The sequence below is a fragment of the Nocardioides dongkuii genome, from assembly GCF_014127485.1.
In the GTDB taxonomy this organism is placed as follows: Bacteria; Actinomycetota; Actinomycetes; order Propionibacteriales; family Nocardioidaceae; genus Nocardioides; species Nocardioides dongkuii.
This window is the reverse complement of the sequence record NZ_CP059903.1, coordinates 1,857,709-1,914,258: the sequence shown is the minus strand read 5'-3', so window position 1 is coordinate 1,914,258 and position 56,550 is coordinate 1,857,709. Positions and strand designations below refer to the sequence as shown.

Below are 56,550 nucleotides of genomic sequence, written 5' to 3'. Positions count from 1 at the left end.
CTCTTCACCACGACCGGCGCGCACCGGCTGGTGCTGATCAGCTGCACCGACCGGGTCGTCTACGGCAACGGGCGCTTCCACTACACCAAGTACCAGGTGGTCGTCGCCCGGCGGGTCGGCGGGCAGCGCTGACCGCACGGTCTCACGGTCGGCGCCGCCGGCCTCGTTCCGGCGGCGCCGACCACGGGTCCTCCGGCCACGCGTGCTTCGGGTACCGCCCGCGCAGCTCGGCCCGCACCTGCGGGTAGCCGGTCGCCCAGAACGACGCGAGGTCGGCCGTCACCGCGACCGGCCGGCGGGCCGGGGAGAGCAGGTGGACCAGGACCGGCACCCGTCCGTCGGCCAGCCGCGGCGTCGCCGCCCAGCCGAAGGTCTCCTGCAGGCGTACGGCGAGCACCGGCTGGTCGCCGTCGTAGTCCACCCGCACGGTCGCGCCGCTCGGCACCGCCAGCCGCTCCGGCGCGAGCTCGTCGAGCCGACCCGCCTCGGGCCACGGGAGCAGCCGGCGCAGCGCGGCCAGCACGTCGACCCGGCCCAGGTCGCGCGTCGTGCGGATCCGCGCGAGGGCGGGTCCGAGCCAGGCCTCCACGTCCGCCGACAGCGCCTGGTCGGAGACGTCCGGCCACGGCTCCCCCAGGACCCGGTGCAGGAAGGCGAGCCGGGCCCGCAGGCCCCGCGCGGCGTCGGTCCAGGGCAGCACGTCGAGGCCCTCCTGCTCCAGCCCCTCGCGCACGGCGGCGGCCACCCGCTCGGCGGGCGGCTCGGTGAGCGTGACCGAGGCCAGCTCGACGGCGCCCAGCCGGGTGACCCGGCGGGCCACGACCCGGCCGTCGTGCCAGGTCACCTCGTCGTCCTCGGTCCAGCGGGCGGCCGCGGCCTCCAGCGCGAGCTCCTCGTCGACCGGGGCGGCGGAGCGGATCGTCGCGTCCCGGTCCCCCGGCCGCCGGTCCACGTCGGCGACCGCCAGCCAGACGCTCCCGGCCAGCGCGGACCCGGGCGCCAGCACCGCGCCGGTGCCGCCGACCATCAGGTACGACGTGCCGCCCGGGCGCCGCCGGGCCACCCGGTCCGGGTGGGCGAGCGCCACCACGGCACCGACCGCGAGGTCGTCGGTCAGCCGGTCGGCGGGCGCCGCTCCCCCCGGCACCTGCGTCGCGAGCTGCTCGACCGTCGTCCTCCAGGCGGGCGTCCCCGGCCCGCCGCGCCGCAGCGACCGGAGCGCCGCGACCAGGTCGCCCCCCGGGGTGCGGACGTCCTCGGCGAGCATCGCCACCACCTCGGCGGCGCGGCGCGCGCCGACGGCCGCCGCTCCGTCGAGGAGCGCGCGTCCGAGCCGCGGGTCGGCCGGCACCCCGGCGATCGCGCGGCCCCGGTCGGTCACCGCGCCGTCCGGGCCGAGCGCGCCGAGGTCGGCGAGGACCGCGTGCGCGGCCGCCAGGGCCGAGGCGGGCGGCGGGTCGGGCAGCGTCAGCCCGCTGCCGTCGGGGCTCCCCCAGACGGCGAGCTCCAGCGCGAACCCGGTCAGGTCGGCGACCGCGATCTCCGGGTCCGGGTGCGCGGCGAGGTGGGCGTGCTCGGCCTCGGACCAGCACCGGTAGGCGGCACCCGGGGCCTCCCGGCCGGCACGGCCGGCGCGCTGCACGGCGGCGGCCCGGCTCACCGGGACCGTGACCAGGCCGGCCAGCCCGCGCCGGTGGTCGGTGTGCGGCCGGCGGACCAACCCCGCGTCGACCACGCTGCGTACGCCGGGGACGGTGAGCGACGACTCCGCGACCGCGGTGGAGACCACCACGCGGCGGCGCTCGCCCGCGACCAGCGCCAGGTCCTGCTGGGCGGCCGGCAACCGTCCGTGCAGGGGCCGGACGTCGACTGCTCCCCCGGCGACGCCGGCCAGCCGGCGTACCACCCCGTCGACCTCGGCCACCCCGGGCAGGAACGCGAGCACGTCACCCGGCCGCTCGGCCAGCGCACGGCGGACCGTCGCCGCGACGTGGTCGAGGAAGGCGGGGGTCGTCCCCCGGTCGTCGGCGCGGCGTACGCCGGGCGGCGGCGGCGCCCAGACCTCCGTCACGGGGTGCTGGACGCCGGGCACCTCGACCACCGGCACCGGCGGCGCGCCGAGCAGCGCGGCGAACCGGGCGGACTCCACGGTCGCCGACATCGCCACCAGGCGGAGGTCGTCGCGGAGGTGGGCGCGCACGTCGATGAGCAGCGCCAGCAGCAGGTCCGCGTCGAGCGCCCGCTCGTGGACCTCGTCCAGCACCACCGCGGCGACCCCGGGCAGGTCCGGGTCACGCTGCAGCCTCCGGAGCAGCACGCCGGTGGTGACCATCTCGACCCGGGTGGAGGAGGACGAGCGGCGGTCGCCGCGGACGGCGTACCCCACGGTCCGCCCGACCGGCTCGCCGAGCAGGTGCGCCAGCCGGCGGGCCGCGGCGCGGGCGGCGATCCGGCGGGGCTGGGTGACCACCACCCGGCCCGGGCCGAGCGCGGCGACCGCCGGCGGGACCAGCGTGGTCTTGCCGGTCCCCGGCGGGGCCTGGACCACGACCGCGCCCCGGTCGCGCAGCCCGGCGAGCACGGCCTCCAGGCCGGCCACCACCGGCAGGTCCGGCGGCGCCGCGAGCAGGCGCTGGAGGTGGTCTGGGGGCACGGGCCCCAGTCTCCCCTTCCCGGTGCCGGCGGCCCGACCTGGGCAGCCGGCGGTCCCGAGATGGGCAACCGCTGCGGATCCGGACGCGGGTCGGGACGCCTAGGAAGGAGGTGTCAACCCCGAGAACGAAGGAGCACCACCATGAGCACCACCACCGACCTCGCCGCCGACCGGGCGCTGAAGGCCAAGCACCGCGCCGTCTGGGCCCTCGGCGACTACCCGGCCGTCGCCGCCGAGATCATCTCGGACCTCGGCCCGACCCTCGTCGAGGCGTGCCGGATCGCGCCCGGCGACCGCGTGCTCGACGTCGCCGCGGGATCCGGGAACGTCGCCGTCCCGGCGGCCGCGGCCGGCGCGAGCGTCGTCGCGTCCGACCTCACCCCGGAGCTCCTCGACGTGGGGCGGCGGCACGCTGCCGACGCGGGCGTCGAGGTCGAGTGGGCCGAGGGCGACGCCGAGGCGCTGCCGTACGCCGACCACACCTTCGACGTGGTCACCTCGAGCGTCGGCGTGATGTTCGCACCGCACCACCAGGCGGCTGCCGACGAGCTGGTCCGGGTCTGCCGCCCCGGCGGTCGGATCGGGCTGATCTCGTGGACCCCGGAGGGGTACATCGGCCAGATGTTCGCGACCATGAAGGGGTACGTCGCGCCGCCGCCGCCCGGCGTGCAGCCGCCGCCGCTGTGGGGCTCCGAGGAGCACGTGCGCGGCCTGCTCGGCGACCGCGTCGTCGACCTCGTCGCCGAGCGGCGGTCGCTGCCCGTGCGGAGGTTCGCGACCGGGGCGGAGCTCCGCGACTACTTCAAGGCCCGCTACGGCCCGACGATCGCGGCGTACCGCGGGATCGCGGACCAGCCCGAGCGGGTCGCCGAGCTCGACGCCGCGCTCGCCGCCCTGCCGGACCGGTTCGGCGGGGTCACCCAGCTGGACTGGGAGTACCTGCTGGTCACCGCCCGCACCGCAGGCTGAGCTCTTACCGGGTGTGTCCCCTGTGGTCGGGACTGCGGTAGCGCGCCTCGACGGCACCGTGGACATGGAAGCGGTGGTGGATGCTCAGGAGCGACTCATCTGCGTTTCGGTGCACCACGGTCCCACCAGTCGCGCGGCGGACCCTCATGAATCAGCTGCGCGGCAAACTCGACGTCAGCGAGGTTGCAGAACTTCCAGAGCTCCTTCGCCGCCCGGCTGTACTGGAAGACGATCTGATCAGTCTCGAACGCGTCGAGTTCGCCGGCGCGGAAACTGTCCGCGGCTTCGCCCACCCGCTGGAGGAGCGAGGCCAGCTGCGCCTCGTGATAGGCGGCAACCGCCTCGCGGGCGGCTCGTCGCTCCGACTTGGTCGACATGGCAACGAGGCTACTGAGCCGACGTCGGCAGGGGACCCGCGATGTGGTGATGACATCGCGGTCACTCGTGAACATGCTCCATGTCCTGGAAGTCGAGCATCATCTGAGGAGATTCAGCCGGAGGCCAGCTTCTTCACGACGTACTGGTTGAGGCTCAGGCCGTCCTCTGCCGCGTGGATGACGAGGTCGCGGTGGAGACCTTGACCGATGCGGACGTTGAACGTGCCGGAGTACGTCCGCTCGGAGAATGGGACCGGGGCCTTTTCGCCTTGCTCGGCCATGTCGACGAGCACGTCGCTGAGCACTGCCTCGAGTCCCTGGAGTGCCTCGATCTGGGTGGGTGCGAGCCAGGACAGCGAGGGGAACTCCAGACAGGTGGCGACGAACTCGTTGTCCTCGGCCGACCAGGTGACTCGGTAGCTGTAGTGGGACACGTCCACTCGGGTCTGGGTCTGCATCAGATCGCCTCCTTCTTGTCGATCGCCTTGAGGACCTGGCGCACCTGGTACGCCTTGGCCTTCCCTTTGTCGTTCTGGATGTTCACCCGCGGGTCACCGGGCCACGGAGTCTTGAACACGAGGTGGGAGCCGCCGCTCTGTCGGGGTTCCCGAAGTAGAGCTCGCACACCGACCTGAGGTCGTTGAAGGCGATTCCCTGCGGGTTGGCCCGCATCGCCTTGACGATCTTGTCGACGGACGGCACCATCCAGATGGTACTACCCGCAGTACTCCAGCCAACACCGCTAGTCACCCGCACCTCCGCGAACCCCACGACCGCAGCACGCGCGCAGCGGCAGAAGCGGTCGCGCGAGTCGTGGAAGGAGCGGACGGCTGCCTCAGCGCTGAGCCGTACATGTAACGCGGTATCCACTGCTCTCCCGCGGTGCTGCAGCACCGCGGAAGAGTGGTGGACACCGCGTTACAGCTGGCGGTGTGACCTCGCAGGGGCGAGAGCGCGCTCATCGGCATGAGAGCGCGTTTCTCGCGGGCCTCAATACCCGGGACATGGGACACACCCAGTTAGCAGCAGCGACCCTGCGTCGAGCGCTCCCGGTGGTCGTCGCGGTGCCGCTCGAACGCGCGGCGGCTCATCGGCGCGGTGCCGTCGCGGGCGCAGCGCTCGAGGTAGTCGTCCCACCGGGCCTCCCCGCTCAGCTCGCGGAGGTACCAGCGCAGCCCGGCCAGGACGCGCGTCACCGCCGGCTCCCCGCGCCGCCGGCGCCCGCCACCCGGTCGGCCTCCCGCTCGGCCTCCCAGGCGGCGACCGCCTCCTTCTCCTCCGGGGTGGCCAGGAAGTCGGCCGGCGCGACCAGGTGGGAGGGCTGGGCCGGGACCTCGGTGGTCGGGAGCGAGCCCGCCCGCAGCGCCCGGACCCACACGAGGGCGGCGTTGGCGACGATGACCAGCACGAGCACGGCGAAGGCGGCCTGGAGGACACCGTTCACGGTGGAGTTCGTGACCACGGTGTCCATCTGCCCGGCGTCGGCGGCGGGGGCGAGCACCTCGCCCGCGTCGCGGGCGTCGCGGTAGCGGTCGGCCTGGGCGAAGTAGCCGATCAGCGGGTCGGAGGAGAACACCTTCTGGTAGCTCGCGGTCATCGTGGTGACCAGGTCCCAGACCAGCGGGACGGCCGGGACCCAGACCCACTTCGCCCAGCCGTGCTTGAGGAAGAGCGTCACGCAGAGGGTGAGCGCGATCGCGGCGAGCAGCTGGTTGGCGATCCCGAAGAGCGGGAAGAGCTGGTTGATCCCGCCGAGGGGGTCGGTGACCCCGACGTACAGCATGTAGCCCCAGCAGGCGACGACCACGGCGGAGGCGCTCCAGGCGGCGGGCTTCCAGGAGGTGTCGGCGTACCGCGTCCAGACGTTGCCGATGGTGTCCTGGAGCATGAACCGGCCCACCCGGGTGCCGGCGTCGACGGCGGTGAGGATGAACAGCGCCTCGAACATGATCGCGAAGTGGTACCAGAACGCCGCGCCCCCGCCGCCGAAGGCGTCGCTGAAGATCGTCGCGATGCCCAGCGCGAGGGTGGGCGCGCCGCCGGTCCGGGAGACCAGGTCCTCCTCGACCGCGGCCGTGGCCGCCTCCAGCTGTCCCGGGGTCAGGGTGAACCCGAGGCCGTTGACGAACTCGACGGCGCCCTCGATCGTGCCGCCGGTGGCACCGCCGGGGGCGTTCATCGCGAAGTAGATGCCCTGGTCGATCACGGAGGCGGCGATCAGCGCCGAGATGGCCACGAAGGACTCCATCAGCATCCCGCCGTACCCGATCATCCGGACGTGGCTCTCCTTCTCGATCATCTTCGGGGTGGTCCCGGAGGCGATCAGGGCGTGGAAGCCGGAGAGGGCGCCGCAGGCGATGGTGATGAAGAGGAACGGGAAGAGCGACCCCGCGAAGACCGGCCCGTCGCCGTTGCTCGCGAACGACGTGACCGCCTCGTTCTGCAGCGACGGCCGGGCCAGCACCAGGCCCACGGCGAGCAGCAGGATCACGCCGATCTTCATGAACGTCGAGAGGTAGTCCCGCGGGGTGAGGAGCATCCAGACCGGGAGCACCGAGGCGATGAAGCCGTAGACCACCAGGCAGATGGTCAGCGTCTCCTTGGACAGCGTCAGCGCCCCGTCCAGGCCCCAGGCCTCGACGTACCCGCCGCCGATGATGGCGAGCAGGAGCAGGACGACGCCGATGCCGGTGACCTCCAGGACCCGGCCGGGGCGCAGGAAGCGCAGGTAGAAGCCCATGAACAGCGCGACCGGGATGGTCAGCCCGATCGAGAAGACGCCCCAGGGCGACTCGGCGAGCGCGTTGACGACCACCAGCGAGAGCACCGCCAGGATGATGATCATGATCGAGAACACCGCGATCAGCGCGGCGATGCCGCCCACGACGCCGATCTCCTCGCGGACCATCTGGCCCAGGCTCTTGCCGTCGCGGCGCATCGAGAGGAACAGGACGACCATGTCCTGCACTGCGCCGGCGAAGATGACGCCGACGATGATCCAGACGGTGCCCGGCAGGTAGCCCATCTGCGCCGCGAGCACCGGGCCGACCAGCGGGCCCGCGCCGGCGATGGCCGCGAAGTGGTGGCCGAAGAGCACCCGGCGGTCGGTGACCTCGAAGTCGGTGCCGTTGCCGAGGCGCTCCGCGGGCGTCGCACGGCTGTTGTCGAGCCGCAGCACCCGCCGGGCGATGAACCGGGAGTAGAAGCGGTAGGCGATGGCGTACGACGACAGCGCCGCGAACAGGATCCACAGCGCGGAGACGTCCTCGCCCCGGCTGAGCGCCAGCACCGCCCAGCAGACGGCGCCGACGAGGGCGACGGCGGTCCAGATCGCGATCGAGCGGGGCGAGGGGCGGCCCCGCTCCGCGCGCGACCCGGGCGGATCGGTCAGCGTGGTCGAGGTGCTCATGGGGCCTCCGGTCCGAGAGTGTGAGCAGCCTCACGCTACCCCTCGGCGGCCCTCCCCATGCGGACCCGCGGCGGTCAGACCCGGGCGGTCGCCATCGCCTCCGCCGCCAGCTCCACCGAGCGCAGCCGCGCCTCGGTGGTCGGAGCCTGGTGGGCGGTGATCAGCTCGTCGGCGCCGACCCGGTCCGCGAACGCGCGCAGGTAGGGGCCGACCTGGTCCGCTGTGCCGATCGCGGCGTAGGTGAACATCTGGTCCACGTGCGTGCCGGCACCCCGGCGCAGCAGCACGTCAGCCTCGACGTCGGAGAGGTCCTGGCCCCCGCCGAAGAGCCCGACGGCCATCGACCGCCGCATCGCGACGTGGTGCTCGTGCGCCTCCTCGGTGGTGTCGGCGGCGATCACGTTGACGCCGGCCACGACGTACGGCGCCTCGAGCTGGGCGGAGGGCCGGAACTCACGGCGGTACGCCGCGACGGCCGCCTCCAGCGCCTGCGGCGCGAAGTGGCTGGCGAAGGCGTAGGGCAGCCCGAGCTGCGCGGCGAGGTGCGCGCCGAACATCGAGGAGCCGAGGATGTAGAGCGGCACCTGCGAGTCACGCCCGGGCACCGCCTGGACCCCGGGCACCCGCGACTCCCCCGTCAGGTAGCCCTGGAGCTCCAGGACGTCCTCGGGGAACCGGTCGGAGGACGACGGGTCGCGGCGCAGGGCGTACATGGTGTTCTGGTCCGAACCGGGCGCGCGGCCCAGGCCCAGGTCGATCCGGCCGGGGTACATCGCCTCGAGGGTGCCGAACTGCTCGGCGATGGTCAGCGGCGCGTGGTTCGGCAGCATCACGCCGCCGGCGCCGAGGCGGATCGTCGAGGTGTGCGCGCCGACGTGGGCGATCAGCACGCTGGTCGCGGACGAGGCGATGCGCGGCATGTTGTGGTGCTCGGCGTACCAGACCCGGCGGTAGCCGCTCGCCTCCGCCTGCTGGGCGAGGGCGACGCTGGCCGCGATGCTGCTGCGGACGCTCTCCCCCTTCGCGATGGGGGCCAGGTCGAGGACGGACAGCACGATGCTCATGCTGGTCCCCAACGTCGGCGGCGGCCGATCCCTTCCCCGGAAGGGATCGGCCGCTCAGGCGAGCTTGCCGTCCAGGACCGTGGGCCGGCCCCGCAGGAAGGTCGCGACCACCCGCCCGGGCAGCTCCATCCCGCGGTACGGCGTGTTCCGGCTCAGGCTGGCGGACTCTGTGGGGTCGATCGTGCGGCGCGCCGCCGGGTCGTAGAGCACGACGTTGGCCGGCGCCCCCACCTCGAGCGGGCGGCCGTGGTCGGCGACCCGGCCGATCCGCGCGGGGGCGTACGACATCCGCTCCGCGACGCCGGCCCAGTCGAGCAGGCCGGGGTCGACCATCGTCGCCTGCACGACCGACAGCGCGGTCTCCAGGCCGAGCATGCCGAACGCCGCGGCCGCCCACTCGCAGTCCTTGTCCTCGTGCGGGTGCGGCGCGTGGTCGGTGGCGACGATGTCGATCGTGCCGTCGGCGAGCCCGGCCCGCAGCGCCTCGACGTCGGCGGCGGTGCGCAGCGGCGGGTTCACCTTGTAGATCGGGTCGTAGGTCGCCGCCAGCTCGTCGGTCAGGATCAGGTGGTGCGGGCAGGCCTCGGCGGTGACGTCCACGCCCTTGCGCTTGGCCTCGCGCACGATCTCCACCGACCCCGCGGTGGACACGTGGCACACGTGCAGCCGGCTGCCGACGTGGGCCGCGAGCAGGCAGTCGCGCGCGATGATCGCCTCCTCGGCGACGGCGGGCCAGCCGGTCAGCCCGAGCCGGCCGGAGAGCTCGCCCTCGTTCATCTGGGCGCCCTCGGTGAGCCGGGGCTCCTGGGCGTGCTGGGCGACGACGCCGTCGAAGGCCTTGACGTACTCCAGCGCCCGGCGCATCAGCACCGCGTCGCTGACGCACTTCCCGTCGTCGGAGAAGACCCGCACCCGGGCGGCGGAGTCGGCCATCGCGCCGAGCTCGGCCAGCCGCTCGCCCTGCAGGCCCACGGTGACCGCGCCGACCGGGTAGACGTCGCAGAAGCCGGCCTCGCGGCCGAGCCGCCAGACCTGCTCGACGACCCCGGCGGTGTCCGCGACCGGCTCGGTGTTCGCCATCGCGTGGACCGCGGTGAACCCGCCCATCGCGGCGGCCTGGGTGCCGGTCTCCACGGTCTCGGCGTCCTCGCGGCCGGGCTCGCGCAGGTGGGTGTGCAGGTCGACCAGGCCGGGGAGCGCGACCAGCCCGGTCGCGTCGACGACCTCGGCGCCGTCCGCGGACAGCCCGGGGCCCATCTCGCGCACCACGCCGTCGGCGAGCAGCAGGTCGGTCGGCTCGCCGCCGAGGACGGCGGCGTTCTGGATCAGGTAGGTGGTCATTCCGCCTCGTTGCTAGAGCTGGTCGACCCGGCGGGCTCGCTGCCGCCGAGCAGCAGGTACAGGACGGCCATCCGCACGGCCACGCCGTTGGTGACCTGCTCGACGATCACCGAGCGCGGGGAGTCGGCGACGTCGGCGCTGATCTCCATGCCGCGGACCATCGGGCCGGGGTGCATCACGATCGTGTGGTCCTGCAGGGTCGCCATCCGGCGCCCGTCCAGGCCGTAGCGGCGGGAGTACTCGCGCGCGGTCGGGAAGAACCCGCCCTGCATCCGCTCGCGCTGCACCCGCAGCATCATCACCGCGTCCGCCTTCGGGATCACCGCGTCCAGGTCGTACGACGTCTCCACCGGCCAGCTCCCGATCCCGACCGGCAGCAGCGTCGGCGGCGCGACCAGCGTCACCTCGGCGCCCAGGGTCGCGAGCAGCAGCGCGTTGGAGCGGGCGACCCGGCTGTGCAGGACGTCGCCGACGATCGCGATCCGCCGGCCGTCGAGGCGGCCGAGGTGGCGGGTCATCGTGAACGCGTCGAGCAGCGCCTGGGTCGGGTGCTCGTGGGTGCCGTCGCCGGCGTTCACCACGCTGGAGCGCACCCAGCCGGAGTTCGCCAGCCGGTGCGGGGCGCCGCTGGCGCCGTGGCGCACCACGACCGCGTCGGCGCCCATCGCCTCCAGGGTCAGCGCCGTGTCCTTGAGGCTCTCGCCCTTGGACAGGCTGGACCCCTTGGCGGAGAAGTTGATGACGTCGGCGGAGAGCCGCTTGGCCGCGGCCTCGAAGGAGATCCGGGTGCGGGTGGAGTCCTCGAAGAACAGGTTGACCACCGTGCGGCCGCGCAGCGCGGGGAGCTTCTTGATCGGCCGGTCGGCCAGCTCGCGCAGCTCGGCGGCGGTGCTGAGGACCAGCTCGGCGTCGTCGCGGGTCAGGTCGCCCGCGCTGAGCAGGTGCCGCTTCACGGGGCCACCTCCTCGCGGGGGACGCCGAAGATCGTGACCGCGTCCACCTCGTCGATGCCGGCGAGGGTCACCCGCACCCGCTCGGCGAGCGAGGTGGGGAGGTTCTTGCCGACGAAGTCCGCACGGATCGGCAGCTCGCGGTGGCCGCGGTCGACCAGCACGGCGAGCCGCACCGCGCGGGGGCGGCCGAGGTCGTTGAGCGCGTCGAGCGCGGCCCGGATGGTGCGACCCGAGAACAGCACGTCGTCGACGAGCACCACGGTCCGGCCGTCGATGCCGCCCGGCGGGAGCTTGGTGGGCAGCAGCGCCCGCGCCGGCTTCATCCGCAGGTCGTCGCGGTACATCGTCACGTCGAGCGAGCCGACCGGGACGTCGTACCCCTCGACGGCGGCGACGCGCTCGGCGATCCGCTCGGCCAGGGGCACGCCGCGGGTCGGGATGCCGAGCAGCACCAGGTCGTCGGCGCCCTTGTTGCGCTCGAGGATCTCGTGGGAGATGCGGGTGAGTGCTCGGGCGATGTCACGAGCATCGAGGACCACGCGGCCCTCGGAGGGGCTGCCGTCAGCAGCCGCAGGCTGGGCACACACGAGTGCGCTTGACCTCCTTCTCCGCCTCACGGGACGGCTCGTTAAAGGATGTCGATCGCCCGCGACCCTACCCCAGCCGCCGGGCCGCCGCTCACTCCTCCGCGATGGCCAGCAGCACCTTCCCGATCGTGCCCTGCTCGACGGCGTCGTGGGCGGCCGCGGTCTGCTCGAGCGGGAAGTGGTGGAGCGGTACGCCGAAGTCCGCGCCGACCTGCAGCGCGCCGACGTCGACGGCCGCGTTGACGTCGGCGATCGCGATCTCGAGCAGGTCCGCGCCCAGCGTGTAGAGCAGCAGCCCCTGGAGCCGCAGGTTCTTCGCGAAGGTGTCGCGCACCGGGACGGTGGCCTCGGAGCCGCCGTTGTCGGCGTAGTAGGCGATGGTGCCGCGGTTGCGCAGCACGGCCACGTCGAGCGCGACGTTCTGCGCGAGCGCGACCTCGACCACCAGGTCGACGCCCTCGGGGCACATCGCCTGCACCTCGGCCGCCGTGTCGGCGACCCGGTAGTTGATGGTCTCGTGCGCGCCCGCGGCGACCGCCAGCGCGGCCTTCTCCTCGCTGCTCACCGTCGAGTAGACGGTCGCGCCCGCCCAGCGCGCGAGCTGCGTCGCGGCGGTGCCGACCGCGCCCGCTCCCCCGGCCACCAGGACCGTCATCCCCGACATCGTGCCCGGCGCGATCCGCTCGACGTCCTCGCCGGCGGTGAGGGCGCGGTGGGCGGTCACGGCGGGGACGCCGAGCGCCGCGCCGAGGTCGTAGGACGCCCCGACCGGCAGGTGCACGACCCGGTCGACCGGCTGGACCGTGTACTCGGCCGCGGTGCCGAGCCAGCGGCCGGACTGCGCCAGCACCAGCCACACCCGGTCGCCCTCGGCGAAGCCGACCACCCCGGGGCCGACCGCGTCGACCACGCCGGAGCCGTCCTGGCCCGGCGCGACCTCGTCGTACGGGCCGTTCTTGCCGGTGGCGCGGAACTTCCAGTCCGTGGGGTTGACCCCCGCCCGGAGCAGCCGCACCCGGACCTCGCCGGGACCCGGCTCGGGCAGGTCGAGGTCGACGAGCGACAGGACGGACGACGGACCGGGCTCGCGGTAGGTCACTGCGCGCATCGAGGGCCTCTTCTCTGGGATCGGTCGGGTCGATCGGCTGGGTTGATCGGCTGGGTCGCCGATGACCTACCGGTGACCGACGCCGGGCCGTCGCAATCCAGGCAGGCTCACTCCGGGATCGGCGGGCCGAGCACCTCGAGCCCGTAGCGCGGCCCGGCCTCCACCCACCGCGGGATCTCCACCTCGGGCGAGAGCCCGTCCGCCCCGGGCAGCCGCAGCTCGGTCGCCGGGATGCCGACCTCGTCGTACAGGTTGAGCAGGCCACCGGGTGCGGTGAGCGCCAGGAAGCGCGCCGGCACCTCGCCGCGGATCCGGAACGCGTGCGGCACGCCGGCCGGGAGGTACATGAAGCAGCCCGCATCGAGCTCGTGGGTCTCGTCGCCCGCGCGGTAGGACATCCGGCCCTCGAGCAGGAAGAAGGCCTCGGCCTCCCGGGCGTGCTGGTGGAGCGGGGTCGCGATGCCCGGTGGCTGGGTGACCATGGCGACTCCCAGGCCGACGGCGTCGCGCGGCGCCTCCAGGAGATGCTCGAACAGCGACCCCATGGCCCAGGTGCCGCGGCCCCCACCGGGCCGGGTGACGACGACGGACTCGGACATCGGCTGCTCCTCAATTCGATCCGAAGCACCTTCGGATCAATTGTTACGCTAAGTCGCGTGCCCCGCCCTGTCAACGGTTCCGCCCCCGCCTCCCGGGACCCCCGGCCGTACGACGCGCGCCGGCGCCAGGCGGCGGCCGAGGCCACCCGGCAGGCGGTGCTGGTCGCCGCGCACGAGCTCTTCTCGACCCGGGGCTACGCGGGCACGTCGGTCGCCGACGTGGCGCGGGCGGCGGGCGTCGCGGTCGACACCGTCTACGCCAGCGTGGGCCGCAAGCCCCGGCTGCTGCTCGCCGTCCACGACCTGGTGCTGGGCGAGGGGGCGGTGCCGTCCGACGTCCGTCAGCGCGCCTACGTCCAGCGGGTCCGCGCCGCCCCGGACGCCCGCACCAAGATCGCGGTGTACGCCGAGGCGATGGGCCGCCTGCTCCCCCGGACCGCTCCCCTGCTCGACGCGCTCCGGTCTGCGGCGGCGACCGACGACGAGTGCGCCGCGGTCTGGACCGAGCTCTCCGAGCGGCGCGCCGCGAACATGCGGCTGCTGGCCGCCGACCTCCGTGCGACCGGCGAGCTCCGCGACGACTTCACCGACGAGGAGGTGGCCGACCTCGTCTGGTCGCTCAACGGCCCGGAGTACTTCGGCCTCGTCTCCTCGCGCGGTCGAGGCCCGGAGGAGTACGCCGCGCTGCTGGCCGACGTCCTGACCCGGGTCCTCCTGCGCTGAGCGCGGGGAGGGTTTCTCACCCCGTCGGGTCGGGCACCGGTGGGCTCCGCGACCCGAGGAGCCCCCCATGCCCGAGCTGCCCTTCCCCGACGAGCTCCGCGACCTGCTCCGCAAGCCGAACCCGTCCGTCGTCGCGACCCTCCGGAAGGACGGCCAGCCCGTGTCGGTGGCGACCTGGTACCTGCTCGAGGACGACGACCGGGTGCTGCTCAACATGGACCACACCCGCGTGCGCCTCCAGCACCTGCGCCGGGACCCGCGGCTCTCGCTGACCGTGCTCGACGAGGCCGACTGGTACACCCACGTCTCGCTGCAGGGGCGGATCGTCGAGATGGCCGACGACACCGAGCTCACCGACATCGACCGGCTCAGCACCCACTACGGCGGCAGCCCCTACCCCGACCGCCAGAGCCCGCGGGTCAGCGCGTGGATGCAGATCGACCGCTGGCACGGCTGGGGTGCCGCGAAGAGCTGACCGTCCTCGCGCGCCGTCCGTCCCCGGACGTCATACGACCTGGTCGCTACTGCCGCCGTCTCGCATAACGTCCCACGGGACGTCGTACGACGTGGTCGCTATTGCCGCCGTCTCGTATGACGTCCCGGCGGCGGCAGCGGCAGCGTCAGCGCTTGAGGCCCTGCGTCGCCCAGACGTGACCCCAGGGGTCGACCTCGAGGAGCACCCGGTCCCGGGCCTCGCCGAGCGCGCACGCGGCCCAGACCACCGCCCAGAGCCCGCCGGTGAGCAGCGTCATGATCGCGTGGGCGGCATGGGCGGGACGCCGCCGGTAGGACAGCACCACGCCCGACGGACCCTCGTGGACGACCGTGGCCCCGTTCGTGAGCACCTGGTCCTCGACCGCGAGGCCGAGCACCCGCTGCCGGGTCTCGACGCTCTCCTCGGGGTCACGGTGCAGCGGCTCGGCGACCTCCAGCCGCGAGGGACGCAGGGAGTACGCCGCGCGGGCCCACCGGCGTCCGGTCCAGCGGCGCCAGCGGGTGCCGTCCCACTGCAGCTCGCCGCTGACCCGGCGACCCTTCCGGGTGCGGTTCATGGTGACGCTCATGCAGCCATCCTCGCGGTTCCCGCCCCGGTCGGGGCGGGAACCGCGAGGTCCGTCAGAGCGCCCCCGCCATGCCGGCGCAGGCGCGCAGCCACTGGCGACGGGTGTCCGGGGAGAGCTGGCTGTAGGGGACGATCGAGCCGGCGACGAGCGCGGGGTCGTAGGGCACCCGGTAGACCGCGCGGGTGCGCTGCTCGTAGACGTCGACGAGGTCGTGGGCGAGCTTGCCGTCGACCTGCGGCGAGGGGTCGGAGAGCACGGTGACGGTCTTGTACTTGAGGTTCTGGTAGCCCGCGTCCTGCAGCGCGTCGAGCATCCACAGCCCGCTGTAGCCGGTGTCCTCGCGGACGGTGCTGGTCACCACGAGGAGGTCGGCGGCGTCGGCGGCGGCGAGCCAGTTCTCGGCGCGCATGTTGTTGCCGGTGTCGACCAGGATGACCCGGTAGAAGCGCTCGAGGAGCTTGTGCACGGCGTTGAAGTCCTCGGCGTGGATCTGGCCGGTCACGTCGGGACGCTCGTCGGAGGCGAGGACGTCGAAGTGCGCGTCGCCCTGCGAGCGCACGAACGCGCCGAGGTCGCCGATCCGCGACTGGTAGACGTCGTTGAACCGGCCGAGGTCCTCGAGCAGCTCGCGGGTGGTGTTGCGGTGCGTGCTGCGGGTGCCCCGGATGCCGAGCGTGCCGCGGGTCTCGTTGTTGTCCCAGGCGACGACGCCGCCGCCGCGCACCGTGCCGAAGGTGTAGCCCGCGGCGAGCACGCCGGTCGTCTTGGCCGCCCCGCCCTTGGGGTTGATGAACGCGATCGTCCGCGGGCCGTCGAAGTCGCGCTGCACGGAGCGGCGGTCCTGCTCGAACTCGAGCTCGGCGGGACCCATCCGCGGCTGCACCATGTTCCCGGTCCAGCGCCGCACCCGGCCGCGCCAGCCCCAGGTCGCGGGTCCGAAGTCGGTGTCGTCGACGCGGCGGTCGAGGAAGTCGGTCGCGCTCATGAACCGGCGCGGCTCCCCGTCGCCCTGCTCGCCGGGCGCCACGGGCGCCCCGGGGGCCCCGGCCGCTGCGGGATGAGCGGGCGGCGGGGCGACCGGCGAGGTCGAGACGTGGGCACGGGCGGGCGGCGCGGACGGCGGCGGACCCACCGGCGGAGCGGACGGCGGCGGCGTCGCGGGCCGCGCCACGGGCGGAGCGGCGGCTGGCGGAGCAGCGGCCGGCGGCGCACTCGGCGGGGGCGTGCTGGGCGGCGCCGTCGGCCGCGCGCCGTACGCCGGGTCGCTCAGCGGGTCGCCGCCGTACACCGGCGTCTGCGCGGGCGCGCCGGTCGGCCGGGTCGGCGGCACCTGGCTCGCGGCGTACGCCGCGAGCTCCTCCGGCGTGTAGAGCCGGTCGCTGGTGTCCGAGGTGTCGGGTGCCTCGTGGTGCGGCCTCTGGCTCATCGGCGTTCGGGTCTCCTCGGTGCGGGCTGCTGGTCCGGGTCCACTTTCCCCGATCCGGGCCGGCTCACACGTCGCCGAGGTCGGCCAGGGCGGACTCGATCGTGCGGTGGAAGGTCGGGTAGGCGAAGTGCATGGATCGCAGGGTCGCCACCGGCACCTCGGCGTGCACCGCGGTCGCCAGCAGGCCGATCACCTCGCCGCCGTACGGCGCCACCACCGAGGCCCCGACGAGCACCCCGCGGTCGACGTCCGCGACCACCTTGACGATCCCCTCGTTGCCGGCCTGGTGGATCCAGCCGCGGGTGGACTGCGCGACGTCGGCGTACCCGGTCACCACGCGCAGCCCGGCGTCGCGCGCCTGCCGCTCAGTCATCCCGACGGCCGCCACCTCGGGGTCGGTGAAGGTCACCCAGCTCAGCGCGCGGTAGTCGGCCGGCGGGCCGTCCTGCCCGAGGACGTCCCGGACGACGATCGCGCCCTGGTACATCGAGACGTGGGTGAACTCCCCCTTGCCGGTGATGTCGCCGACCGCCCAGAGCCGGTCCGCGGCGCGCATCCGCTCGTCGACCTCGACGTGCCGCGCGGCCGGGTCGAGCCCGACGGTCTCGAGGCCCACGTCGCGCAGGTTGGTCCGGCGCCCGGTGGCGACCAGCAGCTGGTCGGCCTCGACGGTGCGCCCGTCGACGTCGACGTGGAACCTCCCGTCGTGGCGGACCCGCTCGATCCGCGCGCCGGTGACCACCCCGATGCCCTCGCGCTCGAAGACGTCCGCGATCACCGCGCTCGCCTCCGGCTCGGCCGGGCCGAGGATCCGGTCGGCGACCTCCAGCAGCGTCACCCGGACCCCGAACCGCGCGAACGCCTGCGCGAGCTCCGCGCCGATCGGGCCGCCGCCGACGACCACCAGGCTCTCCGGCGCCGTGGTCAGCCGCATCACCTCGCGGTTGGTCCAGTACGGCGTGCCCTCGAGCCCCTCGATCGGGGGCACGGCGGGCTCGGTGCCGGCGTTCAGCACCACCCCGCGCGCCGCGACGTACGTCGTGCCGTCGACGACCACCCGACCGGGACCGTCGAGCCGGCCGTGGCCGCGCACGATCCGCACCCCCGCCTCCTCGAGCCGGGTCGTGTGCGAGGCGTCGTCCCAGTGGTTGGTGGCCTGCTTGTCGATGCGGGTGGCGACCAGGCCCCAGTCGGGATGGACGTCGACGGCGCCGCCCAGCGTCTGGGCCCGCCGGGCCTCGGCGAGGGTGTCGGCGGCGCGGATGATCATCTTGGAGGGGATGCAGCCGTAGAACGGGCACTCGCCCCCGACCAGCGCGCGCTCCACGCCGACGACGCTCAGCCCGGCCTCGGCGATCTTCTGCGCGGCGTACTCGCCGCCGGGGCCGAGCCCGACGACCACGACATCGACCTGCTCCTCCATGTCCCCACCCTGCCACGCCGGCGAGGCGCGGGCAGGTGAGTCAGCGGGACAGGTGTCGCGCCCGGGCGAAGCTGAACAGCCCGTAGCAGCCGATGCCGATCGCGATCGCGCCGAGCAGGACCGGGCCGAACGGCTGGTCGAGGACCTCCCGGAGCGCCTGGTCCAGGCCGCCGGACTTGTCCGCCTCGTGGGTCACCCCGGCGTACACGAACAGCGAGCCGACGATGCCGATTGCGACGCCCTTGGCGACGTACCCGACCTTGCCGAACAGCAGGTACGCCGACCCGGAGTCGCCGCTCTTGCCCTGCGCGTCGAGCTCCTTGGCGAACTTCTCGGTCCACGCCTTCACGATCAGGTAGCCGCCGTACCCGATGATCGCGAGACCGACGAGCACCACGATCACCTGCCCGCCGGGCAGGTCCATCAGCTTCGCCGTGGTCGAGTCGGTGCCGGACTTCTTGCCGCCGCCGGACGAGCCGGACCCGGTCGCGACCCGGACCGCGCTGACGCCGATCGCGCCGTACAGCACCGCCTTGCCGGCGGAGGTGACCCGCTTGCGGACCCGGGTGCTCCCGTCCTCGTCGCGGTGGCCCAGCGCCGCCTCGAGCAGCCGCCAGACCACGAGCAGCAGCATGCCCAGCGCGATCAGCCAGACCAGCACCTTGCCGAACGGCTGCTCGGCCAGCTGCTGGAGCGCACCGGAGCTGGACGCCGACCCCTCGCGCTCGCCGAACGCGAGCTGGAGGGCGAGCCAGGCGATCAGCAGGTGCACGACGCCGTAGGCGACGAGCCCGGCCCGGACCGCGTGGTCGAGCCAGTCGCTGGAGTGAGCCTGACGGCCCAGGTCGTCGGTGCGGGAAGCGAGATCCATGCCCGACTCTCTACCCCCCGGAAGCACCCCCCACGCCGTGACCCGCACCCCGGCGTCGTGCGTCCCGACACACCCCACGCCGAGTCGGCGCTTGTGTCCGGACTCGGTGGTCGGCCGTCGGTGGTCGAGTAGCGAGCGCCAGCGAGGCACTCGACCTACGACGACCTCAACCCACGAGGGGCGGAGCCTCAGCGGCTCAGCGTCGCCTTGTTGCGCAGCAGGTTGCCCAGCACGCCGTTGACGAACTGCGGCGACTCGTCGGTCGACAGGTCGCGCACCAGGGCGGTCGCCTCGCTCACCGCGACGGCGTCGGGGATGTCGTCGGCGTACAGCAGCTCCCAGAGGCCGATCCGCAGGACGTTGCGGTCGACCGCCGGCATCCGGGCGAGCGTCCAGCCCTCGGAGTACTCCGCGAGCAGCTCGTCGAGGCGCGCCTGGCGCTCGACGACGCCGCGCACCAGCACCGCGGTGTAGTCGTTGGTCGGCGCCTCGCCGTCCGCGATCGCCCGGTCGAGGGCGTCGACGGCGGACTCGCCGCGCATCTCCGAGGCGTAGAGGACGTCCAGCGCCCGCTTGCGTGCCTTGGAACGAGCAGCCATCAGGACTTGACGCGACCCAGGTAGGAGGAGTCGCGGGTGTCGACCTTGACCTTCTCGCCCTGGTTGACGAAGAGCGGCACCTGGATCTCGTGCCCGGTCTCCAGGGTGGCCGGCTTGGTGCGGCCGGTGGCGCTGTCGCCGGCGAGGCCGGGCTCGGTGAAGGTGACCACGAGCTCGACGGAGGCGGGCAGCTCGACGAAGAGCACCCGGCCCTCGTTGGTGGCGACGATCGCCTCCTGGTTCTCGAGGAGGAAGTTCGCACCGTCGCCGAGGACCTCCGGCGGGACCTCGAGCTGGTCGTAGGTGCCGGTGTCCATGAAGACGAACGAGGTGCCGTCGTTGTAGAGGTACTGCATCGTGCGGCGGTCGACCGTGGCGGTCTCGACCTTGGTGCCGGCGTTGAAGGTCTTGTCGACGTTCTTGCCCGACTCCACGTTGCGGAGCTTGGTGCGCACGAACGCGGGGCCCTTGCCCGGCTTCACGTGCTGGAACTCCACCACGGCCCAGAGCTGGCCGTCGATGTTGAGGACCATGCCGTTCTTGAGGTCGTTCGTCGTTGCCATGCGCGCGGGCCAGCCTTCGGGTACGGGAGCGGGGACGTCGCCCGGCCGGTGCCTGGGCAACAGCAGACGAGTCTAGCGGCGGGGGCCGGGCACCCGCGAAACCCGGCCCCCTCGCTCACGCCAGCCGCCAGACCACCTCGACGCGCACCGCCAGGTCCTCCTTGCCCGCGCGGATGGGCACGGCGGCCGCGTCGTACGCCGCCAGGTTCTGCGCCGCGAAGACCGGGGACTCCCGCGGCGGGGTCGCGGACACCTCGCGCAGGGTCACCACGCCGCCGAGCTCCTGGCCGGTGGCCTCGGCGTACTCCTCGGCCTTGGCCGTGGCCTCCGCGACCGCGGCCTGCCGGGCCTGGGCGAGCGCGGCGTCCGGATCGGAGATGCCCAGCCGGATGTCGCTGACCCGCACCCCGTTGCCGCCGGCGCCGACCGCCGCGGAGATCGCGGCGCCGCCGCGGGCGAGCTCGGTGACCAGCACCTGGGCGCGCTGCGAGACGCGGTAGCCGCGCAGCACCGGCGGGCCGTTCTCGACGTAGTCGTAGACCGGGTTCATCGAGAGACCCGTGGTCTGGACGTCGCCCTTGCGGACGCCGAAGCCGGAGAGCCGGCCGAGCACCCGGTCCATCGTGGTGCTGGCGACGTCGAGCGCCTCGTCGAGCGAGGGTCGCGTGGCGCCGACCGCGAGCGAGAACTCCACCTGGTCGGGCACCGCGGTCGCCTCGCCGGCCCCGCCCATCGTCACGGTGCCGGGCGCTGCCGCCGGGGTCGCCGTGGCGGGAGCGGGTGCTGCGTCCGCGGCCGCTCCCCCGCCCGCGTCCCCCAGCAGGTAGGCCACCGCGAGCCCGAGCAGCACCAGCCCGGTCACCACCAGCCCCTTGACGCCCACCGTGATGCTGCCGTCCGTCCTGCCGTCCATGTCCGCCACCCTCGTTCGCTGGTCCGTCGGTCGCGGGTCGGACGGCGCGGGTCAGGAGGTGGTTCCGCCCCCGAGTCGCGCGAGGGTCTCCAGCGCCAGCCGGTAGCCGTCGATCCCGTGGCCCGCGACCACCTCGACGGCGTACGCCGTGACCACGGAGGTGTGCCGGAACTCCTCCGGCCGGCGGCGGGGGTCGGAGATGTGCACCTCGACCAGCGGCGCCACGAGCTGGGCGCAGGCGTCGAGCAGCGCGTAGGAGTAGTGGGTCCAGGCGGCGGCGTTGAGGACGACCGGCGTCTCGTCGTCGGCGGCGGCGTTGAGCCAGTCGATCAGCTCGCCCTCGTGGTTGGTCTGGCGCACCTCGACCGCCAGCCCGAGGTCGCGCCCCCAGGCCACGCACTGCTCGGCGAGCTCGGCGTGGGTCGTCGTGCCGTAGATCTCCGGCTGGCGGCGGCCCAGCCGCCCGAGGTTGGGCCCGTTGAGCACCAGCACCCTCATGACGCGGCCCCCCGCAGCACGTCGTAGGCCGCGCGCAGGTCGGCCTCGTCGGGGCCGGCCAGCACGGTCGGCCGCCCGATGCCGTCGAGCACGACGAACCGCAGCTGCGAGCCGCGGGACTTCTTGTCGACCCGCATCGCGGCGTGCAGCTCCTCGAACGACGCCCCGGCGTACGACGTGGGCAGGCCGACCCGCGCGAACGCCGACCGGTGCCGGTCCGCCTCCGCGTCGCTCAGGTGGCCGGTGCGCCGGGCGAGCTCGGCGACGTACACGCAGCCCATCGCGACCGCCTCGCCGTGCCGGACGCCGTAGGACTCCGCGCGCTCGATCGCGTGCGCCATCGTGTGCCCGTAGTTGAGCGCCTCGCGCCCCGGGTGCCCGGCGTCGCCGCCGGTCTCCTTGAGGTCGGCGACCACGACGTCGATCTTGACGCGGATCGCGCGCTCGACCAGCTCGCGCAGCACCGGCGAGCCGGCGACGAGCGCGTCGGGGTCGGTCTCCTCGACCAGCTCGAGGATGCGCGGGTCGGCGATGAACCCGCACTTGACGACCTCGCCCAGCCCGGCGACCAGCTCGGCGCGGGGCAGCGTCTCCAGGAGCGCCAGGTCGCAGAGCACGCCGGCCGGCTCGTGGAAGGCGCCGACCAGGTTCTTGCCGGCGCCGGTGTTGATGCCGGTCTTGCCGCCCACGGCCGCGTCGACCATCCCCAGCAGCGTGGTCGGCACGTGCACCACGCGCACCCCGCGCAGCCAGGTCGCGGCGACGAAGCCGCCGACGTCGGTGGTGGCTCCCCCGCCGACGGTCACGACGGCGTCGGAGCGGGTGAACCCGGCCCGGCCGAGCTCCTCCCAGCAGCGGACCGCGACGTCGGCGGTCTTGGCGTCCTCGCCGTCCGGCAGCGGCAGCACCAGCACGTCGTACGCCGCGTCGAGCGCGGCGACCACGGGGGCGAGGACGTCGTCGAGCCCGTCGGGGCAGACCACCGCGACCCGCTGGGTCGCCTCGCCCAGGACCTCGGGCAGCCGGCCGGCGAGGCCGTGCCCGACCACGACGTCGTACGGCGCGGCGCCGCCGACGTGCAGGACGGTGTCGCTCATCCCCCGGCTCATCCCAGCACCTCCCGGACCTCCTGTGCGACCTCCTCGGCCGGGCGGCCGTCGGTGTCGACGACGTGCGTCGCGACCTCCTCGTAGAGGCCGGCGCGCTCGTCGAGGAGCGACTTGATGCGGGCGCGCACGTTGCCCAGCAGCAGCGGCCGGCCGACGCCGAGGCCGACCCGCTTCACGGCGTCGCTGAGCCCGACCCGGAGGTAGACCACCCGGTGGCCGGCGAGCAGCGCGCGGGTGTCGGCGTCCAGGATCGCGCCGCCGCCGAGGGCGAGCACCCCGTCGTGCTCGGCGAGCGCGGTCGCGACGGCGGCCTTCTCCAGCTCGCGGAAGCGGTCCTCGCCGTCGTCGACGAAGATGTCGCTGACCGACCGGCCCTCCGCCGCGACGACGTCCTCGTCGGTGTCGCGCACGGGGACGCCCCAGGCCTCGGCGAGCAGGCCCGCGACGGTGGTCTTGCCGGCGCCCATCGGGCCGACCAGGACGACGCGGGGACTCATCGGTAGCGCAGGGTGTCGAGGTAGGACTCGGCGTTGCGCCGGGTCTCCTGCACCGAGTCGCCGCCGAACTTCTCGGTGACCGCGTCGGCCAGCACCAGCGCGACCATCGCCTCGGCGACGATGCCGGCGGCGGGGACGGCGCAGACGTCGGAGCGCTGGTGGTGGGCCACGGACGCCTCGCCGGTGGCGAGGTCGACGGTGCGCAGGGCCCGCGGGACGGTCGCGATCGGCTTCATCGCGGCCCGGACCCGGAGCACCTCGCCGGTGGTCATCCCGCCCTCGGTGCCGCCGGAGCGGCCGCTGGTGCGGCGGATGCCGTCGGCGGTCGGCACGATCTCGTCGTGGGCCAGCGAGCCGGGGGTCGCGGCGAGCGCGAACCCGTCGCCGACCTCGACGCCCTTGATCGCCTGGATGCCCATCAGCGCGCCCGCGAGGCGCGAGTCGAGCCGGCGGTCCCAGTGCACGTAGGAGCCGAGCCCCGGCGGCAGGCCGTGGACGACGACCTCGACGACGCCGCCGAGGGTGTCGCCGTCCTTGTGGGCCTGGTCGATCGCCGCGACCATCCCCGCGGAGGTCTCGGGGTCCAGGCAGCGGACCGGGTCCTCGTCGAGCCGGGCCACGTCGTCGGGCTCGGGCCACAGCCCGTCGGGGGCGCGCACGCCGCCGAGCTCGATGACGTGGGAGACGATGCGGGCGCCGACGGACTGCTCGAGGAAGTTGCTCGCCACCCGGCCGAGCGCGACCCGGGCGGCGGTCTCGCGGGCGGAGGCGCGCTCGAGCACCGGGCGGGCGTCGTCGAAGTCGTACTTCTGCATGCCGGCGAGGTCGGCGTGGCCCGGGCGGGGACGGGTGAGCGGCGCGTTGCGCGCCATCGCCTCCAGCTCGACGGGGTCGACCGGGTCGGCGGACATCACCTGCTCCCACTTGGGCCACTCGGTGTTGCCGACCTGGATCGCCACCGGGCCGCCCTGGGTCCGGCCGTGGCGGACCCCGCCGACGATGGTGACCTCGTCCTGCTCGAACTTCATCCGGGCGCCGCGGCCGTGGCCGAGCCGGCGCCGGGCGAGCGAGTCGCGGACGTCCTCGCTGGTCAGCGCGACGTGCGCGGGCAGACCCTCGAGGATGGCGACCAGGGACGGGCCGTGGGACTCGCCCGCAGTGAGCCAACGCAGCATGGCGTCAGTCTCCCACGAGGGGTACGCCGGTCCGCGGGGGTCACCGCCCGACGAGACCGTCCAGGACCGCCGGCCCGGCGACCACCCCGAGCAGGGCGCCGGCGATCATCGCGGGCCCGAAGGGGTACGACGCGCGCAGCAGCCCGAGGTCGCGCCGGGCGATCGCCAGCAGCAAGCCGGGCACGGCGAACAGCAGGAACCCGGCGTACGTGCCGACGACGAGCTCGGCCCAGCCGAGGTGGCCCAGCGCCAGCCCCAGCAGCGCCGCGAGCCGGACGTCGCCGAACCCCATGCCGGCGGAGTGCACGAACCACAGCACCCAGAAGAACGAGCGGGCCGCGACCATGCCGACCACCGCGCGGACCAGGGGGTCGGGGTCGCCGCTGACGGCGGCTCCGAGGACGGCCAGGACCAGCAGCACGCCGGTGGCCGGCAGCACCACGACCCGGGGCAGCAGCCGGGTGTGCAGGTCGACCACCGCCAGCGCGACGCAGACCGGCACCAGCGGCAGCAGCCCGACGAGCGCGGCGTCCCAGCCGACGGCGTGCCCGACCAGCGCGCCGGCCAGGCCGCTGACCAGGGTCGTCCACACCGCCAGCCGGGGACGCGCGGCGACCTCGGCGTACCGGACCTTGGGCAGGCCCGCGGGCTCCGGCTCCGGCGACGGCGCTGGCTCGGGGACACGCGCGACGAGCGTGGGCCCCAGGGCGCCCCCGACCGCGCAGAGCACTGCCGCCAGGACGACGGTCGCCTCGGGGCTCACCCGGCAGCGCGCTCCGCGAGCGCGCGCTCCCCGGCGGCCCGCATCGCGTCCAGGGGCGCCGGCACCCCGGTGAAGAGCGCGAACTGGAGCGCGGCCTGGTGCAGCAGCAGGTCCAGGCCCCCGACGAGCGGCCGGTCGCCCGCGGCCGCCGCCAGCGGCGTGGGCCACGGGTCGTAGAGCACCTCGAACACGACCGCGGCGGCTCCGCAGCGGGCGACCAGGTCGGGGTTCTGGGCGGCGGCCGGGACGGTCGAGACCACCACGTCGCCCCGCACCGCGTCGTCGGCCATCGAGCCGACCTCGACCCGCGGCCGCGCGGGGTGCGCGGCGACGACGGCGGCGACCCGCGCGGCGCGCTCGGGCGACCGGGCCAGCAGGACGACGGTGCGCGCGCCGAGCTCGACCATCGCCAGCCCGGTCGAGGCCGCGGTGGCGCCCGCGCCGAGCACGGTCGCGGCGGTGACCGGCCCGTCGTACCGCTCGCGGACCGCGGCGACCGCGCCGGGCAGGTCGGTGTTGTCGGCGAGCGGCCCGCCCTCCCCCAGCACCAGGGTGTTGGCGGCGCCGACCAGCCGGGCCCGGTCGGTGATCTCGGTGGCCACCTCGACCACCTCGTGCTTGAGCGGGGCGGTGACCGAGAGCCCGCGCCAGGACCCGTCGAGCCCCTCGACGAAGGCGCGCAGCCCGCCGGCCGGCACCCGGACCGCGTCGTAGGACCAGTCGGGCAGGCCCGCGGCGTCGTACCCCGCGCGGTGCAGCACCGGCGAGAGCGAGTGGGCGACCGGGTCACCCAGGACGGCGCACCTCACGTCAGCAGGCGTCGGAGGTCTCGCAGTACTCGAGGTACTCCGCCTTGTAGCGGTTGAACTCGTCGAGGGTCTCGGCGAACTTCGTCTCGCCGGTCTTCAGGTTGACCGTGATCCAGTACAGCCAGGGCCCGTCGGCGGGCTTGGCGGCCGCCCGGATCGCCGCGTCGCCGGGCGCCTCGATCGGCCCCGGCGGGAGACCCGGGTAGAGCCGGGTGTTGTACGGCGAGTCGACCTGCAGGTCCTCCTCGCTGATCGCCACGCCCAGGTTGCGGCCCAGCGCGTAGTTGACCGTGGCGTCGATCTGCAGCAGTCCGTTGGTCTCGGTGTTGTCGGGGCTGAGCCGGTTGTAGATCGCCCGGGCGATCTTGGGCATGTCGTCGCCGCGGCCCTCGGCCTCGACCAGGCTGGCGACCGTCATCAGCTCGTGCGGGGTGAGGTCCAGCGCGGCGGCGGCGCCCTCGAGGTCGGCGTCCTCGGCGGCCTGCTGCCAGCGGGCCACCATCTGCCGGAGCATGTCGACCGGCTTGGCGGTGGGCGCGAACGCGTACGTCGCGGGGAACAGGTAGCCCTCGGCGTTGCCCTCGGCGTACTCGGGGAGACCGATCTTCGCCGGGTTGTCGAGCGCCTTCTCGAACGCTGCGGCGGGGAAGTCGGTGCCCTTGGCGAGCACGTCGACGATGTCGACCACGCGCAGCCCCTCGGGCACGGTGACCGTCTGGGTCACGATGTTGCTCGGGTCGACCAACACGTCCACGACGTCGGCGGCCGGCATCTCCTTCTTCAGGGGGTAGAAGCCCACCTGGATGGAGCTGGCGCCGGGGTTCGCGGAGGCGGCGTCGGTGAATGCGTCGACCGAGGCGACGACGCCCGCCTCCTTCAGGTTGCGGCCCATCTGGGCGACGCTGTCACCCTGGGCGACCTCGAAGCTGACGTTGCCGCGTCCCGGCCCGGGGTAGTCCTCGGGGTCGCCGAACTGGTCGCGCAGCCGGTCCAGGCCGGCGGTGACGCCGACGTACAGCAGCCCCGCGACGATCCCGAAGGCCACCAGCACGGCCAGGCAGCCGGAGAGGCTGCGGCCCCGCCGCTTCCGGGCCCGGCGGGCGCCGCCCGGGACGTACGTCGCGCCGCCGTCGCCGGCCGGCTCGTCGATCGTGCGCGGCAGGATCCCGGAGTCGTCGTGCTCGCGCCCACTGGTCTGCGTGGAGTCGTGCTGGTCGCTCATGCCGTCTCCTCGACGATCTCGCCCGGCGCGGTCCCCGTCGCCCGTTCGGTGTCCAGTGCGTGCTGCAGGATCAGCACCGCCGCGGCCTGGTCGACCACGGCGCGCCGCGAGGTTCCCTTGCGGCCACGGTCGCGCAGCATAGCCTCCGCCGACACCGTGGTCAGACGCTCGTCGACCAGCCGGACCGGCACCGGCGCGACGGCGCGGACCAGCCGGCCGGCGAACTCCCGGGTCTTCACCGCCGCCGGTCCCTCCCGGCCCGAGAGCGACCGCGGCAGCCCGACGACCACCTCCACGACCTCGTGCTCGGCGACCAGCGCGGCGATCCGCGCGAGGTCGCCGCGCCCACGGCGCACGGTCTCGACCGGCGTCGCGAGGAACCCCGTGGGGTCGCTGCGCGCCACCCCGATCCGGGCGTCCCCCGGGTCGATGCCGAGTCGTGTGCCGTGCCGCACCCGCTCAGGACCCCCCGGTCGCGCGGGCGACCTCGGTGTGCACGAGCGCCAGCGCCTCGTCGATCCGGGAGGCGTCGGTGCCGCCGCCCTGCGCGACGTCGGCCTTGCCGCCGCCCTTGCCGCCGACGAGCGGGCCGACCGCGCGCACCAGGTCGTTCGCGCTGAGCCCGAGGTCGCGGGCCGCCTCGGTGGTCGCCGCGACGACCGAGACCTTGCCGTCGGCGGCGCCGATGACCACCACCACACCCGGCGCCCCGTCGGGGAGCCGGCCGCGGACGTCCATCGCGAGCGTGCGGACGTCGCCGCCGCTGGCGCCGTCGACCCGGTGGGCGACCACGTGCACGCCGCCGATCACCGCCGCGCCGGCCGCGAGCTGCGCACCACCGGCGAGGAGCTGGCCGAGCCGGGCCCGCTCGACCTCCTTCTCCGCGGCGCGCAGCCGCTCGACGAGGTCGCCGACCCGGCCGACGAGGTCGTCGGGGCGGGTCTTGAGCAGGCTGGTCAGCTGGTCGACGACGTCGCGCTCGCGGGCCAGGTAGGCGAAGCCCTCGACGCCGGTGAACGCCTCGATGCGCCGGTTGCCGGAGCCGACCGAGGCCTCCCCGGTCACCACGATCGTGCCGATCTGGGAGGAGTGGTCGACGTGGGTGCCGCCGCAGAGCTCGCGCGACCACGGGCCGCCGATCTCGACGACCCGCACCTTGGTGTCGTCGTAGGTCTCGCCGAACAGCGCGATCGCGCCCCACTCCTTGGCCTCCGGCAGCGTCATGTACTGCCAGGAGACCGGCAGGTCGGCGCGCAGGGCCTGGTTGGAGACCAGCTCGATGTCGCGAACTTGGTCGGCGGACAGGCCGGTGGTCCACCCGAAGTCGAGGCGCAGGTAGCCCGGCCGGTTGTAGGAACCGGACTGCAGGGCCGAGGGGCCGAGCACCTCGCGCAGCGCGGCGTGCACGACGTGGGTGCCGGAGTGCGCCTGGCGGGCGCCGGTGCGCCACTCGGGGTCGACCTTCGCGTGCAGCGCGGAGCCCGTGTCGAGCTCGCCCTCGAGCACCCGCACCTGGTGGACGACCAGGCCGCGCACCGGGCGCTGCACGTCGAGCACCTCGAGCCGGCCGCCGTCGAGCTCGATGATGCCGGCGTCGGCGGCCTGGCCGCCGGACTCGGCGTAGAACGGGGTGCGGTCGAGCACCAGCTCGCCGACCTCGCCCTCGGCGAGCGAGCCGACCGGCGCGCCCGCCTGCAGCACCGCCAGCGCCCGCGACTCGGTCTCGAGGGTCTCGTAGGCCAGCCAGTCGGTGGGCCCGTGGGCGTCGAGGATGCCGCGGTAGACCGTGGTGTCGGCGTGCTGGCCCTTCTTCGCGCGGGCGTCGGCCTTGGCCCGCTCGCGCTGCTCGGCCATCAGGGCCCGGAAGCCCGGCTCGTCGACGCTCAGCCCGGCCTCGGAGGCCATCTCGAGCGTGAGGTCGATCGGGAAGCCGTAGGTGTCGTGGAGCGCGAACGCCTTCTCCCCGGAGAGCCGGTCGGCGCCCGACCGCTTCACCTCCGTGGCGGCCAGGTCGAAGATCTGGGTGCCGGCCTGGAGCGTCTTGCGGAACGCCTCCTCCTCGGCGTACGCGACGCGGGAGATGCGGTCCCAGTCGCGGTGCAGCTCGGTGTAGGTCTCCCCCATCTTGTCGCGCGAGATCGGCAGCAGCTCCGGCAGCGCCGGGTCCTCGTAGCCGAGCAGCCGCATCGAGCGGACGGCGCGCCGCAGCAGCCGGCGCAGCACGTAGCCGCGGGCCTCGTTGCCGGGGGTGACGCCGTCGCCGATCAGCATCATCGAGCTGCGCACGTGGTCGGCGACCACGCGGAACCGGACGTCGTCCTCGTGGCCCTGGGCGCCGCCCGCGCCGTACCGCTTGCCGGTGAGGGCCATGGCCTTCTCGATGACGGGGAACATCACGTCGATCTCGTACATGTTCTGCTTGCCCTGCAGCAGGAACGCCACCCGCTCCAGGCCCATGCCGGTGTCGATGTTGCGCTTGGGCAGCGAGCCGGCGATGTCGAAGTCGCTCTTGCTGCGCACGGCGCTGAGCTCGTCCTGCATGAAGACGAGGTTCCAGATCTCCAGCAGCCGGTCCTCGAGCTCGACCGGCATGTCCGGGCCGAGCGCGGCGGGGTCGAAGTCGGGGCCGAACTCGGGGCCGCGGTCGTAGAGCAGCTCCGAGCACGGGCCGCCCGGTCCGGGCACGCCCATCGACCAGTAGTTCTCGCGCTTGCCCAGGCGCAGGATCCGCTCGTCGGGCAGGCCGGTGACCTTCTTCCAGAGCGCGACCGCCTCGGCGTCCTGGTCGTAGACGCTCGGGTAGAGGCGCGCGGGGTCCAGGCCCCACCCGCCGTCGGCCAGGGGCTTGGTGCACAGCTCCCAGGCGAGCTCGATGGCGCCTTCCTTGAAGTAGTCGCCGAAGGAGAAGTTGCCGCACATCTCGAAGAACGTGCCGTGCCGCGTGGTCTTGCCGACGTCCTCGATGTCGGGGGTCCGCACGCACTTCTGCACGCTCGTCGCGCGGGCGTACGGCGGGGTCTCCTGGCCGAGGAAGTACGGCTTGAACGGCACCATGCCCGCGTTGACGAACAGCAGGTTGGGGTCGTCGAGCAGCAGCGACGCGGACGGCACGGGGGTGTGGCCGGCGCGCTCGAAGTGCGCGACGAACCTCCGTCGGATCTCCGCGGTGTCCATCAGGTGGTGCCTTCCTCGTCGGTGCTGCTGATCTCGGGGATCGTTCCCGGAGTGGTGGTGCTGCTGGGTGCCACGAGCTCGGGCCGGCCGTGGGGCACCAGGCCGAGCCGGGCGCGCAGGTCGGTCTCGGCCTCGGCCTTGCCCTGGGCGACCTCGTCGCGGAACATCCGCGCGCCGGCGGTGACGGCGCCCCAGCGGTCCTGGAGGCCGTCGACGGTCAGCGCCTCGGCGGCACGGCGGCCACGCACCATCGCGTAGACCCCCGCCCCGGCCCCGGCGACGAACCAGAGGCCGCGCCTCATACCGGGGTCCCCGCGGAGGCGTGAGCGGAGCGAGCGGCTTCGTGGGGTGAGCTCATGCCGCCGTGCCTTCGCGGGTCTGCCAGGCGCGCTTGGCCTCGCGCAGCTCGGCGCGCCGCCGCTTGCGGGCGAGCTTGACCTCGCGGCGCATCTCGAACCGGATCCGGTTGCGGACCTCCGGCGCCAGCGCCCGGCGTACTCCGTGGGCCAGCGACGCGGCCTGCACCACCGACTCGCGCAGCACCAGGTCGGCGAAGAGCCGGCCCTCGACGGTGGGGGCGGGTGCCACGGGCTCGGGCTCGCCGAGCCGGGTGATCACGAACTCCTGGTCGACCGGCTCGGGACGGGGTACCGGGGCGGACCGCAGCTCCAGCGCGTCGAGCCGCTCGCGCAGCACGGCCGTCTCGGCGCGCGCCTCGGCCAGCGCCCCGGCGGCGCGGCCCCGTGCGCGCAGGGCGACGGCCGCGAGCAGCAGCGCGAGCAGCGCCGTGAGCCCGGCGGCCGCAGCCATGATCTGGTCGGTCATGATGCTCGACCCTATCCCGTGGCCCGGCGGCCCCGGACCAGCCTCCGGACCCGCTCCCAGCGCTCCTTGACCGCGGCCTCCGCGCCGAGCGAGGTCGGCTGGTAGTACGTCGCGTCGAGGACGACGTCGGGGGCGTACTGCTGCTCGGCGATGCCGTACGGCGCGTCGTGGCTGTAGGTGTACGTCGCGCCGTGGCCGAGCTTCTTGGCGCCGGAGTAGTGCGCGTCGCGCAGGTGCGCCGGCACCGGCCCGATCTTGCCCGCCTTGACGTCGGCCATCGCGGCGCCGATCGCCGTGGTCACGGCGTTGGACTTCGGGGCCACCGCCAGCGCGATCGTGGCGTGCGCCAGGGTCAGCTGGGCCTCCGGCATCCCGATCAGCTGCACGGTCTGCGCGGCCGCGACCGCGGTGGTCAGGGCGGTGGGGTCGGCGAGCCCGATGTCCTCGCTGGCGATGATCATCAGCCGGCGGGCGATGAAGCGCGGGTCCTCCCCCGCCACCATCATCCGGGCCAGGTAGTGCAGCGCGGCGTCCGCGTCTGACCCGCGGACCGACTTGATGAACGCGCTGGTGACGTCGTAGTGCTGGTCGCCCTGGCGGTCGTAGCGCACCGCCGCCTGGTCGACGGCGGTCTCGGCCGTGGCCAGGTCGATCGTCGTCGAGCCCGTGGACGTCGCGGCACCGGCCGCGGCCTCCAGGTAGGTCAGCGAACGGCGAGCGTCGCCGCCGGCCAGCCGGACCAGGTGGTCCAGCGCGTCGTCGTCGATCGTGAAGCGGTCGGCGAGGCCGCGCTCGTCGGTGAGCGCCTGCCGCACCACGGCGCGCACGTCGTCGTCGGTCAGCGACTCCAGCCGCAGCAGCAGGCTGCGGGACAGCAGCGGGGAGATCACCGAGAAGAAGGGGTTCTCGGTGGTGGCCGCGACGAGCGTGACCCAACGGTTCTCGACGCCGGGCAGCAGCGCGTCCTGCTGCGCCTTGCTGAACCGGTGCACCTCGTCGACGAACAGCACGGTCTCGCGACCGGTCGCCACCAGCTCGGCGCGGGCCGTGTCGATCGCCGCGCGTACCTCCTTGACGCCCGCCGAGACCGCTGAGACCTCCACGAACCGACGGTCGGTCTGCTGGCTGACGATCGAGGCGATGGTGGTCTTGCCGGTGCCGGGCGGGCCCCAGAGCAGCAGCGACATCGACTGGTCGTTCTCGATCAGCTGGCGCAGCGGCGCCCCGGGCGCGCGCAGCTGCTCCTGGCCGACCAGCTCGTCGAGCGTGCGCGGACGCATCCGCACCGCCAGCGGTGCCGAGGCGTGCGTGTTGGCCGCCAGGGAGCCGCCGCCCCCGCCCCCGCCGGGGCGGGGCACGTCGAAGAGTCCGTCCACGCCAGCGAGCCTAGGAGATGCCCCTGACGCGGCCGACGGCCCGGGTCAGCGGCCGGTGCCGGCGACGGTGCGGGTGTTCACGTCGAACCAGGTGTCGGCGTACCCGGACCCCTGGGTCAGGTCGGTGGTCGGCGAGGTGGACGCCGCACCGCTCGGGTTGCCCCGGTCGTCGACCCCCAGCAGCCCGGCGGTCACCGGGGTCTTCGGCGCCTTGCCCAGCTCGCTCGCGAAGTGGCAGGCGACCTTGTGGCGGGGGCCGATCTGCAGCAGCGGCGGCTCGACCTTGGCGCAGATGTCCTGGGCGAGGTGGCAGCGGGTGCGGAACCGGCAGCCGGACGGCGGGTTGACCGGGCTCGGGACGTCGCCCTGCAGGCGGATCCGGTCGCGCCGGCCGCCGATGGCCGCCTGCTTCACGTCGGGCACCGCGGAGAGCAGCGCCTGGGTGTAGGGGTGGTGGGGACGGTTGTAGAGGGTCTCCCGATCACCGATCTCGACGATCTTCCCGAGGTACATCACCGCGACCTCGGGGCAGAAGTGCCGGACCACCGCCAGGTCGTGGGCGATGAAGAGGAACGCAATCCCGAACTCCTTCTGGACGTCCTGGAGCAGGTTGATCACCTGCGCCTGGATCGAGACGTCCAGCGCCGAGACGGGCTCGTCGGCGACGAGCAGCTTCGGGTTCAGCGTGAGCGCCCGGGCGATGCCGATCCGCTGGCGCTGGCCGCCGGAGAACTCGTTCGGGTAGCGGTTGTAGTGCTCGGGGTTGAGGCCGACGACCTCGAACAGCTCCTGGACCCGCGAGATGATCTTGTCCTTCGGCACCACGTTGTGCACCGAGAGCGGCGCCCCGACGATCGAGCCGACGGTGTGCCGCGGGTTCAGCGAGGTGTAGGGGTCCTGGAAGATCATCTGCACGTTGCGGCGCACCGGCTTGAGCTCGCGCTTGGACATCTGCGCGATGTCCTGGCCCTCGAAGTGCATGCTGCCGCCGGTCGGCTTGTACAGCCGGGTGATCAGCCTGCCGGTCGTCGACTTGCCGCAGCCGGACTCGCCGACCAGGCCCAGGGACCCGCCCTCGGGCACCTGGAAGGAGATCCCGTCGACGGCCTGCACGTGGCCCACGGTCCGGCGCACCAGACCGGCGGACCGCACCGGGAAGTACATCCGCAGGTCCTCGACCTGCAGCACCGGCTTCGCGGTGGGGTCGAGCCTCGCGGCGGTGTGGCCCTGCTCGGCCTCCTGCTGGAACAGGTCCTCACCGACGGACGCGGCCGGCACGGCCGGCTCGGGGCTCGTCTCGGAGGTCGTGATCTTGTCGGTCACCGGGTCTCCTCGACCAGTTCGGGGGCGATCTCGGGCAGGACCTCCTGCACGTACACCGCCTCGGGGTCGGCGATGTGGCAGCGCTTGAGGTGGAGCTCCCCGGGCCGCACCGGCAGCAGCTCGGGCTGCATCGTGCGGCACAGGTCGCCGGGCACCTTGTCGCGGTGCACGCAACGCGGGTGGAACTTGCAGCCCGAGGGCGGGTTCAACAGGCTCGGCGGGTTGCCCGGGATCGGGATCAGCCGGGCGTCGGTGTCGGCCTGCACGTCGGGGACGCTGGAGAGCAGCCCCCAGGTGTAGGGCATCGAGGGCCTGGTCAGCAGCTGCTTGGTGGTGCCGTACTCGACCGCGCGGCCGGCGTACATCACCAGGACGTCGTCGGCGGTCTCGGCGATCACGCCCAGGTCGTGGGTAATGATGACGACCGCCGAGTTGAACTCCCGCTGGAGGTCCTGGAGCAGGTCCAGGATCTGCGCCTGCACGGTCACGTCCAGCGCGGTGGTGGGCTCGTCGGCGATCAGCAGGGACGGGTCGTTGATCAGGCCCATCGCGATCATCGCGCGCTGCCGCATGCCGCCGGAGAACTGGTGGGGGTAGTCGTCGACGCGGCCGTCGGGCTGCGGGATGCCGACCCGGTCGAGCATCTCGATCGCACGGCGTCGGGCGTCCCGCTTGGAGGCCTTGGGGTGGTGGACGAGGTAGGCCTCGGCGAGCTGGTCGCCGACCCGGTAGAACGGGTGCAGGGCGGCCAGCGCGTCCTGGAAGATCATCGCCACGCGGTTGCCGCGGAGCTTGCGCATCTCGGGCTCGCTGAGCCCGACGACCTCCTGGCCGCCGACCCGGATCGACCCTTCGATGGTCGACATCTTCGGGTCGTGCAGGCCGAGGATCGCCATGCTGGAGACGGACTTGCCGGAGCCCGACTCCCCCACGATGCCCAGGGTCTTCCCGAGCTCGAGGGTGTAGGAGACCCCGTTGACGGCACGGACGGGGCCGTCGGGCGTGGGGAACTCGACGGAGAGATCCTCGACGACGAGGAACGGGTCGCTGTCGGACACGGTGGTGCCTGACCTTTCGACGGAGGAGGGACTCACGACAGCCGCACCCGGGGGTCGAGGGCGCTGTAGACGATGTCGACGAGCAGGTTGCTGATGACCATGATGATGGCGCCGAACAACGCGGTGGCGGAGACCACCGGCAGGTCGAGCTGGTAGACCGCACGCAGGCCCCACAGGCCGATGCCCTGGATCTCGAAGATCCGCTCGGTGAACAGCGTCCCGGCGAGCAGGACGCCGAGGTCGATGCCGAAGATCGTCACGACCGGCACCAGGGCGCTGCGCAGGCCGTGCTTGTAGACGACGGTGTTCGCCGACAGACCCTTGGCCTTCGCGGTGCGGATGTAGTCCTCGCTCAGGGTCTCGACCATGGCGCCGCGGGTGTAGCGGGTGTACTGGGTGCACCCGAAGATGCCCAGGCACAGCCACGGGAGCAGCAGGCCGGTGAACCACTTGCCGGGGTTCTCCAGCAGCGGGGTGTAGCCGCTGGAGCCCAGGATCGGGACGTCCCAGATGAGCGTGAAGTAGAGCCACGCGAGCAGGGCGAAGAGGTAGTAGGGCACCGAGCTGACGAACAGGAAGCTGCTGACCAGGACCTTGTCGGCGGTGGTGCCGCGCCTGCGCGCGGCGGCGACCCCGATGGGGACGCCGAGGAGGAGGTAGAGGGCCGCGCCGCCGGCGGCCAGCGAGATGGTCGCAGGGAGCCGCTCGATGAGCTCGTCCCAGACCAGCCCGCGGGTGCGCTGGGAGATGCCGAGGCAGGGCGCGGTGCAGTCGATGGTGGTGTTGCCGATCTGGATCTCGCGCCCGACGAAGACGCCCTTCACGTAGGTGCCGTACTCGGAGACGATCGAGTTGTTGTAGCCGAGCTGCTCCTCATAGTTCGCCAACCGCTCGGCCGTGCAGCGGTTGCCGGTCTCCTGCAGGCAGATCGGCCGCGCGGGGCTCGACGGGCCGTACCAGAACAGGGCGAAGACCGCCATCGAGACGAGCACGATGACGACGACGCCAGCGAGGATTCTCTTGATGATGTAGGCGAACACGTCCAGCACCTCTCAGCGGCCACAGTGGCACGGGGGAATCAGGCTACGCGCAGGACGGATGGGGGCCGGGCGGACCCGGCCCCCATCCGACTGACTACGCGGTTGTGCTAGTCGGACGGCACGTCACTGGATGACGTAGAGGTCCTTGTAGTTGATCGCGCTCATGGCGGCGTCACCAGTGAAGCCACCGATCTTGGAGCCCGCACCGAAGAGGTCGTTGCGGTAGGCAACCGGGATGAGCGGGAAGAACTCGGTCCCGATCTGCTCGTCGAGGTCGCCCCAGGCACCCGGCTGCTCGTCGAGCGGCAGGGTGGCGATCTCCTCGATCCGGTCGTCGATCTCCTGCTCGGAGAAGTACGACGTGTTGTACGCCTGGCCGGTCTGGAGGAGCGGCGGGATCATCGTCGACGCCGAGGGCCAGTCCGAGCACCAGTTGGAGTTACGGAGGTTCAGCTTCTTGTTGATCGGGCTGTTCATGTCGTCGTAGAGGGCGTAGTAGTCCTCCTGGTACGGGATCATCTCGACGGTGAAGCCGCCCTGCTCGTAGCCCTTCTTCTCCTGCTCGGCAGACGCCTTGAGCACGGGGTCGGAGTCGTCGTAGATCATCGTCAGCTTGTAGCCCTCGGCGCCGGCCTCAGCGAGGAGCTCCTTGGACTTCTCGGGCTGGAAGGTGATCTGCTCGCCGTCCGGGAAGTACTCCTTGCGGCCCGACATGCCCGGAGGCATGATCGCGCTCGCCTCGATCCGGGTGACGCCGGGGATGTTGCCGCCGGCCAGCATGATGTTGTCGAAGTCGTACGCGTAGGCGATGGCCTTGCGGACGTTGATGTCGGTGATCTTGGTGTAGTCAGGGTTCTTGTAGCTCACGCACTGACCGGTCTGCTGGATGAAGCGGTCCCCGAGGACCTCCTCGAGCTTGCTGGCGTTGGTCGCGCCCAGCTTGTTCGAGATGATGGTCTGCGACTCGGCGCTGTCGCTGAGCAGGATCTGGTCGGCCTTCGCCTGGTCCTGGTCGAACTTGAAGATCAGCTTGTCGGCGTACTGGTGCCGGGCCGGGTCGCTGGCCGGGTCCCACTCGGGGTTCTTGGTCAGCGTCAGGCTCTCGTTGACCCGGAACTCGTCGATGACGTAGGGGCCGGTCGCGAGCGGGTCGCGGCCGTACGCCGGGAACTCGGAGTTCTCGAGCGGGACGGGGCCCATCGCCATGAAGGAGCCCCAGAAGTCCATGTCCGGGAACGGCTTGACCATCTTGATGGTGATGTCCTGGCCGTCGGTGGTGATGCCGGGGCAGTCGCCCGACTTCTCCGGACCGGCGTAGTCCTCACCGCAGTCGATGGTCCCGACCGAGTAGGCCTGGCCGGGGCCGGAGGTGAAGGTCTCGGTGTCGAACGAGCGCTCGATGCCGAACTTGACCTCCTCCGGGGTCACCGGGTCACCGGTCTCCCAGCGGACGTTGTCCTTGATCGTGAAGGTCCACTCGGTGAAGTCCTCGTTGGGGCGACCGAGGTCCGTGGCGATGTCGGGGACCAGCTCCATGTCACCGTCCGCGTTGCGGCGGTACTGGGTCAGGGAGCGGTTCGTGTACGCCTGCTGGATGGAGTTGCCCAGCACCGACCAGCCGTTCGTCGGGTCGAGGTCCTCGGGGCCCGGGTCGAGCGGAACCAGCACGGTGATCTCGCCACCGGCCGTGGCCCCTTCGACCTCCGGCGCCGGTCCTTCGGCGTCGGGGACCTTGCCGAAGCCGGATGCGGCTTGCTCGAACTTACGGTCGCTGGTCGGGTTGTCGCCGCCGTCGTCCCCGTCGCCACCACAGGCAGCGAGGGTCGAGACGAGGGCGACACACGCGACGGCTGCGAGCGACTTGCTTCGCTTCATCGTGTCTTGCCTTTCCTCTTCATCCGTGCCACGAACCCAAGCCCGCGACCACATTTCCGAACACCGTCAACGACGGGTCTTGGGGTCCACCGCGTCGCGAATGGCATCCCCGAGCAGGTTGAGGGCCACGACCAGCACCACGATGGCGATCAGTGGTTCCCAGAGAAAGAGCGGGTAGAGCTCGAAGTAGTTCACGGCCTGGCCGATGGTCTGCCCGAGGGACTCGCCCTGGGTGATCCCCACGCCGAGGAACGCCAGCGCCGCCTCGGCGGCGATGAACGCCGGGAGCATCAACGAGACCGCGACGACGATCGGCGCCGTCAGGTTGGGCAGCAGCTCGCGGAACATGATCCGCCGGGTCGGCATGCCGATCACCTCGGCGGAGAGGATGAACTCCCGCTCGCGCAGCGAGAGCACCTCGCCGCGCACCAGGCGCGCCACCGACATCCAGCCGAACCCGGCCAGGATCGCCACGAGCGAGATCAGCTGCATCTGTGAGTAGATCTCGGGCCGGAGCGCGAAGCGCTCGTTGAGGATCGGCGCCACGATCAAGGCGATCAGGATGTAGGGCAGCGTCAGGAAGAGATCGATGAAGAAGGAGATGATCTTGTCGACGACGCCGCCGAGGAACCCGGCGGTCAGCCCGAGGACCACGCCGATCAGCGAGGCGACGATCGTGGCCAGCACCGAGATCATCAAGGAGGTGCGCAGGCCGTAGAGCAGGACCGCGAGGTTGTCCTCCGCCGTCTGCGGCGCGATGCCCAACGGGTGGTCGGGGTCGAAGCCGCCGTTCGGCGGCCCCTCCCGCGGCATGCCGCCGTTGAGGAAGTCCAGGTCCCGGGCCGGGTTGCCCGGCCCCGTCTCGACGCCGAAGAGCTTCGCGATGCTGCCGGCGAAGATGCCGATCAGCACGAAGATGACCACGATGACCAGGCAGACCATCGCGACCTTGTCGCGACGCAGCCGCCCAGCGGCGATCTTCAGCGGGGACTGGCTCTTGACCGGCTCGCCGGTCTTCGGGTCCTCGGGTGCCTCAGGCGCCTCGTCGCTCAGGTGACCGAGCGTCTCGGCGGAAACCGGCGGCAGCGACATGCTCTTCCCATCTGGTGTTCGGTTAGTCGAAGAGCGGCGCATGATCCCGGCGCCGCCGGTGACTCTATGTGAACCTCGGGGTACCGGCGATCACCCGCGAGTAACGATCTGGTCTCGAAGGTCGAGACGTCTTGTCGATCAGGGCGACGTCGGGACGTTCTTCGCCACGGCGGCGTCGACCCCGGCCTCCTTGCGCTGCTGGGCCGTGATCGGCGCAGGAGCGGCCGTGAGCGGGTCGAACCCGCCGCCCGACTTCGGGAACGCGATGACGTCGCGGATCGACTCCGCCCCGGCGAGGATCGCCGCGATCCGGTCCATGCCGATCGCGATGCCGCCGTGCGGCGGCGCGCCGTACTGGAGCGCGTCGAGCAGGAACCCGAACTTCTCCTGGGCCTCCTCCTCGGAGATGCCCATGACCGCGAAGACCCGCTTCTGGACGTCCTCGCGGTGGATCCGGATGGAGCCGCCGCCGAGCTCGCTGCCGTTGCAGACGATGTCGTAGGCGTAGGCCAGCGCGGTGCCGGGGTCGGTGTCGAAGGTGTCGAGGAACTCCGGCTTGGGGCTGGTGAACGCGTGGTGGACGGCCGTCCACGACCCGGCGCCGACCGCCACGTCGCCGCTGGCGACCGCCTCGGAGCTCGGCTCGAACAGCGGCGCGTCCACGACCCAGGTGAACGCGAACGCGCTCTCGTCGATCAGCCCGCCGCGGCGGCCGATCTCCAGGCGCGCGGCCCCCAGCAGGGCGCGGCTGGACTTGGTGGCGCCGGCGCCGAAGAAGATGCAGTCCCCCGGCTGGGCCCCGACGTGCGCGGCCAGGCCGGCCTTCTCCTCGTCGGTGATGTTCTTGGCGACCGGGCCGCTGAGCGTGCCGTCCTCACCGACCAGCACGTAGGCCAGTCCCTTGGCACCGCGCTGCTTGGCCCACTCCTGCCACGCGTCGAGCTTCTTGCGCGGCTGGCTGGCGCCCCCGGGCATCACGACCGCGCCGACGTACTCGGCCTGGAAGACCCGGAACGGGGTGTTCTTGAAGTAGTCGGTGCACTCGACGAGCTCGAGGCCCATCCGCAGGTCCGGCTTGTCGGAGCCGAAGCGCGCCATCGCCTCGGCGTAGGTCATCCGCGGGATCGGGCGGGGGATCTCGACGTCGATCAGGCGCCACATCGCCGCGAGGACCTCCTCCATCAGCTCGATGACGTCCTCCTGCTCGACGAAGCTCATCTCGATGTCGAGCTGGGTGAACTCCGGCTGGCGGTCGGCGCGGAAGTCCTCGTCGCGGTAGCAGCGGGCGATCTGGTAGTAGCGCTCCATGCCGGCCACCATCAGCAGCTGCTTGAACAGCTGCGGGCTCTGCGGCAGGGCGTACCAGCTGCCCGGGTGCAGGCGGGCGGGCACCAGGAAGTCGCGGGCGCCCTCGGGGGTGGAGCGGGTGAGGGTGGGCGTCTCGATCTCGACGAACTCGCGGCTCTCGAGCACGTCCCGGGCGGCCTTGTTGATCTTGCTGCGCAGGCGCAGGGCGTGGTTGGGGCCGCTGCGGCGCAGGTCGAGGTAGCGGTACTTCAGGCGCGCCTCCTCGCCGACGTCCACGTGGTCGCTGATGGGGAACGGCAGCGGGGCCGCGGCGCTGAGCACCTCGACGTCGGAGGCGACCACCTCGTAGGCGCCGGTGGCCAGGTTGGGGTTGACGTTGCCCTCGGTGCGCTCGACGACCTCGCCGGTCACCTTCAGGCAGAACTCGTTGCGCAGCGGGTGCGCCACCTCCGGGTCGCGGATCACCACCTGGACCACGCCCGACGCGTCGCGCAGGTCGATGAAGGCGACGCCGCCGTGGTCGCGACGGTTGGCCACCCACCCGGCGAGGGTGACGGTCGAGCCGACGTGCGCAGGCAGCGTGAGGGCGCCGGCGTCATGGGTGCGGATCACGGGAGGAGCTCCTTGACGTGGGTGGTGAGCTGGTCGAGCGGGACCGGCGTCTGGTCGCCGGTCGCGAGGTCCTTGAGCTGGGCGACGCCCTGCTCGAGGTCGCGCTCCCCCAGGACGACGACGTACGCCGCCCCGGAGCGGTCGGCGGACTTCATCGCGCCCTTGAGGCCGCGACCGCCGTAGCTGAGGTCGGTGCGCACGCCGGCGCGGCGCAGCTCGGTGGCGAGCAGCGCGGCGCGGGCCTTCGCGGCGCCGAGCGGGACGACGTACACGTCGAGGAGGCGCTCGGGGCCGACCTGCAGGCCCTCGGCGCGGCAGGCCAGGAAGGTGCGGTCCAGGCCGAGCCCGAACCCGATGCCGGAGAGCTCCTGGCCGCCGAGCTGCGCCATCAGGCCGTCGTACCGTCCGCCACCGCCGATGCCGGACTGGGCGCCCAGGCCGTCGTGGACGAACTCGAAGGTGGTGCGGGTGTAGTAGTCCAGGCCGCGCACCAGCCGCGGGTTGAGGACGTACGCCGTCCCGTTGGCGTCCAGCGAGGAGCGCACCTCGCCGAAGTGGTCGGCGCACTCGGCGCACAGGTGGTCGAGCATCAGCGGCGCGCCGGCGAGCTGCGCCTGCACCTCGGGGCGCTTGTCGTCGAGGACGCGCAGCGGGTTCTGGACGGCGCGGGCGCGGGTGGCCTCGTCGAGGTCCAGCCCGGCGAGGTACGCCGTCAGCCGCTCGCGGTAGGCGGGCCGGCACTCGGCGCAGCCGAGGCTGGTCAGCTCGGTGCGGTAGCCGGTGAGGCCGAGCGCGCGGTAGCCGTCGTCGGCGATCGTGATCACCTCGGCGTCGAGCACCGGGTCCTCGGAGCCGATCGCCTCGATGCCGAGCTGCTGGAGCTGGCGGTAGCGGCCGTGCTGGGGGCGCTCGGCGCGGAAGAACTGGCCGGCGTACCAGAGCTTGACGGGGAGCGGGCCGCGGTCGAGGCGGTGCTCGATGACGCTGCGCATCACGCCGGCGGTGCCCTCGGGGCGCAGGGTCAGCGACCGGCCACCGCGGTCCTCGAAGGTGTACATCTCCTTGCTCACGACGTCGGTGGACTCACCGACGCCGCGGACGTAGAGGGAGGTGTCCTCGAAGACGGGCAGCTCGACGTACCCGTAGCCGGCGTTGACCGCCGGCGTGCGGAGCGCGTCGGCGACCGCGAGCCAGGCCGCGGAGTCGGGCGGGAGGTACTCCGGCACGCCCTTGGGTGCCGCGAGGGTGGTGTCGCTCATCTGCTCAGAGACCTCGGGTCACTCGGCCCGCGTCGCCCCGGTCGAGCAGGTCGAGCAGGTAGGGGTTGGTGGCGCGCTCGCGGCCGATGGACGTCTGCTCGCCGTGCCCGGGCAGCACCACGACGTCGTCGGCCAGCGGCAGCACCTTGGTGGTCAGGCTGCGCAGCATCGTGGGGTGGTCGCCGCCGGGCAGGTCGGTGCGGCCGATGGAGCCCGCGAACAGCAGGTCGCCGGAGAACATCACCTCGCTGACCTCCGCGTCGGCGTACGGCGTGCGGAACGTGACCGAGCCCTGGGTGTGGCCGGGGGTGTGGTCGACGACGAAGGTCAGCCCCGCCAGCTCGATCTCCTGCTGGTCGCTCAGCTCGCGCACGTCGTCGGGCTCGGCCCACGAGTAGTCGCCGCCGAGCAGCATCTGCGTGGTCTCGCGGGACATGCCGGCCATCGGGTCGGAGAGCAGGTGCCGGTCGGAGGGGTGGATCCACGCGGTCGCGTCGTACGTGCCGGCGACCGGGGCGACGCACCACATGTGGTCGATGTGCCCGTGGGTGACCAGGACGGCCACCGGCTTCAGGCCGTACTCGGTGACGACCTGGTCGACGCCCTCGGCGGCGTCCTTGCCGGGGTCGACCACCACGCACTCGGCACCGGCGCCGGTGGCGACGACGTAGCAGTTGGTGCCCCACGGACCTGCGGGGAAGCCGGCGATCAACACCTGGTCACAGTACCGAGGCGCCTGACGGCGTGTCGCACCGGTTCCGCGCGGCAACGCGCACCCGCTCGTGGGGGGCGTGACTAGAGTGGGCGCCTCCACCTGTCCGCCGTACAGCGCGAGCGAGGACCAGCAGTGACGAGCCATGAGTGGGGCCGCGTCGACGACGACGGCACCGTCTACGTGAAGACCGCCGACGGCGAACGCTCCGTGGGGCAGTACCCCGAAGGCACTCCCGAGGAGGCGCTCTCCTTCTTCACCGAGCGGTACGCCGCCCTCGCCTTCGAGGTCGAGCTCCTCGAGAAGCGGGTCACCTCGGGCGTGCTGTCGCCCGAGGAGGCCGTCGAGTCAGTGCGCACCGTCCGCGCCCAGGTGGTCGACGCCAACGCCGTCGGCGACCTCGCCTCCCTCGCGGGGCGGCTCGACGCGCTCGGGCCGGTGATCGCCAGCCAGCGCGAGGCCCGGCGCGAGGAGCGGGCCCAGCGCAACGCCGAGGCCAAGACCGCCAAGGAGGGGATCGTCGCGCAGGCCGAGGCGGTCGCCGAGGGGTCGGACTGGCGCAACGGCGCCAACCGGCTGCGCGACCTGCTCGAGCAGTGGAAGGCGCTCCCCCGCATCGACCGGTCCTCCGACGACGCCCTGTGGCGCCGGTTCTCGACCGCGCGGACGGCGTACACCCGGCACCGCAAGGCGCACTTCGCCGAGCTCAACGAGAAGCGCGAGGGTGCCCGCGCCGTCAAGGAGCGGCTCGCCACCGAGGCGGAGTCGCTGGCCGGCTCCACCGACTGGGGGGTGACCGCCGGGCGCTACCGCGACCTGATGCGCGACTGGAAGGCCGCGGGGCCTGCCCCCAAGGACGTCGACGACGCGCTGTGGAAGCGGTTCCGGGGCGCGCAGGACGCGTTCTTCGGCGCCCGCGACGCGGCCAACGCCGCGATGGACGAGGAGTTCAGCGCGAACGCCGAGGTCAAGGAGGCGCTGCTCGTCGAGGCCGAGGCGCTGCTGCCCATCGGCGACGTCGACGCCGCCAAGCGGACGTTCCGCGACATCGCCGACCGCTGGGACGCCGCCGGCAAGGTCCCCCGCGACCGGATGAAGGACCTCGAGGCCCGGATCCGCAAGGTCGAGCAGGCGATCCGCGCGGTCGAGGACGAGGCCTGGAAGAAGTCCGACCCCGAGAAGTCCGCCCGCGCCGAGGACATGGTCAGCAAGCTCGAGGACGCGATCGCGAAGGTCGAGGCCGACCTCGAGAAGGCGCGGGCCGCCGGCAACGAGAAGAAGATCCGCGAGCTGGAGGAGAACCTCGCCTCCCGCCAGCAGTTCCTCGAGATGGCCAAGCGCGCATCGGCGGACTTCTCGGGCTGACTCGGGTCGCTCGCACCGGTGGTTGAGCAGCGAAGGCGCCCCAGCGCCTGAGCGTGTCGAAACCCGGTGAGCCGAGAAGCTCGCCGAGCACCGTCAGCGGTCGGCTACCGGGGCCTCGACACGCTCAGGACTCCGTCCTTCGCTGCTCGACCACCGGACACAAGCGCCGACTCGACGTACGCCCCGGACACAAGCGCCGCTTCGCCGTACGACGCCGCCCCGCCACCGGTGGTTGAGCAGCGAAGGCGCCCCAGCGCCTGAGCGTGTCGAAACCCGGTGAGCCAAGAGGTCTCCCCTATCACCGCCAGCGGTCGGCTACCGGGGCCTCGACACGCTCAGGACTCCGTCCTTCGCTGCTCGACCACCGAACACAAGCGCCGACTCGACGTACGACGCCGCCCCGCCACCGGTGGTTGAGCAGCGAAGGCGCCCTGGCGCCGGAGCGTGTCGAAACCCGGTGAGCCAAGAGGTCTCGTCGAGCACCGCCAGCGGTCGGCTACCGGGGCCTCGACACGCTCAGGACTCCGTCCTTCGCTGCTCGACCACCGGACACAAGCGCCGACTCGACGTACGACGCCGCCCCGCCACCGGTGGTTGAGCAGCGAAGGCGCCCCGGCGCCGGAGCGTGTCGAAACCCGGTGAGCCAAGAGGTCTCCCCTATCACCGCCAGCGGTCGGCTACCGGGGCCTCGACACGCTCAGGACTCCGTCCTTCGCTGCTCGACCACCGGACACACAACGCCGACCCGGCGTACGCCGCGGACACAAGCGCCGACTCGGCGTACCCCCACGCGCCGCGCCAGGCGCGCCTACTGCGTGACGCGGTAGGCGTCGAAGACGCCGGGGACGCCGCGGACGGCGCGGAGCACGTTGTCGAGGTGCTTGGCCTCGGCCATCTCGAAGGTGAACCGGGTCTTGGCGACACGGTCGCGGGTGGTCGACAGGCTGGCGCTGAGGATGTTCACGTGGGCGTCGGAGAGCACCATGGTGATGTCCGAGAGCAGCCGGTTGCGGTCCAGCGCCTCGACCTGGATGTTGACCAGGAACGTCGACTGGCCGGTCGGCGCCCACTCGACCTCGAGCAGCTTCTCCGGCTGGGAATGCAGGCTCGCGGCGTTGGTGCAGTCCTGGCGGTGCACCGAGACTCCCCCGCCCTTGGTGACGAAGCCGAGGATCGCGTCGGGCGGCACCGGGGTGCAGCACTTCGCGAGCTTGACCCACACGTCGGGCGCGCCCTTGACGATGACGCCCGAGTCGCCGGCGGCGGTGGCCCTCGTGCGACCCCGGCGGCCGGTGATGGTCACGGCCTCGGCGAGGTCCTCCTGCGCGCTGTCACTGCCGCCGTGCTCCTCGATCACCCGGCGTACGACGGCCTGCGCGGACAGGTTGCCCTCGCCGACAGCGGCGTACAGCGCCGAGACGTCGGCGTGGTGGAAGTGGCGGGCGGCGAGGGTGAGCGACTCGTGGGACATCAGCCGCTTGAGGGGCAGGCCCTCCTTGCGCATCAGCCGGGCGATCTGCTCCTTGCCCTGCTCGATGGCCTCCTCGCGCCGCTCCTTGGTGAACCACTGCCGGATCTTGGAGCGGGCGCGCGGCGACTTCACGAAGCTCAGCCAGTCCTGCGACGGCGCGGCGGTCGGCGACTTGGAGGTGAAGACCTCGACCACGTCGCCGTTCTCCAGCGTCGACTCCAGCGGCACCAGCCGGCCGTTGACCCGGGCGCCGATGGTGTGGTGACCGACCTCGGTGTGCACGGCGTACGCGAAGTCGACCGGGGTGGCCCCCGAGGGCAGCGCGATCACGTCGCCGCGTGGGGTGAAGACGTAGGTCTCGGCGCGGTTGATCTCGAAGCGCAGCGACTCCAGGAACTCGCCCGGGTCCTCGACCTCGCTCTGCCAGTCCAGCAGCTGCCGGACCCAGGTCATGTCGTCGAGGTCGCCGCGCTGCTCGGTGTCGACGCCGGCGCGGCCGGACTCCTTGTACTTCCAGTGGGCGGCGACGCCGTACTCGGCCCGGCGGTGCTGGGCGAAGGTGCGGATCTGCAGCTCGACCGGCTTGCCCTGCGGGCCGATGACCGTCGTGTGCAGCGACTGGTACATGTTGAACTTCGGCATCGCGACGTAGTCCTTGAACCGGCCGAGGACCGGGTTCCAGCGCGAGTGGAGCACGCCGAGGACGCTGTAGCAGTCGCGGTCGTCCTCGACGAGGATCCGGATGCCGACCAGGTCGTAGATGTCGGAGAACTCCCGGCCGCCGACGATCATCTTCTGGTAGATCGAGTAGTAGTGCTTGGGTCGGCCGGTGACCTTCGCCTTGATCTTGGCCTCGCGCAGGTCCTGCTCGACCTGGGCGATCACCTCGGCGAGGAACTGGTCGCGCGAGGGCGCGCGCTCGGCGACCATCCGGACGATCTCGTCGTAGATCTTGGGGTGCAGGGTCGCGAACGCGAGGTCCTCGAGCTCCCACTTGAGGGTGTTCATGCCCAGCCGGTGGGCCAGCGGCGCGTAGATGTCGAGGGTCTCGCGGGCCTTGCGCTCCTGGGTCTCCTGCTTGACGTACCGCAGGGTCCGCATGTTGTGCAGCCGGTCGGCGAGCTTGATGACCAGCACCCGGATGTCGCGCGACATCGCGACGATCATCTTGCGGATGGTCTCGGCCTCGGCGGTCTCGCCGTACCGGACCTTGTCCAGCTTGGTCACCCCGTCGACCAGCCTCGCGACCTCGTCGCCGAAGTCGGCACGCACCTGGTCGAGCGTGTACGGCGTGTCCTCGACCGTGTCGTGGAGCAGCGAGGCCACCAGCGTCGGCTCGGTCATGCCGATGTCGGCGAGGATGGTGGTGACCGCGAGCGGGTGGGTGATGTAGGGGTCACCGCTCTTGCGCATCTGGGTGCCGTGCATCTTCTCGGCGGTGAGGTACGCCCGCTCGAGCAGCGCGAGGTCGGCCTTCGGGTGGTTCGCGCGGACCGAGCGGAACAGCGGCTCGAGCACGGGGTTCCCGGGCTGGCTGCGGGTGCCCATCCGGGCGAGGCGCGCGCGCATGCTGCGCCCGGGCGGCGCGTGCTCCGGACGCGGCTCGGACGGCAGCTCCAGCGGCGTCCGCGCCGCCGGCTGTGCCGGGGGCGTCGCGACGTCCCGGGGCGGCGCCTTCACCGGTCCCTTCGGTGCCTTCGGTGCCTTCGGCCTCGTCGGCGCGGCGGGCTCCACGGGCGAGGTCGCGGCGGCCGGGGCCTCGGTGGGCGTGCCGGTGCCGTCGGGCGGAGCCGTGCGTCCCTCGGTCACCAGAACAGTCTAGGCATCGTCAGACAGCGAGCAGGCTGGTGACCGGCAGGTCGCCGACGGTGGCGCGCCCCGGCAGGAACGAGAGCTCCATCAGCACGGCGAGACCGGTGACGGTGCCGCCGCAGCTCTCGACGAGCTCGTGGGCGGCGCGGGCCGTGCCGCCGGTCGCGAGCACGTCGTCGACGAGCAGGACCCGGTCGCCAGGCGCGATCGCGTCGCGGTGCATCTCCAGCGACGTCGACGCGTACTCGAGGTCGTAGGAGACCCGGTGGGTCTCCCTCGGCAGCTTGCCCGGCTTGCGCACCGGGACGAACCCGGTGCCGAGCGCGAGCGCCACCGGCGCGCCCAGGATGAACCCGCGGGCCTCCATGCCGACGACCTTGTCGACGACGACGGTGCCGTCGGCCGCACGACCGACGTCCGCGAGGGCGCGGACGACCGCGGTGAACCCGGTGTGGTCCGCCAGGACCGGGGTGATGTCCTTGAACACCACCCCGGGCTCGGGGAAGTCGGGCACGTCGACGACCAGGCGCTCGAGCGCCTCGCGGGCGACGTCCTGGGCGTGCGTGGCTCCCGAGGCCACGCTCACTTCTTGCCGCGCTTGGAGCGCGTCTCCCGGGTCGGCTGCTCACGTCCGGAGGCGCCGCTGGAGCGGGTGGCACCCTTCGGGGCGGGGACGACGCGGCCGCGTCCGGAGGCCTCCGCGGCGCGCGGCGGCGCCATCGGGCGGGAGACCGGCGCACCGGGCTCGTCGTCCCCGAGGTCGGCGCCGGCGGCACCGGGCTCGTCGTGGACCGGCAGGTCCTCGGTGAACGCCGGGACCGACGCGTAGCGGTCGGCCGAGGCCTTCGCCCGCGACCGGGCCCGCTTGTCGGCGAGCTGGACGCTGGCCTCGCGGCCCTTGAGGTGCACCAGCACGCGGGGCGCGAGCAGCACCGAGGAGTAGATGCCGACGGCCATGCCGACGAACTGCGCGAGCGCGAGGTCCTGCAGCGAGCTCGCGCCCAGCTGGACGGCGCTGACGTAGAGGATCGCGCCGATCGGGATCAGCGCCACGATGCCGGTGTTGATCGAGCGCACCAGCGTCTGGTTGACCGCGAGGTTGGCCGCCTCGGCGTACGTCTGGCCGGACTTGCGCAGCTCGTGGGTGTTCTCGCGGACCTTGTCGAAGACCACGACCGTGTCGTACAGCGAGAAGCCCAGGATGGCGAGCAGGCCGGTCACCGCCGACGGCGTCACCGGGAAGCCGGAGAGGGCGTAGATGCCGATGGTGATGACGATGTCGTGGGCCAGCGCGACCAGCGCCGCGACGGACATCTTCCACTCACGGAAGTAGGCCCAGATGAACAGCATCACCAGGATCAGGAAGACCCCGACGCCGAGGAGGGCGCGCTTGGCGACCTCCTCGCCCCAGCTCGCCCCGATCTCGGACAGGGAGAGGTCCCCGGACGCCGGGACGGTGTCCTCGATGATGGCCGCGACCGCGTCACTGCGCTCGGCGTCGAGCTCCCCGACCTCGACCACGATCGCCTTGGTGCCCTCGGTGGTGACGTTCGGGTTGTCGACGCCCTCGATCTCGGCGTCGGCGATCGCGTCGCGCAGCTCGTCGGCGTTGTCCTGGGTCACCTCGGCGCTGGCCAGCGGCACCCGGAACTGGGTGCCGCCGGTGAACTCGACGCCGAAGTTGAGGCCCTTGAGGAAGATGATCGCCACCGCGACGGCCACGACGGCCAGCGTGACGGCGTACCAGAGGCCCCGGCGACCGACGAAGTCGATCGACCGGCGACCGGTGTACAACTCGTTGCCGTACCGCGAGAACTTGCCCATCAGGCCTTGCCTCCTGCCGGGACGGCTTCCATGCCGAGCGTCTCTTCGCTCAGGCCGGAGAGCCTTCCGCCGCCGTTGAAGAACCGGAACTGCGCCAGCCACGAGACCATCGGCTTCGTGAACCAGAACAGCACCGCGAGGTCGATCAGCGTGGAGAGGCCCAGCGCGAAGCCGAAGCCCTTCACGACGCCGGTGGCGAAGATGTAGAGCACCGCCGCGGAGAGCAGCGACACCACGTTCGCCGCCAGCCGGGTCACCTTGGCCCGGCGCCAGCCGGACTCGACCGCCACCCGCATCGACTTCCCGTCGCGCATCTCGTCACGGATGCGCTCGAAGAAGATGATGAAGGAGTCGGCGGTGACACCCACCGCGATGATGAACCCCGCGATACCCGGCAGGGTCAGCGTGAAGCCGGCCGTCTCGCTCAGCAGCAGGACCATCGCGTAGGTGATCGCCGCCGCGACCGCGAGCGAGGCCACCACCACGAGGCCGAGGCCGCGGTAGTAGAGCAGGCAGTAGAGCATCACGAGGCCGAGGCCGAAGGCGCCCGCCCAGAGGCCGGCGGTGAGCTGGTCGCCGGCCAGCGAGGGACCGATGTCCTCGACGGTCACGTCGGGCTGGAAGGCGATCGGCAGCGCGCCGAACTTCAGGCTGGTGGCCAGGCTCTCGGCCGAGGCCTCGGTGAAGTTGCCGGAGATCTGGGCCTGCCCGTTGGAGATGCGGCTCTCCATGGTCGGCGCCGAGATGACCTGGCCGTCGAGGACGATCGCGAACTGCTTCTCGCTGCCGGTCAGCCGCTGCGAGATGGTGTCGAACGCGTCCTCGCCCTTGCCGCCGATCTCGAGGGAGACGATCCACTCGGCCTGGCCCTGCGGGATGCCGTGCGAGGCCGAGTCGAGGTCGGTGCCCTCGATCGCGGCCGGGGAGAGCAGGTACTTGATGCTCTGCCCGGTCTCCGGGTCGTACTCGCAGGTGACCAGCGGGCTGTCGGGGTCGTCGTTGACCATCGCGGGCGCACCGTCTTCGGGGCACGTGAAGGCGTTGAACGCCTCGATCGACGCCTGGTCGGGGGCGTCCTGCCAGGCGAGCAGCTCCTCGGTCTGGCCGCTCGTCGGGCCGTCGTACGCGGGCACCTGCGGCGAGCCGGACGGCGCGTCGGCGGGCGCCTCGGAGCCACCCTCGGCGGGTGCCTCGCTCGGCGCGTCGCTGGGCTCCTCGGCCGGGGCCGGCGTCTCGTCGGCGAAGCCGACGGCGGGGCGGTTGTTGCCCTTGTTGCCCTTGTTCCCCTTGTTGCCCTGGGGGTTCTGCGGGGCCTCCGAGGCCGGCGGGGTGAGTGTGTTCGGGTCGACGCCCAGGCCCGGGTCGGTGGCGCCGGTGGCGCAGCGGCCGTCGACGTCGGAGCAGGCCACGAGCCGGAAGCGCATCTGTGCCTGGCGCTTGACGGTCTCCTCGAGCTGACGTCGGTTCTCGACGTCGCCGGGGACCTCGACGACGATGAAGCGGCCGCCCTGCACCGTCACGTCCGCCTCGGTGACACCGGTGCCGTTGACGCGCTGGTCGATGATCTCGCGCGCCTCCTCGAGGCTCTCCTCGTCCGGGTCGCCCTCGGCGGTCAGCGTGATCCGGGCACCACCCTCGAGGTCGAGACCCAGCGCGGGCTTCCAGTTCCCCGCCAGGGCCACGAGCCCGAAGAGGATCGCCACGCCCACGAAGAACACCACGAGGGTGCGTCCCGGGCGGGCGGCGGACGAACGGGCCATGTCAGATCTCCTCGGGCTCGTCGTCGACGAGCGGCTGCTGGATGATCGAGCCGACGGCGCCGCGCACAACCTTGATGGTCACACCGTCGGCGATCTCGACTCGGAGGTAGTCGTCCGCGATCTCCTCGACGGAGGCGAAGACGCCCGAGGTCAGCATGACCTCGTCCCCGACCTCCAACGACTGTTGCATGGTGCTGAGTTCCCGCTGCCGCTTGCTGGCGGGGCGGATGATCAGCAGCCAGAACAGCAGCGCGATACCGATGATCGGCAGGAAGCCGACGATCTCTTGCACGACGAAGCCTCTCCAGAAGAAGGGGGAAGGTCACCCAGCCACATGACGGGCGGGCCGACCGACGGGAAAGCATAACCGTGCGGAGCCACCAGACGTCATACGAGGTGGCTGCGGTGGGCACCGGGGCGTCTGACGTCCCGCCGGACGTCGCGCCGGACGTCGTACGACGTGGCGCTCATCGGGACCAGTTCGTATGACGTCCCGGGCGCGGCGAGCCCCGGGCGACGACCCGCCCAGCCGGCCGGTCAGTCGTCGAACAGCGCGGCGTCGGCGGGGGGCGCCGGCGGGGCGAGGCCGAGGTGCGCCCAGGCGGCGGGGGTGGCGATCCGGCCCCGGGGGGTGCGGGCGAGGAAGCCCAGCCGGACGAGGAACGGCTCGGCGACCTCCTCGACGGTCTCGCGCTCCTCCCCCACGGCGACCGCGAGGGTGGAGACGCCGACCGGGCCACCGCCGAACCGGCGGCACAGGACGTCGATGACCGCGCGGTCGAGGCGGTCCAGCCCGAGCCGGTCGACCTCGTACAGGTCGAGCGCGGCTTCGGCGACCGGGAGCGTGACGATGCCGTCGGCGCGGACCTGCGCGTAGTCGCGGACCCGGCGCAGCAGCCTGTTGGCGATCCGCGGCGTGCCGCGGGACCGGCCGGCGATCTCGGCCGCGCCGTCGGCGCGCAGCTCGACGCCGAGCAGCCCGGCCGAGCGGTGCACGATCAGGTCGAGCTCGTGCGGCTCGTAGAACTCGAGGTGGCCGGTGAACCCGAACCGGTCGCGCAGCGGGCCGGGCAGGAGGCCGGCGCGCGTCGTGGCGCCGACGAGCGTGAACGGCGGGATCTCGAGCGGGATGGCGGTCGCGCCGGGGCCCTTGCCGATGATGACGTCGACCCGGAAGTCCTCCATCGCCATGTAGAGCATCTCCTCGGCGGGACGCGACATCCGGTGGATCTCGTCGACGAAGAGGACGTCGCCCTCGTTCATGCCCGAGAGGATCGCGGCGAGGTCGCCCGCGTGGGTGATCGCGGGGCCGCTGGTCAGCCGCAGCGGCGTGGACATCTCGGCCGCGATGATCATCGCCAGCGTCGTCTTGCCCAGGCCGGGCGGACCGGAGAGCAGGACGTGGTCGGGGGCGCGGCCGCGTCGCCGCGCCGCCTCCAGCACCAGGCCGAGCTGGGCCCGGACCCGCGTCTGCCCCACGACCTCGTCGAGGGTGCGCGGACGCAGCGCCGCCTCGACGGCGCGCTCGTCGCCCTCCGCCTCGGCGGCGGTCAGCGACTGAAGGTGGCCGCTCTCGGCGACCTCGAGGTCGTCCTCGTGGAAGGGCATCGCGACGACCTCAGGCCCGGCTCAGGGCACGGAGCGCGGCGCGCAGCAGGGCGGCGACGTCGGGGACCTCGCCCGCGTCGGGTGCGACCGCGTCGACGGCACGGTCGGCGTCCTTGGTCGACCAGCCCAGGCCGACCAGGCCCTGCTGCACCTGGTCGCGCCAGGGCTCGAGGACCGGGAGCGGCGTGGCGGACCGGGTGCCGATCGGGGCGCCGAGCCGGTCCTTGAGCTCGAGGATGATCCGCTGCGCGCCCTTCTGGCCGACGCCGGGCACCCGGGTGAGGGTCTTGACGTCCTCGCCGGTCACGGCCCGTCGCAGGTCGTCGGGGCTGAGGACGGCGAGCATCGCCTGCGCCAGCTTCGGGCCGACGCCCGACGCGGTCTGCAGCAGCTCGAAGGTCTGCTTCTCGTCGTCGTCGAGGAAACCGAAGAGCGTCAGCGAGTCCTCGCGGACCACCATGCTCGTGGGCAGGGTGGCCTGGCTGCCGGTGCGCAGCGTGGCGAGGGTGCCGGGGGTGCACATCAGCTCCAGCCCGACTCCCCCGACCTCCAGCACCGCGCTGGACAGGGTGACGGCCTCGACCTGGCCGCGGACGAACGCGATCACGGACGACTCCTTGCTGCGGCGACCGCCGCGTCGATCCTGGCCTGGGCGCCGCCCCGCCAGATGTGGGTGATGGCGAGCGCCAGCGCGTCCGCGGCGTCCGCGGGCTTGGGCGGAGCGTCGAGACGGAGGATCCGGGTGACCATCGCGCCCACCTGCTGCTTGGTGGCCCGGCCGTTGCCGGACACCGCGGCCTTCACCTCGCTGGGGGTGTGGAGCGCGACCGGCAGCCCGCGCCGCGCGGCACAGACCAGCGCGATGCCGCTCGCCTGGGCGGTGCCCATCACGGTGCTGACGTCGGAGCGCGCGAAGACCCGCTCCACCGCGACCGCGTCGGGGCGGTGCTCGTCGAGCCAGGCGTCGACGCCCCGCTCGATGGTCACCAGCCGCTCGGCGACGGGCAGGTCGGCGGAGGTCCGCAGCACGTTGACGTCGACCAGGGTCAGCGGCCGACCCACCGAGCCCTCGACCACGCCCATCCCGCACCGGGTCAGGCCGGGGTCGATCCCGAGCACGCGCATTAGCAGCCTTCCGTCCGAACAGGTGTTCGGAGCAACGCTAGCCCGGCGCCCCGGCGTACGACGTCCGACACGCGGGTCGGGACCGAGGAGCTCACACGTCCTGCAGCTGCTCCATGATCTCGTCGGAGACGTCGAGGTTGGCGTAGACGTTCTGCACGTCGTCGAGGTCCTCGAGCACGTCGATGAGCCGGAACACCTTGGGGGCGGCGTCCTTGTCGAGCTCGACCTTGTTGTCGGGGACGAACGAGGCGTCCGCGGAGTCGTAGTCGATCCCGGCGGCCTGCAGCGCGGTGCGGACGGCGACCAGGTCGCTGGGGTCGGAGACCACCTCGAACGCCTCGCCGAGGTCGTGGACGTCGTCGGCGCCCGCCTCGAGCGTCGCCTCGAGGACGTCGTCCTCGCCGACGCTGCGGCCCTCCTGCTCCGCGGGCACCACGACGACGCCCTTGCGGTGGAAGAGGAACGAGACCGAGCCCGGGTCGGCCAGCGAGCCGCCGTTGCGGCTCATCGCGGTGCGGACCTCCATGGCGGCGCGGTTCTTGTTGTCGGTGAGGCACTCGATCAGCATCGCGACGCCGGCGGGGCCGTAGCCCTCGTACATGATCGTCTGGTAGTCCGCGCCGCCGGTCTCCGCGCCCGACCCGCGCTTGACGGCGCGGTCGATGTTGTCGTTGGGGACCGAGGACTTCTTCGCCTTCTGGATGGCGTCGTAGAGCGTCGGGTTGCCGGCGGGGTCACCACCACCCATCCGGGCGGCGACCTCGATGTTCTTGATCAGCTTGGCGAACATCTTGCCGCGCTTGGCGTCGACGACCGCCTTCTTGTGCTTGGTGGTCGCCCATTTGGAGTGGCCGGACATGCGCTCCCTTACCTACGACTGCTTGACGAGTTCCACGAAGAGGCCGTGCACGCGGTGGTCCGCGCCGACCTCGGGGTGGAAGGACGTGGCCATCAGGTGGTCCTCACGGACCGCGACGATCCTACCCGCGGCCGGGCCCTGCGGGACGCGGGCGAGCACCTCGACCCCGGCACCGGCCCGCTCGACCCACGGCGCCCGGATGAAGACCGCGTGCACGGACCCGGTCAGTCCGCTCAGGTGCAGGTCGCTCTCGAAGGAGTCGACCTGCCGCCCGAACGCGTTGCGCCGCACGGTCACGTCGAGCCCGCCGAGCGTCTCCTGACCTGGGGCGCCGCCCTCGATCCGGTCGGCCAGCAGGATCATCCCCGCACACGTCCCGAAGGTCGGCAGACCGTCCGCGATCCGCTCCCGCAGCGGTTCGAGCAGGTCGAACGTGCGGACCAGCTTGGCCATCGTGGTCGACTCCCCACCCGGCACCACGAGCCCGTCGCAGGCCGCGAGCTCAGCGGGACGACGCACGGTGGTGGTGCGGACGCCGAGGGCGTCGAGCGCGCGGACGTGCTCGCGGACGTCGCCCTGGACGGCGAGCACGCCGATGGTCGGTCTCAGCACCGCGTCAGGCTAGTGCCGGCGTCCGCGGGACAGCAGCGCGGGCAGGTCAGCAGCCGAAGTGGAACCAGCCGGCGCTGACGTCGCGCTCGATCGACGTCCGGGAGGCCCAGCCCCCGTCGCCGACGATCCCGGAGACCGTCACGGTGGGCGAGCCGATGTAGGCGCCCTGGATGCCGGTGTCCGACTTGCGCAGCAGCAGCCGGTTGGCCGACGCGAGGGTCGACCAGTCGTAGTCCCGGCCGAGGTACCGCCAGCTGACCCTGACCTGGTACTGGTGTCCCGCCGGTACGTCGGGCGTGGCGGCCCACGACAGGTTCACGGTCTCGTCGCTCCCCCGTGTGCAGCCGACCGGGCCGGTGGGGCTCTTGACCTCGTAGGCGCGGTACGTGCCGGCGGCCACCGTGACCTCGTCGTTCCACGCGGCCAGCGATCCGGGGATCGCCGTCACGGCCATGAGGGTGACGGCCGCCAGCAGCACCACGCTCCCCATCAGGGTCCGGGGCCGCCCGGTCGTCACGACACGTCCGACGTGGCGGCGAAGGTCAGCGCGAGGGTCGTCGTCCGCCCCTGCAGGCTCGACGGGGCCGAGCCGGAGAACGAGACCTGGAGGCAGACCGGCGTCGCAGCACTGTTGCCGGCCAGCGGACCCTGCCGCGCCGCCACGACGGTGGTCGGCCCCGTGGCCACGAACCGGTGCGTCGCGAGGACCTGTCCGCCCGTGCAGGTCGCGTGGGGCTGGCCCGACCGCGTCCCGTTCCTGACCACCCTGAGCTCCAGCGCCCCGGCGCTCGCGAACGCGGCGGCGTCGGGTCCGGTGAGGGCCGCGTTCACCGTGTAGGTGAGGGGAGCGCTCCCGCTGTTGCGGACGCTGACCACCTCGGCGGACGTCTGTCCGGGCACCATCGCCGCCATCCCGAGGGTGGTGGTGACGTGGCTGTCGCTGCCGTTCACCTTCAGATCGAGGGTGCCCGTCTCGATGGCGGTCCCCCGCACCGTCGCCTCGTCGGTCCAGAAGGCGAACGTGCCCTGACCGCCCATCAGCACCACCACCGCGCCCACGAGGGCGAGCACCGCCAGCGCCAGCCGACCGGACGGGCGGACCCGGCCCGTCTCGCGGGGAGCGGCGTGCTTCATGGGGTGGTTCCTCTCGGGGGGGCAGGCTGGCTGGTGCGGACGGGATCGGTCAGGGCGCGGCGTGCCGCGGGGTGCGGCGGCGGTCACGCGCCTCTCCGGCGAACAGACCGAGGGCGTAGAGGACCAGCGCGCCCGCCACGACGTACACGCCGAACTGGCGCTGGTCGCCGGTCAGGATGTTGTTGGCGTGGCCGAGCTTCGGGACGGCGTACCAGAGGACGCCGCGCACGGACTCCGCCGGGCGCCAGCCCTGGTCGGGGATCGGGTTGGCGTCGCCCTGGGTGAGGAACTCCGGGCGCCCGTCTCGGTCCTGCCGGGTCGCGATGACCCGGTGGGTGACGACCTGAGGCTTGCCGGACTCGATCTGGAAGGTGACGACCTCGCCGATCTCAATGTCCTGGGCCGGCACCTGCTCGGTGACGATCAGGGTCCCCGGCGGGAGGTTCGGCTCCATCGAGCCGGTGAGCACGGTGTACGGCGTGGCGCCGGCCACCCGGGGGACGAGCACGGTCGCGGCGAGCACGAGCAGCAGCGCGATGATGAGCAGCCAGCCGACGACGCGGCCGGCGAAGCCCAGGATCCGGCGCCCGCGGGTGTGCCGCTGCGACTCG

General features: G+C 72.8%; 56 protein-coding genes (2 of these 56 cut by a window edge). 5 read left to right on the top strand and 51 right to left on the bottom strand.

Annotation, left to right across the window (positions count from 1 at the left end):
* Window positions 1-132: the 3' portion of a DUF5979 domain-containing protein gene (locus H4O22_RS09235; RefSeq protein ID WP_182526693.1), read on the top strand. It extends 2,067 nt beyond the left edge of the window; the window shows 132 of its 2,199 coding nt (coding positions 2,068-2,199); its start codon lies off the left edge, out of view; its stop codon occupies window positions 130-132.
* 10 nt (window positions 133-142) lie between these two features.
* On the opposite strand, the gene hrpB is transcribed toward H4O22_RS09235, so the two are convergent.
* Window positions 143-2,653, bottom strand: a complete 2,511-nt coding sequence (hrpB, locus tag H4O22_RS09230; RefSeq protein WP_182526692.1) for an ATP-dependent helicase HrpB — start codon at window positions 2,651-2,653, stop codon at window positions 143-145.
* A gap of 141 nt (window positions 2,654-2,794) precedes the next feature.
* On the opposite strand from hrpB, the gene H4O22_RS09225 reads away from it, so the two are divergent.
* Window positions 2,795-3,622, top strand: coding sequence for a class I SAM-dependent methyltransferase (locus H4O22_RS09225; RefSeq protein WP_182526691.1), 828 nt, complete (start codon window positions 2,795-2,797; stop codon window positions 3,620-3,622).
* A 95-nt stretch (window positions 3,623-3,717) separates the two neighbouring features.
* Here H4O22_RS09225 and H4O22_RS09220 read toward each other — a convergent pair whose 3' ends face one another.
* From H4O22_RS09220 to H4O22_RS09170, 10 genes are all read right to left on the bottom strand, one after another.
* The gene (locus H4O22_RS09220; protein ID WP_182526690.1) at window positions 3,718-3,999 is read right to left on the bottom strand and encodes a hypothetical protein; all 282 of its coding nucleotides are present in this window, start codon (window positions 3,997-3,999) and stop codon (window positions 3,718-3,720) included.
* A gap of 113 nt (window positions 4,000-4,112) precedes the next feature.
* Window positions 4,113-4,457 carry a type II toxin-antitoxin system HicB family antitoxin gene (locus H4O22_RS09215; protein ID WP_182526689.1) on the bottom strand — a complete coding sequence of 115 codons (345 nt, stop codon included), beginning with the start codon at window positions 4,455-4,457 and terminating at the stop codon, window positions 4,113-4,115.
* 561 nt (window positions 4,458-5,018) lie between these two features.
* Window positions 5,019-5,195: a YbdD/YjiX family protein gene (locus H4O22_RS09205; RefSeq protein ID WP_182526688.1), complete on the bottom strand. Its 177-nt coding sequence runs from the start codon at window positions 5,193-5,195 to the stop codon at window positions 5,019-5,021.
* Entirely contained in the window at window positions 5,192-7,408 is a 2,217-nt protein-coding gene (locus tag H4O22_RS09200) for a carbon starvation CstA family protein (RefSeq protein ID WP_182526687.1), read from the bottom strand. The genes H4O22_RS09205 and H4O22_RS09200 overlap by 4 nt, the downstream gene beginning before the upstream one ends.
* 74 nt (window positions 7,409-7,482) lie before the next feature.
* Window positions 7,483-8,472: an LLM class flavin-dependent oxidoreductase gene (locus H4O22_RS09195; RefSeq protein WP_182526686.1), complete on the bottom strand. Its 990-nt coding sequence runs from the start codon at window positions 8,470-8,472 to the stop codon at window positions 7,483-7,485.
* A gap of 54 nt (window positions 8,473-8,526) precedes the next feature.
* Window positions 8,527-9,813 carry a dihydroorotase gene (locus tag H4O22_RS09190; RefSeq protein ID WP_182526685.1) on the bottom strand — a complete coding sequence of 429 codons (1,287 nt, stop codon included), beginning with the start codon at window positions 9,811-9,813 and terminating at the stop codon, window positions 8,527-8,529.
* The gene (locus H4O22_RS09185) at window positions 9,810-10,766 is read right to left on the bottom strand and encodes an aspartate carbamoyltransferase catalytic subunit (protein ID WP_182526684.1); all 957 of its coding nucleotides are present in this window, start codon (window positions 10,764-10,766) and stop codon (window positions 9,810-9,812) included. Before H4O22_RS09185 ends, H4O22_RS09190 begins: the two co-directional genes overlap by 4 nt.
* A complete protein-coding gene (pyrR, locus tag H4O22_RS09180; protein ID WP_182526683.1) occupies window positions 10,763-11,353 on the bottom strand; it encodes a bifunctional pyr operon transcriptional regulator/uracil phosphoribosyltransferase PyrR in 591 nt (196 codons plus the stop codon). The genes H4O22_RS09185 and pyrR overlap by 4 nt, the downstream gene beginning before the upstream one ends.
* 91 nt (window positions 11,354-11,444) lie before the next feature.
* Window positions 11,445-12,461: an NADPH:quinone reductase gene (locus tag H4O22_RS09175; protein WP_182526682.1), complete on the bottom strand. Its 1,017-nt coding sequence runs from the start codon at window positions 12,459-12,461 to the stop codon at window positions 11,445-11,447.
* Window positions 12,462-12,568: 107 nt separating this feature from the next.
* Entirely contained in the window at window positions 12,569-13,060 is a 492-nt protein-coding gene (locus H4O22_RS09170; RefSeq protein ID WP_227466689.1) for a cupin domain-containing protein, read from the bottom strand.
* Window positions 13,061-13,117: 57 nt separating this feature from the next.
* Here H4O22_RS09170 and H4O22_RS09165 point away from each other — a divergent pair, with 57 nt between their 5' ends.
* Both H4O22_RS09165 and H4O22_RS09160 read left to right on the top strand, forming a co-directional pair.
* Window positions 13,118-13,783, top strand: a complete 666-nt coding sequence (locus H4O22_RS09165) for a TetR/AcrR family transcriptional regulator (protein ID WP_244963172.1) — start codon at window positions 13,118-13,120, stop codon at window positions 13,781-13,783.
* A gap of 67 nt (window positions 13,784-13,850) precedes the next feature.
* Complete coding sequence (locus H4O22_RS09160) at window positions 13,851-14,258, top strand: PPOX class F420-dependent oxidoreductase (protein WP_182526679.1); 408 nt, start codon at window positions 13,851-13,853, stop codon at window positions 14,256-14,258.
* 145 nt (window positions 14,259-14,403) lie between these two features.
* Here H4O22_RS09160 and H4O22_RS09155 read toward each other — a convergent pair whose 3' ends face one another.
* From H4O22_RS09155 to H4O22_RS09025, 27 genes are all read right to left on the bottom strand, one after another.
* On the bottom strand, window positions 14,404-14,847 hold the full coding sequence (locus tag H4O22_RS09155) for a hypothetical protein (RefSeq protein WP_182526678.1): 444 nt from the start codon (window positions 14,845-14,847) through the stop codon (window positions 14,404-14,406).
* 52 nt (window positions 14,848-14,899) lie between these two features.
* Complete coding sequence (locus H4O22_RS09150) at window positions 14,900-16,273, bottom strand: MinD/ParA family ATP-binding protein (protein WP_182526677.1); 1,374 nt, start codon at window positions 16,271-16,273, stop codon at window positions 14,900-14,902.
* Window positions 16,274-16,337: 64 nt separating this feature from the next.
* Window positions 16,338-17,696, bottom strand: a complete 1,359-nt coding sequence (locus H4O22_RS09145) for a dihydrolipoyl dehydrogenase family protein (RefSeq protein ID WP_182526676.1) — start codon at window positions 17,694-17,696, stop codon at window positions 16,338-16,340.
* Window positions 17,697-17,736: 40 nt separating this feature from the next.
* Window positions 17,737-18,567: a DUF1206 domain-containing protein gene (locus H4O22_RS09140; protein WP_182526675.1), complete on the bottom strand. Its 831-nt coding sequence runs from the start codon at window positions 18,565-18,567 to the stop codon at window positions 17,737-17,739.
* Between the two features lie 188 nt (window positions 18,568-18,755).
* Window positions 18,756-19,166: a transcription antitermination factor NusB gene (gene nusB / locus H4O22_RS09135; protein WP_182526674.1), complete on the bottom strand. Its 411-nt coding sequence runs from the start codon at window positions 19,164-19,166 to the stop codon at window positions 18,756-18,758.
* Window positions 19,166-19,729, bottom strand: coding sequence for an elongation factor P (gene efp, locus H4O22_RS09130; protein WP_182526673.1), 564 nt, complete (start codon window positions 19,727-19,729; stop codon window positions 19,166-19,168). Before efp ends, nusB begins: the two co-directional genes overlap by 1 nt.
* 115 nt (window positions 19,730-19,844) lie before the next feature.
* Window positions 19,845-20,642 carry an SIMPL domain-containing protein gene (locus tag H4O22_RS09125; protein ID WP_182526672.1) on the bottom strand — a complete coding sequence of 266 codons (798 nt, stop codon included), beginning with the start codon at window positions 20,640-20,642 and terminating at the stop codon, window positions 19,845-19,847.
* A gap of 51 nt (window positions 20,643-20,693) precedes the next feature.
* A complete protein-coding gene (locus tag H4O22_RS09120; RefSeq protein WP_182526671.1) occupies window positions 20,694-21,140 on the bottom strand; it encodes a type II 3-dehydroquinate dehydratase in 447 nt (148 codons plus the stop codon).
* Window positions 21,137-22,237: a 3-dehydroquinate synthase gene (gene aroB, locus H4O22_RS09115; protein WP_182526670.1), complete on the bottom strand. Its 1,101-nt coding sequence runs from the start codon at window positions 22,235-22,237 to the stop codon at window positions 21,137-21,139. The genes H4O22_RS09120 and aroB overlap by 4 nt, the downstream gene beginning before the upstream one ends.
* Before the next feature lie 8 nt (window positions 22,238-22,245).
* Window positions 22,246-22,746 carry a shikimate kinase gene (locus H4O22_RS09110; protein WP_182526669.1) on the bottom strand — a complete coding sequence of 167 codons (501 nt, stop codon included), beginning with the start codon at window positions 22,744-22,746 and terminating at the stop codon, window positions 22,246-22,248.
* Window positions 22,743-23,921: a chorismate synthase gene (gene aroC / locus H4O22_RS09105; RefSeq protein WP_220451327.1), complete on the bottom strand. Its 1,179-nt coding sequence runs from the start codon at window positions 23,919-23,921 to the stop codon at window positions 22,743-22,745. The genes H4O22_RS09110 and aroC overlap by 4 nt, the downstream gene beginning before the upstream one ends.
* Window positions 23,922-23,961: 40 nt before the next feature.
* Complete coding sequence (locus tag H4O22_RS09100) at window positions 23,962-24,684, bottom strand: prepilin peptidase (RefSeq protein WP_182526668.1); 723 nt, start codon at window positions 24,682-24,684, stop codon at window positions 23,962-23,964.
* A complete protein-coding gene (locus H4O22_RS09095) occupies window positions 24,681-25,493 on the bottom strand; it encodes a shikimate dehydrogenase (RefSeq protein ID WP_182526667.1) in 813 nt (270 codons plus the stop codon). Before H4O22_RS09095 ends, H4O22_RS09100 begins: the two co-directional genes overlap by 4 nt.
* Before the next feature lies 1 nt (window position 25,494).
* Window positions 25,495-26,715, bottom strand: coding sequence for an endolytic transglycosylase MltG (mltG, locus tag H4O22_RS09090; RefSeq protein WP_182526666.1), 1,221 nt, complete (start codon window positions 26,713-26,715; stop codon window positions 25,495-25,497).
* Window positions 26,712-27,170 carry a Holliday junction resolvase RuvX gene (gene ruvX, locus H4O22_RS09085; protein ID WP_182526665.1) on the bottom strand — a complete coding sequence of 153 codons (459 nt, stop codon included), beginning with the start codon at window positions 27,168-27,170 and terminating at the stop codon, window positions 26,712-26,714. Before ruvX ends, mltG begins: the two co-directional genes overlap by 4 nt.
* A 4-nt stretch (window positions 27,171-27,174) precedes the next feature.
* On the bottom strand, window positions 27,175-29,889 hold the full coding sequence (alaS, locus tag H4O22_RS09080; protein ID WP_182526664.1) for an alanine--tRNA ligase: 2,715 nt from the start codon (window positions 29,887-29,889) through the stop codon (window positions 27,175-27,177).
* Entirely contained in the window at window positions 29,889-30,191 is a 303-nt protein-coding gene (locus H4O22_RS09075; protein ID WP_182526663.1) for a DUF6167 family protein, read from the bottom strand. Before H4O22_RS09075 ends, alaS begins: the two co-directional genes overlap by 1 nt.
* Window positions 30,192-30,243: 52 nt before the next feature.
* Window positions 30,244-30,714, bottom strand: coding sequence for a hypothetical protein (locus H4O22_RS09070; protein ID WP_182526662.1), 471 nt, complete (start codon window positions 30,712-30,714; stop codon window positions 30,244-30,246).
* An 11-nt stretch (window positions 30,715-30,725) separates the two neighbouring features.
* Complete coding sequence (locus tag H4O22_RS09065; protein WP_244963171.1) at window positions 30,726-32,090, bottom strand: replication-associated recombination protein A; 1,365 nt, start codon at window positions 32,088-32,090, stop codon at window positions 30,726-30,728.
* A gap of 45 nt (window positions 32,091-32,135) precedes the next feature.
* Window positions 32,136-33,341 (bottom strand): ABC transporter ATP-binding protein, encoded by a 1,206-nt coding sequence (locus H4O22_RS09060; RefSeq protein ID WP_182527046.1) that lies wholly within the window; start codon window positions 33,339-33,341, stop codon window positions 32,136-32,138.
* Window positions 33,342-33,409: 68 nt separating this feature from the next.
* The gene (locus tag H4O22_RS09055; protein ID WP_182526661.1) at window positions 33,410-34,471 is read right to left on the bottom strand and encodes an ABC transporter ATP-binding protein; all 1,062 of its coding nucleotides are present in this window, start codon (window positions 34,469-34,471) and stop codon (window positions 33,410-33,412) included.
* Window positions 34,472-34,503: 32 nt separating this feature from the next.
* A complete protein-coding gene (locus H4O22_RS09050) occupies window positions 34,504-35,511 on the bottom strand; it encodes an ABC transporter permease (RefSeq protein ID WP_182526660.1) in 1,008 nt (335 codons plus the stop codon).
* A 123-nt stretch (window positions 35,512-35,634) separates the two neighbouring features.
* Entirely contained in the window at window positions 35,635-37,386 is a 1,752-nt protein-coding gene (locus tag H4O22_RS09045) for an ABC transporter substrate-binding protein (RefSeq protein WP_182526659.1), read from the bottom strand.
* A 66-nt stretch (window positions 37,387-37,452) separates the two neighbouring features.
* On the bottom strand, window positions 37,453-38,478 hold the full coding sequence (locus H4O22_RS09040; protein WP_182526658.1) for an ABC transporter permease: 1,026 nt from the start codon (window positions 38,476-38,478) through the stop codon (window positions 37,453-37,455).
* Between the two features lie 138 nt (window positions 38,479-38,616).
* Complete coding sequence (gene aspS / locus H4O22_RS09035) at window positions 38,617-40,398, bottom strand: aspartate--tRNA ligase (protein ID WP_182526657.1); 1,782 nt, start codon at window positions 40,396-40,398, stop codon at window positions 38,617-38,619.
* On the bottom strand, window positions 40,395-41,657 hold the full coding sequence (gene hisS, locus H4O22_RS09030; RefSeq protein WP_182526656.1) for a histidine--tRNA ligase: 1,263 nt from the start codon (window positions 41,655-41,657) through the stop codon (window positions 40,395-40,397). The genes aspS and hisS overlap by 4 nt, the downstream gene beginning before the upstream one ends.
* A 4-nt stretch (window positions 41,658-41,661) precedes the next feature.
* Window positions 41,662-42,372 carry an MBL fold metallo-hydrolase gene (locus H4O22_RS09025; protein WP_182526655.1) on the bottom strand — a complete coding sequence of 237 codons (711 nt, stop codon included), beginning with the start codon at window positions 42,370-42,372 and terminating at the stop codon, window positions 41,662-41,664.
* 132 nt (window positions 42,373-42,504) lie between these two features.
* On the opposite strand from H4O22_RS09025, the gene H4O22_RS09020 reads away from it, so the two are divergent.
* Window positions 42,505-43,734 (top strand): DUF349 domain-containing protein, encoded by a 1,230-nt coding sequence (locus H4O22_RS09020; protein ID WP_182526654.1) that lies wholly within the window; start codon window positions 42,505-42,507, stop codon window positions 43,732-43,734.
* Window positions 43,735-44,542: 808 nt separating this feature from the next.
* Here H4O22_RS09020 and H4O22_RS09015 read toward each other — a convergent pair.
* The 13 genes from H4O22_RS09015 to H4O22_RS08955 form a co-directional block, all read right to left on the bottom strand.
* A complete protein-coding gene (locus H4O22_RS09015) occupies window positions 44,543-46,774 on the bottom strand; it encodes a RelA/SpoT family protein (RefSeq protein ID WP_182527045.1) in 2,232 nt (743 codons plus the stop codon).
* A 259-nt stretch (window positions 46,775-47,033) separates the two neighbouring features.
* On the bottom strand, window positions 47,034-47,597 hold the full coding sequence (locus tag H4O22_RS09010) for an adenine phosphoribosyltransferase (RefSeq protein ID WP_182526653.1): 564 nt from the start codon (window positions 47,595-47,597) through the stop codon (window positions 47,034-47,036).
* 2 nt (window positions 47,598-47,599) lie between these two features.
* A complete protein-coding gene (gene secF, locus H4O22_RS09005; protein ID WP_182526652.1) occupies window positions 47,600-48,841 on the bottom strand; it encodes a protein translocase subunit SecF in 1,242 nt (413 codons plus the stop codon).
* A complete protein-coding gene (secD, locus tag H4O22_RS09000; protein WP_182526651.1) occupies window positions 48,841-50,601 on the bottom strand; it encodes a protein translocase subunit SecD in 1,761 nt (586 codons plus the stop codon). Before secD ends, secF begins: the two co-directional genes overlap by 1 nt.
* 1 nt (window position 50,602) lies before the next feature.
* Entirely contained in the window at window positions 50,603-50,893 is a 291-nt protein-coding gene (gene yajC / locus H4O22_RS08995) for a preprotein translocase subunit YajC (protein WP_244963170.1), read from the bottom strand.
* Window positions 50,894-51,138: 245 nt separating this feature from the next.
* Entirely contained in the window at window positions 51,139-52,209 is a 1,071-nt protein-coding gene (gene ruvB / locus H4O22_RS08990; RefSeq protein ID WP_182526650.1) for a Holliday junction branch migration DNA helicase RuvB, read from the bottom strand.
* 10 nt (window positions 52,210-52,219) lie between these two features.
* Window positions 52,220-52,816 carry a Holliday junction branch migration protein RuvA gene (ruvA, locus tag H4O22_RS08985; RefSeq protein ID WP_182526649.1) on the bottom strand — a complete coding sequence of 199 codons (597 nt, stop codon included), beginning with the start codon at window positions 52,814-52,816 and terminating at the stop codon, window positions 52,220-52,222.
* Window positions 52,813-53,334, bottom strand: coding sequence for a crossover junction endodeoxyribonuclease RuvC (ruvC, locus tag H4O22_RS08980; protein ID WP_182526648.1), 522 nt, complete (start codon window positions 53,332-53,334; stop codon window positions 52,813-52,815). The genes ruvA and ruvC overlap by 4 nt, the downstream gene beginning before the upstream one ends.
* A 91-nt stretch (window positions 53,335-53,425) precedes the next feature.
* Window positions 53,426-54,193, bottom strand: a complete 768-nt coding sequence (locus H4O22_RS08975; RefSeq protein ID WP_182526647.1) for a YebC/PmpR family DNA-binding transcriptional regulator — start codon at window positions 54,191-54,193, stop codon at window positions 53,426-53,428.
* Between the two features lie 12 nt (window positions 54,194-54,205).
* Window positions 54,206-54,805, bottom strand: coding sequence for a pyridoxal 5'-phosphate synthase glutaminase subunit PdxT (gene pdxT, locus H4O22_RS08970; protein ID WP_220451326.1), 600 nt, complete (start codon window positions 54,803-54,805; stop codon window positions 54,206-54,208).
* 46 nt (window positions 54,806-54,851) lie between these two features.
* The gene (locus H4O22_RS08965) at window positions 54,852-55,322 is read right to left on the bottom strand and encodes a hypothetical protein (protein ID WP_182526646.1); all 471 of its coding nucleotides are present in this window, start codon (window positions 55,320-55,322) and stop codon (window positions 54,852-54,854) included.
* Window positions 55,319-55,939 carry a TasA family protein gene (locus H4O22_RS08960; protein WP_182526645.1) on the bottom strand — a complete coding sequence of 207 codons (621 nt, stop codon included), beginning with the start codon at window positions 55,937-55,939 and terminating at the stop codon, window positions 55,319-55,321. Before H4O22_RS08960 ends, H4O22_RS08965 begins: the two co-directional genes overlap by 4 nt.
* A 49-nt stretch (window positions 55,940-55,988) precedes the next feature.
* On the bottom strand, window positions 55,989-56,550 hold the 3' portion of the coding sequence (locus tag H4O22_RS08955; protein ID WP_182526644.1) for a signal peptidase I. It continues 65 nt past the right edge of the window; only the last 562 of its 627 coding nucleotides appear in the window; the start codon falls outside the window, past its right edge; the stop codon is at window positions 55,989-55,991.

Coding starts and splice junctions, on each gene's coding strand:
- H4O22_RS09225 (WP_182526691.1), top strand. CDS start 2,795: ATGAGCACCACCACCGACCTCGCCGCCGACCGGGCGCTGAAGGCCAAG.
- H4O22_RS09220 (WP_182526690.1), bottom strand. CDS start 3,999: ATGTCGACCAAGTCGGAGCGACGAGCCGCCCGCGAGGCGGTTGCCGCC.
- H4O22_RS09215 (WP_182526689.1), bottom strand. CDS start 4,457: ATGCAGACCCAGACCCGAGTGGACGTGTCCCACTACAGCTACCGAGTC.
- H4O22_RS09200 (WP_182526687.1), bottom strand. CDS start 7,408: ATGAGCACCTCGACCACGCTGACCGATCCGCCCGGGTCGCGCGCGGAG.
- H4O22_RS09195 (WP_182526686.1), bottom strand. CDS start 8,472: ATGAGCATCGTGCTGTCCGTCCTCGACCTGGCCCCCATCGCGAAGGGG.
- H4O22_RS09190 (WP_182526685.1), bottom strand. CDS start 9,813: ATGACCACCTACCTGATCCAGAACGCCGCCGTCCTCGGCGGCGAGCCG.
- H4O22_RS09175 (WP_182526682.1), bottom strand. CDS start 12,461: ATGCGCGCAGTGACCTACCGCGAGCCCGGTCCGTCGTCCGTCCTGTCG.
- H4O22_RS09170 (WP_227466689.1), bottom strand. CDS start 13,060: ATGTCCGAGTCCGTCGTCGTCACCCGGCCCGGTGGGGGCCGCGGCACC.
- H4O22_RS09160 (WP_182526679.1), top strand. CDS start 13,851: ATGCCCGAGCTGCCCTTCCCCGACGAGCTCCGCGACCTGCTCCGCAAG.
- H4O22_RS09155 (WP_182526678.1), bottom strand. CDS start 14,847: ATGAGCGTCACCATGAACCGCACCCGGAAGGGTCGCCGGGTCAGCGGC.
- H4O22_RS09150 (WP_182526677.1), bottom strand. CDS start 16,273: ATGAGCCAGAGGCCGCACCACGAGGCACCCGACACCTCGGACACCAGC.
- H4O22_RS09145 (WP_182526676.1), bottom strand. CDS start 17,696: ATGGAGGAGCAGGTCGATGTCGTGGTCGTCGGGCTCGGCCCCGGCGGC.
- H4O22_RS09140 (WP_182526675.1), bottom strand. CDS start 18,567: ATGGATCTCGCTTCCCGCACCGACGACCTGGGCCGTCAGGCTCACTCC.
- nusB (WP_182526674.1), bottom strand. CDS start 19,166: ATGGCTGCTCGTTCCAAGGCACGCAAGCGGGCGCTGGACGTCCTCTAC.
- efp (WP_182526673.1), bottom strand. CDS start 19,729: ATGGCAACGACGAACGACCTCAAGAACGGCATGGTCCTCAACATCGAC.
- H4O22_RS09125 (WP_182526672.1), bottom strand. CDS start 20,642: ATGGACGGCAGGACGGACGGCAGCATCACGGTGGGCGTCAAGGGGCTG.
- H4O22_RS09120 (WP_182526671.1), bottom strand. CDS start 21,140: ATGAGGGTGCTGGTGCTCAACGGGCCCAACCTCGGGCGGCTGGGCCGC.
- aroB (WP_182526670.1), bottom strand. CDS start 22,237: ATGAGCGACACCGTCCTGCACGTCGGCGGCGCCGCGCCGTACGACGTC.
- H4O22_RS09110 (WP_182526669.1), bottom strand. CDS start 22,746: ATGAGTCCCCGCGTCGTCCTGGTCGGCCCGATGGGCGCCGGCAAGACC.
- aroC (WP_220451327.1), bottom strand. CDS start 23,921: ATGCTGCGTTGGCTCACTGCGGGCGAGTCCCACGGCCCGTCCCTGGTC.
- mltG (WP_182526666.1), bottom strand. CDS start 26,715: ATGAGCGACCAGCACGACTCCACGCAGACCAGTGGGCGCGAGCACGAC.
- alaS (WP_182526664.1), bottom strand. CDS start 29,889: ATGGACACCGCGGAGATCCGACGGAGGTTCGTCGCGCACTTCGAGCGC.
- H4O22_RS09075 (WP_182526663.1), bottom strand. CDS start 30,191: ATGAGGCGCGGCCTCTGGTTCGTCGCCGGGGCCGGGGCGGGGGTCTAC.
- H4O22_RS09070 (WP_182526662.1), bottom strand. CDS start 30,714: ATGACCGACCAGATCATGGCTGCGGCCGCCGGGCTCACGGCGCTGCTC.
- H4O22_RS09045 (WP_182526659.1), bottom strand. CDS start 37,386: ATGAAGCGAAGCAAGTCGCTCGCAGCCGTCGCGTGTGTCGCCCTCGTC.
- H4O22_RS09040 (WP_182526658.1), bottom strand. CDS start 38,478: ATGTCGCTGCCGCCGGTTTCCGCCGAGACGCTCGGTCACCTGAGCGAC.
- hisS (WP_182526656.1), bottom strand. CDS start 41,657: ATGAGCGACACCACCCTCGCGGCACCCAAGGGCGTGCCGGAGTACCTC.
- H4O22_RS09015 (WP_182527045.1), bottom strand. CDS start 46,774: ATGCGCGCGCGCCTCGCCCGGATGGGCACCCGCAGCCAGCCCGGGAAC.
- secF (WP_182526652.1), bottom strand. CDS start 48,841: ATGGGCAAGTTCTCGCGGTACGGCAACGAGTTGTACACCGGTCGCCGG.
- secD (WP_182526651.1), bottom strand. CDS start 50,601: ATGGCCCGTTCGTCCGCCGCCCGCCCGGGACGCACCCTCGTGGTGTTC.
- ruvB (WP_182526650.1), bottom strand. CDS start 52,209: ATGCCCTTCCACGAGGACGACCTCGAGGTCGCCGAGAGCGGCCACCTT.
- ruvC (WP_182526648.1), bottom strand. CDS start 53,334: ATGCGCGTGCTCGGGATCGACCCCGGCCTGACCCGGTGCGGGATGGGC.
- H4O22_RS08975 (WP_182526647.1), bottom strand. CDS start 54,193: ATGTCCGGCCACTCCAAATGGGCGACCACCAAGCACAAGAAGGCGGTC.
- H4O22_RS08960 (WP_182526645.1), bottom strand. CDS start 55,939: ATGAAGCACGCCGCTCCCCGCGAGACGGGCCGGGTCCGCCCGTCCGGT.